This window comes from Paenibacillus sp. NPDC058898 (assembly GCF_049316025.1).
Classification (GTDB): Bacteria; Bacillota; Bacilli; order Paenibacillales; family Paenibacillaceae; genus Paenibacillus_AQ.
Genome location: NZ_JBMOSM010000017.1, coordinates 57,672 through 103,103, shown reverse-complemented (window position 1 = coordinate 103,103; position 45,432 = coordinate 57,672). Strand labels below are relative to the sequence as shown.

The 45,432-nt window shown below is 48.1% G+C and carries 44 protein-coding genes; 26 read left to right on the top strand and 18 right to left on the bottom strand.

The features are described from left to right. Window positions 1-206 precede the first annotated feature (206 nt). On the bottom strand, window positions 207-503 hold the full coding sequence (locus tag ACOZB4_RS29890; RefSeq protein ID WP_076326590.1) for a hypothetical protein: 297 nt from the start codon (window positions 501-503) through the stop codon (window positions 207-209). Between the two features lie 532 nt (window positions 504-1,035). Between ACOZB4_RS29890 and yycF the strand changes: the two genes are divergently transcribed. From yycF to ACOZB4_RS29865, 5 genes are read left to right on the top strand one after another with little or no spacing between them, the layout of a single operon-like run. Next, window positions 1,036-1,767 carry a response regulator YycF gene (gene yycF, locus ACOZB4_RS29885; protein WP_076326591.1) on the top strand — a complete coding sequence of 244 codons (732 nt, stop codon included), beginning with the start codon at window positions 1,036-1,038 and terminating at the stop codon, window positions 1,765-1,767. Beyond that, window positions 1,767-3,596 (top strand): cell wall metabolism sensor histidine kinase WalK, encoded by a 1,830-nt coding sequence (walK, locus tag ACOZB4_RS29880; RefSeq protein ID WP_379411865.1) that lies wholly within the window; start codon window positions 1,767-1,769, stop codon window positions 3,594-3,596. The genes yycF and walK overlap by 1 nt, the downstream gene beginning before the upstream one ends. Then, on the top strand, window positions 3,593-4,873 hold the full coding sequence (locus tag ACOZB4_RS29875; RefSeq protein WP_339269110.1) for a YycH family regulatory protein: 1,281 nt from the start codon (window positions 3,593-3,595) through the stop codon (window positions 4,871-4,873). The genes walK and ACOZB4_RS29875 overlap by 4 nt, the downstream gene beginning before the upstream one ends. Before the next feature lie 39 nt (window positions 4,874-4,912). Next, window positions 4,913-5,662: a two-component system regulatory protein YycI gene (yycI, locus tag ACOZB4_RS29870; protein WP_379411859.1), complete on the top strand. Its 750-nt coding sequence runs from the start codon at window positions 4,913-4,915 to the stop codon at window positions 5,660-5,662. 7 nt (window positions 5,663-5,669) lie between these two features. Further along, window positions 5,670-6,473, top strand: coding sequence for an MBL fold metallo-hydrolase (locus tag ACOZB4_RS29865; protein WP_379411856.1), 804 nt, complete (start codon window positions 5,670-5,672; stop codon window positions 6,471-6,473). A 166-nt stretch (window positions 6,474-6,639) separates the two neighbouring features. On the opposite strand, the gene ACOZB4_RS29860 is transcribed toward ACOZB4_RS29865, so the two are convergent. After that, window positions 6,640-6,903, bottom strand: a complete 264-nt coding sequence (locus tag ACOZB4_RS29860; protein ID WP_256720877.1) for an alpha/beta-type small acid-soluble spore protein — start codon at window positions 6,901-6,903, stop codon at window positions 6,640-6,642. Between the two features lie 235 nt (window positions 6,904-7,138). Next, window positions 7,139-7,894, bottom strand: a complete 756-nt coding sequence (locus ACOZB4_RS29855) for an AraC family transcriptional regulator (protein WP_339269104.1) — start codon at window positions 7,892-7,894, stop codon at window positions 7,139-7,141. Window positions 7,895-8,190: 296 nt separating this feature from the next. On the opposite strand from ACOZB4_RS29855, the gene ACOZB4_RS29850 reads away from it, so the two are divergent. From ACOZB4_RS29850 to ACOZB4_RS29820, 7 genes are all read left to right on the top strand, one after another. Further along, window positions 8,191-9,495: an ABC transporter substrate-binding protein gene (locus ACOZB4_RS29850; RefSeq protein WP_422759720.1), complete on the top strand. Its 1,305-nt coding sequence runs from the start codon at window positions 8,191-8,193 to the stop codon at window positions 9,493-9,495. A gap of 95 nt (window positions 9,496-9,590) precedes the next feature. Continuing rightward, on the top strand, window positions 9,591-10,472 hold the full coding sequence (locus tag ACOZB4_RS29845; protein ID WP_083659872.1) for a carbohydrate ABC transporter permease: 882 nt from the start codon (window positions 9,591-9,593) through the stop codon (window positions 10,470-10,472). Next, window positions 10,469-11,302 carry a carbohydrate ABC transporter permease gene (locus tag ACOZB4_RS29840; RefSeq protein ID WP_379411848.1) on the top strand — a complete coding sequence of 278 codons (834 nt, stop codon included), beginning with the start codon at window positions 10,469-10,471 and terminating at the stop codon, window positions 11,300-11,302. Before ACOZB4_RS29845 ends, ACOZB4_RS29840 begins: the two co-directional genes overlap by 4 nt. Before the next feature lie 31 nt (window positions 11,303-11,333). Then, window positions 11,334-12,281 (top strand): nucleoside hydrolase, encoded by a 948-nt coding sequence (locus ACOZB4_RS29835; protein WP_379411845.1) that lies wholly within the window; start codon window positions 11,334-11,336, stop codon window positions 12,279-12,281. Window positions 12,282-13,367: 1,086 nt separating this feature from the next. Further along, entirely contained in the window at window positions 13,368-14,735 is a 1,368-nt protein-coding gene (locus ACOZB4_RS29830; protein WP_215162906.1) for a S1C family serine protease, read from the top strand. A gap of 415 nt (window positions 14,736-15,150) precedes the next feature. Then, window positions 15,151-15,318 carry a CxxH/CxxC protein gene (locus ACOZB4_RS29825; protein WP_006207301.1) on the top strand — a complete coding sequence of 56 codons (168 nt, stop codon included), beginning with the start codon at window positions 15,151-15,153 and terminating at the stop codon, window positions 15,316-15,318. Window positions 15,319-15,506: 188 nt separating this feature from the next. Then, a complete protein-coding gene (locus tag ACOZB4_RS29820) occupies window positions 15,507-16,559 on the top strand; it encodes a GTPase (protein ID WP_379411842.1) in 1,053 nt (350 codons plus the stop codon). Window positions 16,560-16,662: 103 nt separating this feature from the next. Here ACOZB4_RS29820 and ACOZB4_RS29815 read toward each other — a convergent pair whose 3' ends face one another. From ACOZB4_RS29815 to ACOZB4_RS29805, 3 genes are all read right to left on the bottom strand, one after another. Further along, window positions 16,663-16,956 (bottom strand): hypothetical protein, encoded by a 294-nt coding sequence (locus tag ACOZB4_RS29815; RefSeq protein WP_076326602.1) that lies wholly within the window; start codon window positions 16,954-16,956, stop codon window positions 16,663-16,665. Window positions 16,957-17,064: 108 nt separating this feature from the next. Further along, a complete protein-coding gene (locus ACOZB4_RS29810; protein ID WP_076326603.1) occupies window positions 17,065-17,517 on the bottom strand; it encodes a HEAT repeat domain-containing protein in 453 nt (150 codons plus the stop codon). A 41-nt stretch (window positions 17,518-17,558) separates the two neighbouring features. Then, window positions 17,559-17,735: a DUF3934 family protein gene (locus ACOZB4_RS29805; protein WP_076326604.1), complete on the bottom strand. Its 177-nt coding sequence runs from the start codon at window positions 17,733-17,735 to the stop codon at window positions 17,559-17,561. A gap of 266 nt (window positions 17,736-18,001) precedes the next feature. On the opposite strand from ACOZB4_RS29805, the gene ACOZB4_RS29800 reads away from it, so the two are divergent. The 3 genes from ACOZB4_RS29800 (at window position 18,002) to rlmH (ending at window position 20,523) form a co-directional block, all read left to right on the top strand. Then, the gene (locus tag ACOZB4_RS29800) at window positions 18,002-18,580 is read left to right on the top strand and encodes a TetR/AcrR family transcriptional regulator (RefSeq protein ID WP_339269086.1); all 579 of its coding nucleotides are present in this window, start codon (window positions 18,002-18,004) and stop codon (window positions 18,578-18,580) included. Window positions 18,581-18,656: 76 nt separating this feature from the next. Continuing rightward, window positions 18,657-19,781 (top strand): cytochrome P450, encoded by a 1,125-nt coding sequence (locus ACOZB4_RS29795; RefSeq protein ID WP_379411832.1) that lies wholly within the window; start codon window positions 18,657-18,659, stop codon window positions 19,779-19,781. Window positions 19,782-20,043: 262 nt separating this feature from the next. Next, the gene (gene rlmH / locus ACOZB4_RS29790) at window positions 20,044-20,523 is read left to right on the top strand and encodes a 23S rRNA (pseudouridine(1915)-N(3))-methyltransferase RlmH (protein WP_213647598.1); all 480 of its coding nucleotides are present in this window, start codon (window positions 20,044-20,046) and stop codon (window positions 20,521-20,523) included. A gap of 108 nt (window positions 20,524-20,631) precedes the next feature. Here rlmH and ACOZB4_RS29785 read toward each other — a convergent pair whose 3' ends face one another. Then, on the bottom strand, window positions 20,632-21,504 hold the full coding sequence (locus ACOZB4_RS29785) for an SDR family oxidoreductase (RefSeq protein WP_379411827.1): 873 nt from the start codon (window positions 21,502-21,504) through the stop codon (window positions 20,632-20,634). 96 nt (window positions 21,505-21,600) lie between these two features. Beyond that, complete coding sequence (locus tag ACOZB4_RS29780; RefSeq protein ID WP_379411824.1) at window positions 21,601-22,464, bottom strand: helix-turn-helix transcriptional regulator; 864 nt, start codon at window positions 22,462-22,464, stop codon at window positions 21,601-21,603. A 241-nt stretch (window positions 22,465-22,705) separates the two neighbouring features. Here ACOZB4_RS29780 and ACOZB4_RS29775 point away from each other — a divergent pair, with 241 nt between their 5' ends. After that, complete coding sequence (locus ACOZB4_RS29775) at window positions 22,706-23,503, top strand: SDR family NAD(P)-dependent oxidoreductase (RefSeq protein ID WP_379411821.1); 798 nt, start codon at window positions 22,706-22,708, stop codon at window positions 23,501-23,503. Window positions 23,504-23,703: 200 nt separating this feature from the next. Here the strand turns inward: ACOZB4_RS29775 and ACOZB4_RS29770 are convergent, their stop codons facing one another. From ACOZB4_RS29770 to ACOZB4_RS29755, 4 genes are read right to left on the bottom strand one after another with little or no spacing between them, the layout of a single operon-like run. Then, on the bottom strand, window positions 23,704-24,324 hold the full coding sequence (locus ACOZB4_RS29770) for a class I SAM-dependent methyltransferase (protein WP_379411818.1): 621 nt from the start codon (window positions 24,322-24,324) through the stop codon (window positions 23,704-23,706). Window positions 24,325-24,329: 5 nt separating this feature from the next. After that, window positions 24,330-25,028, bottom strand: a complete 699-nt coding sequence (locus ACOZB4_RS29765) for a DUF4386 domain-containing protein (protein ID WP_379411815.1) — start codon at window positions 25,026-25,028, stop codon at window positions 24,330-24,332. Between the two features lie 18 nt (window positions 25,029-25,046). Further along, entirely contained in the window at window positions 25,047-25,268 is a 222-nt protein-coding gene (locus ACOZB4_RS29760; protein WP_076326716.1) for a helix-turn-helix transcriptional regulator, read from the bottom strand. A 1-nt stretch (window position 25,269) separates the two neighbouring features. Then, window positions 25,270-25,716: a hypothetical protein gene (locus tag ACOZB4_RS29755; protein WP_076326715.1), complete on the bottom strand. Its 447-nt coding sequence runs from the start codon at window positions 25,714-25,716 to the stop codon at window positions 25,270-25,272. Window positions 25,717-26,047: 331 nt separating this feature from the next. Here ACOZB4_RS29755 and ACOZB4_RS29750 point away from each other — a divergent pair, with 331 nt between their 5' ends. From ACOZB4_RS29750 to ACOZB4_RS29740, 3 genes are all read left to right on the top strand, one after another. Further along, window positions 26,048-26,725: a response regulator transcription factor gene (locus ACOZB4_RS29750; RefSeq protein ID WP_379411811.1), complete on the top strand. Its 678-nt coding sequence runs from the start codon at window positions 26,048-26,050 to the stop codon at window positions 26,723-26,725. Then, on the top strand, window positions 26,722-28,092 hold the full coding sequence (locus ACOZB4_RS29745) for a sensor histidine kinase (protein ID WP_379411808.1): 1,371 nt from the start codon (window positions 26,722-26,724) through the stop codon (window positions 28,090-28,092). Before ACOZB4_RS29750 ends, ACOZB4_RS29745 begins: the two co-directional genes overlap by 4 nt. An 89-nt stretch (window positions 28,093-28,181) precedes the next feature. Then, window positions 28,182-29,885, top strand: a complete 1,704-nt coding sequence (locus ACOZB4_RS29740; RefSeq protein WP_379411806.1) for a S41 family peptidase — start codon at window positions 28,182-28,184, stop codon at window positions 29,883-29,885. Between the two features lie 132 nt (window positions 29,886-30,017). Here ACOZB4_RS29740 and ACOZB4_RS29735 read toward each other — a convergent pair whose 3' ends face one another. After that, window positions 30,018-31,370 carry an MATE family efflux transporter gene (locus ACOZB4_RS29735; RefSeq protein ID WP_379411803.1) on the bottom strand — a complete coding sequence of 451 codons (1,353 nt, stop codon included), beginning with the start codon at window positions 31,368-31,370 and terminating at the stop codon, window positions 30,018-30,020. Window positions 31,371-31,507: 137 nt separating this feature from the next. Here ACOZB4_RS29735 and ACOZB4_RS29730 point away from each other — a divergent pair, with 137 nt between their 5' ends. Next, window positions 31,508-32,194, top strand: coding sequence for a TetR/AcrR family transcriptional regulator (locus tag ACOZB4_RS29730; RefSeq protein ID WP_379411799.1), 687 nt, complete (start codon window positions 31,508-31,510; stop codon window positions 32,192-32,194). Window positions 32,195-32,583: 389 nt separating this feature from the next. On the opposite strand, the gene ACOZB4_RS29725 is transcribed toward ACOZB4_RS29730, so the two are convergent. Beyond that, window positions 32,584-33,693, bottom strand: a complete 1,110-nt coding sequence (locus ACOZB4_RS29725) for a PRK06851 family protein (RefSeq protein ID WP_379411796.1) — start codon at window positions 33,691-33,693, stop codon at window positions 32,584-32,586. A 332-nt stretch (window positions 33,694-34,025) separates the two neighbouring features. Here ACOZB4_RS29725 and ACOZB4_RS29720 point away from each other — a divergent pair, with 332 nt between their 5' ends. Continuing rightward, entirely contained in the window at window positions 34,026-34,901 is an 876-nt protein-coding gene (locus ACOZB4_RS29720; protein ID WP_379411793.1) for a DUF4261 domain-containing protein, read from the top strand. Window positions 34,902-35,141: 240 nt separating this feature from the next. Here the strand turns inward: ACOZB4_RS29720 and ACOZB4_RS29715 are convergent, their stop codons facing one another. From ACOZB4_RS29715 to ACOZB4_RS29700, 4 genes are all read right to left on the bottom strand, one after another. Beyond that, window positions 35,142-36,458 carry a hypothetical protein gene (locus ACOZB4_RS29715; protein ID WP_379411790.1) on the bottom strand — a complete coding sequence of 439 codons (1,317 nt, stop codon included), beginning with the start codon at window positions 36,456-36,458 and terminating at the stop codon, window positions 35,142-35,144. After that, window positions 36,448-36,981 (bottom strand): sigma-70 family RNA polymerase sigma factor, encoded by a 534-nt coding sequence (locus tag ACOZB4_RS29710; protein ID WP_379411787.1) that lies wholly within the window; start codon window positions 36,979-36,981, stop codon window positions 36,448-36,450. The genes ACOZB4_RS29715 and ACOZB4_RS29710 overlap by 11 nt, the downstream gene beginning before the upstream one ends. A 238-nt stretch (window positions 36,982-37,219) precedes the next feature. Continuing rightward, window positions 37,220-38,728, bottom strand: a complete 1,509-nt coding sequence (locus ACOZB4_RS29705; RefSeq protein ID WP_379411784.1) for a lytic polysaccharide monooxygenase — start codon at window positions 38,726-38,728, stop codon at window positions 37,220-37,222. Window positions 38,729-38,911: 183 nt separating this feature from the next. Then, window positions 38,912-39,223, bottom strand: coding sequence for a helicase C-terminal domain-containing protein (locus tag ACOZB4_RS29700; protein ID WP_379411781.1), 312 nt, complete (start codon window positions 39,221-39,223; stop codon window positions 38,912-38,914). On the opposite strand from ACOZB4_RS29700, the gene ACOZB4_RS29695 reads away from it, so the two are divergent. From ACOZB4_RS29695 to ACOZB4_RS29675, 5 genes are all read left to right on the top strand, one after another. Next, window positions 39,222-39,503 (top strand): ArsR/SmtB family transcription factor, encoded by a 282-nt coding sequence (locus ACOZB4_RS29695; RefSeq protein WP_098749556.1) that lies wholly within the window; start codon window positions 39,222-39,224, stop codon window positions 39,501-39,503. The two genes, ACOZB4_RS29700 and ACOZB4_RS29695, sit on opposite strands and share 2 nt — an antisense overlap. A gap of 104 nt (window positions 39,504-39,607) precedes the next feature. Further along, the gene (locus ACOZB4_RS29690) at window positions 39,608-40,660 is read left to right on the top strand and encodes an LLM class flavin-dependent oxidoreductase (RefSeq protein WP_379411774.1); all 1,053 of its coding nucleotides are present in this window, start codon (window positions 39,608-39,610) and stop codon (window positions 40,658-40,660) included. A gap of 144 nt (window positions 40,661-40,804) precedes the next feature. Beyond that, entirely contained in the window at window positions 40,805-42,001 is a 1,197-nt protein-coding gene (locus ACOZB4_RS29685; protein WP_379411771.1) for an MFS transporter, read from the top strand. 313 nt (window positions 42,002-42,314) lie between these two features. Then, window positions 42,315-43,520 carry a pectin acetylesterase-family hydrolase gene (locus ACOZB4_RS29680; RefSeq protein WP_379411768.1) on the top strand — a complete coding sequence of 402 codons (1,206 nt, stop codon included), beginning with the start codon at window positions 42,315-42,317 and terminating at the stop codon, window positions 43,518-43,520. A 354-nt stretch (window positions 43,521-43,874) separates the two neighbouring features. Next, window positions 43,875-44,819 (top strand): alpha/beta hydrolase, encoded by a 945-nt coding sequence (locus ACOZB4_RS29675; RefSeq protein ID WP_379411765.1) that lies wholly within the window; start codon window positions 43,875-43,877, stop codon window positions 44,817-44,819. Window positions 44,820-45,432 lie beyond the last annotated feature (613 nt).

Genomic DNA, 45,432 nt, shown 5'->3' with positions numbered 1-45,432 from the left:
ATTTAAATAAGAGACCGGACAAAGGGCTCCCAAAGGCGTCTTCCAAGATATTTTCCCTTATCTGTCGAATCCATCCCCGTATTTCGGCCAGGCTGCGAAGCGGGTGGCCGCCCCCTGAATCGGGGCGGCCGTAGGGAGGCGGTGTGGGCGGGGCAGAACGGGAAAGTGTCTGCAGTGGGGGCGCAAGTGGTGTCCCTCGATAAGAATTATTCTCTTTTGTAGGCGTAGACTAGGAGATTAACCAACGATAGTATCACTACTGCAATAAACATCATAAAGGAAACAGCGTCGCCGCTGGTTCCTAATTCATCTGCAAGGTAACCTATTTGATAGGTCAGATGAGCCGATACTGCCAAACTAATAAGGGTAATTATTGCGATTGTAAAGCCATTGATTATTTTATGGCGATTCCGAAAAATCATGATGAACAATGAGATGATCAGAATGAGGATAAACAGAATATATATGGGTCTAAAATGAGTAACTATATTTGTACTTTCCATCTATATAACTCCTTCCTGTATTTATAGATTGAGCGCTCATTCTTAACTTAAATAAAACGGATGAAACTCCCTTAAAGAATGATTCCATCATAATCCAGAAAAGTTATTAATTTCAATTATTGAGACGGTTTTACAAGAGCACGATCTTCATCATTTTAATCCGCGCACTCATAAAGCGAAAGGAGTCCTCTTCTCTTACGCCTGATCTGTTATTCATTCAAGATTATCATTAAAGTAGCCGCCCCCTGAATCAGGTGAGCTGTTAGGAGCTGTGGGTGTGTAGCGGCGGCAGGTGTGGTAAAATGGGAGGAAGACCGTTTAAGTGGTGAGTTCAAAAAGTCAAACTTTCAGCACCGAGAAGGTTGGATGAAGCTAGGGATTAGGAGCGGAGCGTACGTTTTGGGTACGTGAGCACCGGAAAGCCCGGCTGAATTCAAGATTCGATGTCGAGTGGGCTACTGGTGCTGCTTCGTGATCAAAGGGGGGCTTTTTGAACATCCACTTTAAGTGAAGGTATGAGGTGAACAGGACAATGCAGGGAACCATTCTGGTGGTGGATGACGAACAACCCATCGCCGATATTTTAAAGTTTAACTTGGAAAAAGAGGGCTATGAGGTCATCTGCGCTTTTGATGGCATTAGCGCGGTAGAGATTGCACTCACGAAGCGGCCGGATTTAATGCTGCTTGATTTGATGCTGCCCGGAAAAGACGGAATGGATGTGTGCCGCGAGGTACGTGCCGCGAACCTGCAGATCCCGATTATCATGCTGACGGCAAAGGACGGGGAGATCGACAAGGTGCTTGGACTTGAGCTTGGCGCGGATGATTACGTGACGAAGCCGTTCAGCACCAGAGAAATACTGGCACGCGTGAAGGCGCATCTGCGCCGTCAGCAGAAGCCGGACAACTCAGCGGATAACACAGGCGACACAAGTGCAGGCGGACAAGGCCTGCGGCTGTTTGAGCTGTTTATTGATACCGATATGTACATGGTATACAAAAGCGGGGAAGCGCTTGATCTGACGCACCGCGAATATGAATTGGTGTATTATTTGGCCCGTAATGCCGGCAAAGTGATGACTCGCGAACATTTGCTGCAGGCGGTATGGGGTTTTGAATACTTTGGCGATGTGCGGACTGTGGATGTTACCATTCGCCGACTTCGCGAGAAGATTGAAGAGAATCCGAGCAAGCCGGAATATATCCTGACTCGGCGCGGACTAGGCTACCTGATGCGCAGCGCTAAAAACGGAGGCCTGTAATGAAGTGGTTGTCCTTCTTCCGCACCATTCAGGCGAAGGTCATCATCATCTATGTCCTTCTCATTCTGATCGCGATGCAGCTGATCGGGGTGTATTTTGTTAGTGCGATGAAGAATTCGCTGACCAGCAACTTCACGAAGGATTTGCAGGAGCGCGCAGAGCTGATGTCGGTTCTGGCAGCCAAAACTCTTGGTGGCGAGAATGATACGGAGGAGGACCCGTATGAGAGCCTGCGTGTCATGGTGAACAATTTGTTCAATCTGAACGGAGCCGAGATCCAAGTGCTGGATCCCACCGGGCGGGTACTGACGACCTCGCTGCCCTCCCACGCTGATTATGTGAACACCAAGAACACGCAGACGGTTGTCAGCCGGGCCTTGCAGGGAATACAGGATAATGAAGAGTATATCATCGATGATGATAATATCCGCAAAAAAGTTGTGGCCAAGCCCGTCATGTACAACGAGAAAATCGTCGGTGCGATTTATATCGTAGCCAGCATGAGCGAGTTGTACAGCACGATGCAGCGGATCAACAATATTTTTATATCGGGCATTCTCTTGGCCCTTGGTTTGACGGCGGTGCTTGGCGTAATCCTGTCACATACGATTACCCATCCGATCAAGGAGCTGACCAAGCATGCCCGGGCTGTCGCGGATGGCCGGTTTACCGAGAAAACGCCAGTGTTCGGCAGCGATGAGATCGGCCAGCTCAGCCAGGCGTTCAACTATATGACCAGCCGTCTGCGCGAAGCCCTCTCACAGAACGAAGAAGAGAAAGAGAAGCTTGCTTCGATTCTGACCAATATGAGCGACGGCGTTATCGCAACCGATGAAGCGGGACGCGTCATTCTAATGAACCGGCGCGCCGGCGAAATGCTGGGCGTGGAGGGGGAAGAGCTGGCAGGACACGATATCGTGTCCCTACTGGGTCTTGAGGAGTCCGAGTCGGAGGCGCTGGCGCTCAGCGAAGGTCATGATTCCAAACTGCTGGAGATTGTGCCGCACGAGGGCAGCGAACCGTTCATGATGCGTGTGACCTTTACTCCGATTCACCGGCGGGAGATCGGCATCACTGGTACGATTGCGGTGCTGCAAGACGTTACAGAGCAAGAAAAATTGGAAGCATCCCGGCGGGAGTTCGTGGCGAATGTATCCCATGAGCTGCGCACGCCGCTGACAACCATCAAGAGTTATACCGAGGCGCTCGAGGATGGGGCGCTGGAGGATAAACAGATGGGGCCGCGATTTGTCGGCGTCATTCAGAATGAGACCGGCCGGATGATCCGGCTGGTAACGGACCTGCTGCATCTGTCACGGCTTGATTCCAAGGAGGCTGCGCTGCATAAGGAGCCAACGGACATTGTGGAGATGCTGGAGGACGTAGAGGACCGTTTCTCTTTCCAAATGAAGCAAAAGCATATCCGTACCATTATTGAGGTGAAACCGGGCGTATCGACAGCTATGCTGGACCGGGATGGCATTGATCAGGTTCTCGACAACCTGATATCTAATGCTCTTAAATATACGCCAGACGGAGGCACAATCACCATGGATGCAAGCATTACGGAGGAAGGCATGCTGTCCTTATCGGTAAAGGATACCGGGATCGGCATTCCGAAGAAGGATCTTGACCGGATCTTCGAGCGCTTCTACCGGGTAGATAAGGCCCGGACTCGCAATTTAGGCGGAACGGGGCTCGGTCTATCCATTGCCCGGGAAATTGTCAGGGCACATGGAGGTTTTATTACGCTTCATTCCGAGCTGGAGAAAGGCACCACGGTGACCTTCACCTTGCCCCTGGATTATGAGGGGAGGGCGTTAACGTGAAGGAACGATTAAAGACCATTCTATTGGTTGTGTTGGTCGTTGGCAGTTTGCTGCAGAGTTACGTTTTGATTTTCCGCTTTCCAGGCAGTGATTCGGTTGTGCAATCTAAGAACGCCTATATCCGAACCGAGGAAATGGGCCCGGAGGAAAAGGCTGAGAATCTGCTCTTTCCCGACAAGATGATTATTCATCTGGGCGAAGACCAACATACGGTGTTCTATCCGAATGATACGTTCTACAATCTCGTATATAACCGGCTTAAAGGCCGAACCTTTGATAATTTCCAGCGACGGATGGTCAGTAACATCGATTGGGCCAAGGTTCGCTCCGAGAATCGGGGCATTGAGCTGAGCTTTGATTCCGGCATTCCGGTTACCCTGCTCCAGAGAGTGATGCAGATCGTTCCGGATTCCCTGTTTGAAGGGGAGAGCATCAATAAAATATGGCTGTACAGCGTGGAAGGCGAAGCGAAGATTCATGTGATGTTTTTCAGTACGAAGGGCGATGTCGTTTATGAAGCTGCGCAGGCGGATTTGACCGTACAGGACGTGGATCAACTGGTGGACTTCGGGCTGAGCTGGACACCGTATAAGATGGTGAATGGCCGGTATTATACCCCGGAGAAGGAACTGAATATGGTCAGCATTGAACTGCCGATTGGCGAATATACGGTAGAGCAGATGCAGCGAAGTCTGTTCTTTGACCCTAGTATCACCCGCAACATCCGGGAAAAAGACGGGTCCGAGATTTATACGGACAGTAAGCGGAGCCTGCAGGTAGATCAGGGGCAGAAATGGGTCAGTTATACCGATCCGGCTGCGCCGCCATCCGGTGAGAGCAGCCCCGGCAAGGACGTGCTGTCCGCCATCGATTTCGTGAATCAGCACGGGGGCTGGAATGGCACGTACAGGCTGGCTAAGGCGGGTGAATCCGAGGATCGGACGCTGGTCAAATTCCAGCAGTACTATGGCGGATACCCGATCCTGAATACACCAGGCTTTCAGTATGGCGTCATGGAATTGGATTTACAGCAGGGAACAGTCACCTCGTATGAGCGCTCGCTCTTATATCTTGAGTCTGCTGCCTTGAAGAAGCAGATGGTGAAGCTGACAGGGGGCGAGGCCTTGGAAGCGAAGCTGAAGCCTTATATCGAGGAGAAAAATATGGTTATGGGTCTGGATCCTGCTTATTTACCGGTGCTGACGGGAGAAGGGCTGCTGTTGAAGCCGGTATGGGCCTTGGAGCTCCAGAACGGGTCAGTTATCACACTCGAATAAATGTTGAAGATGGAAATTGAATCACAAGGAGGGATGATCATGGATTGGGGCCGTGCCAAAAATGTATTGATTTACGCGTTTTTGCTGCTTAATCTGGTGCTGGGCTATCAGCTCTGGATGGATTACCGCGAGCAGGTCGGCTCCAATCTGGATTTCACCTCGCTTTCCGAGAGCACCCAGCAGGTGATGGAGGAGAATGGGATTCAATTGCTGAGTCCGATTCCAACAGAAACGCCGCAGCTGCCAAAGATTAATTATATCTACAGCGCGGAAGCCCAGGGAGAGCCGGTAGGGCTGGAGCAGCCGGTGGATACCAAGCTGATTTATGCCGATGAGAAAGAATTGCGGAATGCGCTGGAAGGCAAGATCGCGGATCTTGGGAACTATCGCCATGATGAGCCATCGGATAAGGAGAACGTCTTCGTATTCCGACCGTTGGTGCAGAAGGAATGGCCGCTGTTTAATGTGGAATTGGATTTTATCCATGAATCCCAGAAGATCCATGCGTTTCGCGTACCCGTGTTTGAGATTCTGCCAAGCAGCGATATGGTGGAGCAGAAGGTTCTGCCCGCATCGAAGGCATTGGAGACACTTATTGAACGTAATTTCATCCCGCCTGATTCGGCGGTAAGGGACATTCAGCTTGGCTATTATGGACAGTTGTTTAATACGGAGGATCAGTTAGCAGCACCAACCTGGCGGTTTACATTGGATCATGGCGAGATGATCTATGTACAAGGCATCAGCGGGGACGTGCTGACGCCAAAAAGCGATACGACAAAGGAGTAACAAGACTATGGGGATTTCATTTTCCGTGCTGTCGAGCGGCTCAACGGGCAATGCGACCATTGTCCGCAATGAGGATACGACACTGCTGATTGATGCGGGATTAAGTGCAAAGCGCATTGATGAGCTGTTGAAGGAACGCGAAATGATGGGAGAAGAAATCGACGGGATCCTGGTCACGCATGAGCATTCGGATCATATCCGTGGGCTTGGCGCAGTGGCACGCAAATACAATCTGCCGATCTATGCGAATGAGAAGACGTGGGAAGCGATGAGCAAGTCGCTGGGCAAGATTGCGGAAGAGAACCGGATTGTGCTGGAGAGTCATGAGGTCAAGGATTTTGGCACGCTGCGGGTGGAGCCGTTTGAAATATCCCATGACGCTGCGGCACCGGTCGGTTATTGCTTCTATGACGGCGACGAGAAGCTGGGCGTCGCTACGGACCTCGGTTATGTCAGTGATAAGGTGAAGAAAGCGCTGGATGGATCGGATGTCCTGGTCCTGGAAGCCAATCACGATATTGAGATGCTCCGGATGGGACGCTATCCGTGGAATACCAAACGCCGGATTCTCGGCGACATGGGGCATTTATCGAATAATTCGGCAGGCGATGCCTTAAGCGAGCTGTTGACGGGAGATACCAAACGTACATATCTTGCTCATCTCAGCCTCGATCACAACATGATGGAGCTGGCGAGAATGACCGTACGCGATACGATGGAGGACCGCGGCTGCTTCTTTAAGGATAGCGAGTTTAAATTGTGCGATACGTATTATGACCGTCCGACCCCTTGGGATAAGGTGGGAGAGTAGTTTAGGCAACGACAGGTTTACCGTAGGAAATTTATTTTCGAAGCCATCATATATTATTTATCATTATACAGGCATTACAAAAACAGCCCCACCGTCATAGGGATCTATGATATGGAGCTGTTTTTGCTGTTTAAGGAATACCATATTCCAAGAAACAAGGCTCGTTCTAACGCTTGCTGAGACTCTCTTGCGCCATACGAACCATCTCCCGGACCATGGAACCGCCAATCGCACCGCCGACTTTACCGGCCTGCTCGGTGGTCAGATCTCTGTTGTCGCCCGGCTTCAGCGGAACACCAAGTGACTTGGCCACCTCATATTTGACGTCCTGCTGTCTCTGCGGGTCTACTTGATAGCCTTCCTCCCGCATGACGTTGGTCATGAACTGCTGCATTTCGGGACTCCGGCGCCGCCTTGATCTTCTAGCCATTCCATAACCCCTCCTTACAGTATGGTTTCCCCTTCATAACATTCCCTGCAGGTCACCTACAGATGAATGGATAACCTAACCAGTTCAACTATGGGAAGAGCTGAAGAGAATGGGGTCGTGGGAGAGGTGGAAAATTCTTCACATAAGACAGAATCAGAGCATCGCTTGCATTCATTATCTGACGAAATCTTACCCACCATATAAACATAGAGGTATACCTCAGATGTACTTCGTATTAGAGGCTGGGTTGTTTACGGAAGGTCATCGGGGTAACCCCGGTTTCCCGCTTAAATACAGCACAGAACTGGGAGTCCTTGACGAATCCCGAATCGTTAGCCACTTGCGAGATGGTCATTTCCGTGTGCAGCAGCAGGGACTTGGCATGATCCAGCCGTTTGCGCAGCAAATAGTGCTGGGGAGAGACGCCGGTTGTTTCCTTAAACAAATGGCGGAAGCGCTCGTAACTGTACCCGGACATGCTGGCTAATGATTCGCCGGAAATTTTTTGCTGAAAATGCTCGTCCATATAATTGATGGCGTATTTAAGCCGTCCTTCAACCGGCTGGAGATGCTTGTTCAGACCTACCAGACGCTGAATTTGCGTGGTCAACTCGCTGACGAGCAGATTGAGCATCTCATAATATCCCTCCTGCTGGGAGGTAAACTCATATTCCATCCTCAGAATCAGCTGCTGGATCGTATGTTTATCGTCATCCTCAATGACTTTGTTCAAATTGCGGATGACCTCTTCCTGTTCGCAGAGAAAGCCGATAAAGAGCAGCTCCGAATCGGAGGTATGCTTCTCATCGTGCAGGGTATGCGGAGAGACGAGGGCGAAGGTATGCGGTTTGAAGGTGAAATTGGTCGTTCCGATCCGCGTATTTCCGCTTCCGCCAAAGTAATAAACAAGTTCATAGCATTTATGCTGATGCAGCTGAATGTAGGTGTCTTTTTTATGGTGAGTATGGAAAAGAAACAGCAACCGGTTCATAATTCCCCTCCTTGTGGCTAAATATTAGCCGATTATTATAAAAAGATGACCGAATTCGGGTGATATCCCGCTTATTTTATTGTTATTATCCTATCAGTTAGTTCCTATTATGACAATTCGACAAGGCGTGTCATCTTATGCTTTAGGGGGACGTTTCTATTCTATTGTCGGTATTTTTGTTATTTTCGTTACAGGTTATAGGTTAGGAACTAACAAACTATAGAGAAAAACGGGGGAGTCGGCTTATCATGGTATTTTCTAAAAAGAGAAGTTTTACAATGTTAGCGGCATTACTCATGGTTTCACTATTGCTCTCCGCATGTTCCGGGTCTGGAGCTGGAAGCAGTACGGGTGGATCGGGGGAGAAATCAGGTTCGAAGACCCTGACGATTATGGCGGAAACCAGTTCCCATGCGGATGCGTTCAAGAGCATCATCCCTGACTTCGAGGAAAAGTACGGCGTGAAAGTGAATGTCGTGGAACTTCCTTACGACCAATATCAACAACAGCTTAAATTAAAATTTGTATCCGAACAGGTCGATTTCGATTTGGCGTACATCCCGATCGGCTGGGTGCCTGAATTCCAACTGGCGAACTATATCGTTCCGATTGCCACGGAGCAGGCCAAGCTGGACGAGCTGGAATTGGATGATTTTCCGGGAATCGACAACGCTTATTTCGGTGCCGACAAACAGCTGTATTTCCTTCCTTATATGAATGAAACGCACGGTATTCTGTATCGGACCGACCTGTTTGAAGATGCGGCCGAGAAGAAAGCGTTTCAGGGCAAGTATGGCTATGAGCTTCAGCCGCCGCAGACGATGCAGCAGTACAAGGATATCGCGGCATTCTTCAACCGTCCGGACGAGAACCTGTACGGTGTGACTCTGATGGGCGAGAATAGCATTCTGTCCGGTTTTGCGTTCTACAACCGTCTGTTTAACTACGGCGGCGACTTATACGACGACAATTATAAACAGCAATTTAACAATGAAGCGGGTATCAAAGCGCTGAATGACTTCAAGGAATTGTTCCAGTATGCTTCTCCTGCGGCCAGACAGTATGGTTGGTCGGATGCTTCCTCCGAGTTTTTGCAAGGACGCAGCGCGATGGCGGAGATGGCCACTACGGTAGCGCAAATGGCGCAGGATCCGAATCAATCCACTATTGCCGGTAAGGTTGGCTTCACTGCAATTCCGGCAAATGACGACAATACGAGCGACATTAAACGCTTCTATCTGCCATACGGCTTTGTCATGACCAAGCATTCCGACAATCAGGAAGCCGCTTTCCAATGGATGGAGTTCGCAACCAGCCAGGAAATGATGGAGAAAGCGGCGCCGGTAGGAAACATTCCTGCCCGTACTTCGGCACTTACTGGAAGTTTGGCTTCGGAATACAGCTTCTATGAGCCGCATGCGGACATCATGAATTCCTTCCGCTTGGAGACGCTGCCGCTCATTCCGGAAGGTTCGACGATTACAGGCGAAATTCTGCCGAATGCCGTCGTGAAATATTTGTTCGGCGAACGAGCTGCCGAGGATGCCCTGAAAGAGGCGGAAACCGAATTCAATGAATTGATGAAATCGCGAGGATACTAAGGATCATACAGGAATGACAGCAGTTCGCTGCTAAGAGAAAGGAAGGGGCACCCTTCCTTTCTCTATATTCTCTAACGTAAGGCGGTTAAAGAACAATGCCATCTCAACCACGTGAAAGACTATGGTTCGTTTTGCCGGGCATTCTGATCATCGTTCTGGTTCTGCTGATTCCGATTCTGGCAGCACTGGGACTCAGTTTTTTCTCCTACCCGCTACAGCGACCGGATTTGGGCATCCAATTTATTGGACTCAATAATTTCAAAAGGCTTCTGGCGGACACCACCTTCATGAATTCATTATGGAGAAGTGTCCAGTTCACGGTAGGTGCCGTTGCCGCGGAAATGATCGTGGGAACGATGCTGGCCCTGCTGCTGAAGGGTCATGTGTGGGGGAAGTCATTCTTCAAAGTTGCCTTTATGGTCCCTATGATGATGGTTCCGGTTGTTGTCGGGGTAGCCTGGAGGCTGTTCCTGCTTCCAGAATTTACGCCGCTAGGACCCATCTTTAAATTTCTGCATATTCCCTTCGATACATCGAAGCTGCTGACCGATCCGGGCTGGGCGATGTTCTCGGTCATTCTGGCGGACGTGTGGCAGTGGAGTCCGTTTGTCATGATTATGGTACTCGCTAACCTTCAAGGGATCCCGGACGATGTGTACGAGGCCGCCCAGATGGACGGGGCTTCCAGATGGAAGACCTTCTGGTCGATGACCCTGCCATTGGTTGCCCCGGCTTTGCTGTCCGTAGCCGTGCTGCGGGCGATGGACGCCGTCCGGACCTTCGACTTGGTCTACATTCTAACCAGTGGCGGACCGGGCACGGCAACCGAGCTGGTGTCTGTATACAACTATAAAATCGCATTTAGCCGCTATGACATGGGATATGCGTCGGCTGTCTCCACTGCCGTGATGATACTGCTGGCCGTGGTCATATTCGGCGCGCTTTATATGCTTAGCCGGGGAGGGAAGAAGCGATGAATAGCCGAAAACTGAAAGACCATCTGTTTACGGGATTCAAAACAGGGATACTTCTCCTGTTCTTCCTCTTCTTCATGCTGCCGATCGTATGGGTGGCGCTGACATCGATTAAACGCCCTGTTGACCAGATGGCCATTCCGCCAGTCTGGTTCCCGGAGCAGCCGGTCTTTGACAGTTACCTGACCCTGTTTCAGAATCCAGATTTTGTGACAAGCCTGGTGAACAGCCTGCTGATTTCCGGCATTGCCACGTTGACCACCGTGGTTATCGGTGCGATTGCGGCTTATTCGATTGAACGCTTCCGTACCGGGGGCCCGCTGCTGCCGAATCTGCTCTTGATGACGCGGATGATTCCGCCCGTTGTCGTGATTGTGCCGATCTTCCTGCTGGCTTACCGCGTAAATCTGCTGGATACGTATGTTCTTTTAATCATTACCTATTCTGCGCTGAATATGGCGCTAATCATATGGCTGCTCCGTTCCTTCTTCGCCCAGCTGCCCGTGGAGATGGAGGAGGCGGCGATGATTGACGGCTGTTCCCGCATCGGATTGTTCTTCCGCATCGTGCTGCCGGTGGTCATGCCGGGCATTGCGGCAGCGGGGCTGATCTGCTTCATCTTCTGCTGGAATGAGTTCCTGTTCGCGGTGACGCTGTCGGGCGCCCATACGAAGACGATGCCGGTTCTGACCAGCACCTTCGTGAGCGAACGCGGACTGGACCGGGGGCTGATGTCGGCCAGCGGCTTGATATCTAGCCTGCCTGTTATTGTACTAACGATTGTGTTCCAGCGCTATTTGGTGAGCGGTCTCACCCAGGGAAGTGTAAAGTAATATTTTTTCGTATGGAGAGAGGAAGAGTTCAATGAAAAAGGTAATTATTGACTGTGATCCGGGAATGGACGATTCCCTGGCCCTGATCTTGGCGATCAAATCCCCTGCCCTTCAGGTAGAGGCCGTTACGACGGTAGCCGGTAACTATCCGATCGATGTGACTAGCACGAATGCCCTGAAAGTCATGGAGCTGCTTGGGAAGATCGATATCCCTGTGGCTAAAGGCATGGGGAAACCGCTGGTGCGGGCACTGGCTTCCGATCCGTTCAGTCATGGTTCGGACGGACAAGCTGAATATCATCTGCCGGCGCCGAAGCTGGAGCTGTCAAGCCTGCATGGCGCTGACATGATTATAGAGATGGTCAAGAAGAATGAGGGAGATATTCATATTCTGGCGCTGGGTCCCCTGACCAATGTGGCGCTGGCCATGATGATTGCACCGGAGATCAAACCGATGATCAGCTCGATCACGGCGATTGCCGGTTCCTATGGTCTTAATAGATATGCAACAGCTAACGCTACCGGCGATAATCCGCAGAGTGAGTGGAATGTGTACGTGGATCCGGAAGCTGCAGAGATCGTATTTAACTCAGGCGTGCCGCTGTATGCCATCGGATTGGACGTTGCTACTCATTTTGACGTGAACTTTACGGAGAGTGAGCTTGCCGAGCTGAAGCAGTCTCAAAACCGCGAGGCGGATTTCCTGCATAACATGATTCAATTCGTGCTGGGACGCGGTTTTGAATCGTATTGCGTGCTCATCGATTCGATGGCTGTCGCCGCAGTAATCGAGCCTTCCTTGATTCAATACGTGAAGGGCAAGGTCGGGATCGAGACGAAGGGGGAATTAACCCTGGGCATGACGATTTTGGATACGCGCCATCACCATACTTGGGAACATTTGCCCGAGATCAATGTGGCCTATGAAGCGGACTACCGCCGTTTCTTACGAAGGGTGATGGATGCCGTGCTCGCTTAATTGCGGGGAGAGCCTATTATCTTGTCAGTAGTGGGCGCATAAGCTGGATTCATCTTCAACCAGAAACCCTACCATATGTGATAGGGTTTCTGGTTTTTTTAATAGGGAAACAGGATAAGCCGATCTTGTCTACAGGGGTCAAGCGGAGGGGAGCAGGAAGAATTTTTCCAAGGGGTGGCTTAGGAAGAATAAGTTGCGGGGAATCCAAATAGGAATGATGTGTGGGTCGCCGGAGCCCCTTCAACGTTGTGTTCTGGACTGGATCGATTTGTCATGAGAGACTGACAATATTGCCATTTTCTTTACATAATTGTCCGGTATCCTGTTTAAGGGGGGAATGCGCGAATGAGGGCAGTAGGCTGCTAGGAATAGCGGATATGCCGGAAGAGAAAAGTTGGATTGAAGAAAATGCCTGCATAATGGAACCATTTGGTTGTCTGCACGTATACAAGGTTAATAGGTTCATCCGGGCTATTCGTTGTTATGAAATGAAGAATCTCTCATTGTACTGACTCTCAAAATTGCCATCAATTTGGCATTTGTTTTTATTAAAGAAAGCTGACGTGAACCTCTGTTCGTGTGGTACAATAGAAACCTAGAAGGTCTGAATGCTTCTGTTAAGCACTTGCATCGAATAAGTACCAGGGAGTTTGCATTTCTAAAATGCGGACAGCCCAGGTTTTCCCATCTTTTTTTAGAAAAAACAGATGTTTTGCGCTTAAGTCGCCCTGTTTGTGGTAATAGAAGAATACAGGGTTTTTTTTGAACTGTTGGGTGGCAATACATACCTTTTTTGGAACTACATTTCAGGCTATGGATTGAAATATTCAATGTAAAGCCATATTTCGATAAAAGTTCAAGCAGAATGCTCAAAAATGCAACTTTTTTAGCCGCTGAAGAGTCTTTACAATAGAGAGATATTTAACAGGTGATACGCTGCCGATTTCATAGGAATCTAGATACACTCGGTACAGGGCAGGTTGTTATGACGACAAGATGATTTCATAGGTCAGTCGGTAATGGCGGAGGGTCTGAAGCTGGTAAAGTATCTTGACGCGTAGCAACCAAGGGGAGAGAGGGATCGCAATGGGATTATTTGACGATGATTTCTATTCAACTAAAATTTCCAGACGGAGCAAAAATACCAGCGAGGACCGACCTGAGCGAACGAAGTGGCGGACGACCCGCCGTAAAAAGGGTTTATCGACATTCCAGATTTCCGCGATCAGTTCGGTGTGCAGTGCTCTGATTGCGGTGATGCTGTTCAGCTTCATAACGGGCCATCCTGCAACCTCTTCACCGATTACCCTGATTAATGGCAGCCATCAGCTGTCCACGTCCGATGGGGATCCCTATGAACGGATTATTAGCGTTGCTCAGAAGGTGCGACCGGTTGTTGTCAGTGTGCTGACACATAAAGAGAGCGCGGTGCCTGAAGAGGAAGGCCCTGAGGGAGAAGGGTTGGAAGAGGATTTCGGTACCCTGCCAGAGGAAGAGGGAGACTTTGAGCTTCCGGAGGGATTCGACTTCGGTGAGGATTTTGATTTCGGAAATGATTTCGGCAGTTCACAGGAAGACACCCTGGGCTCTGGCGTTATCTTCAAGAAACTTGAAGGCAAAGCCTTCGTGATTACGAATAACCATGTGGTTCAAGGTGCCGTTTCCCTTGAGGTTGTGCTGGTAGGCGGCGAGAAGAAGAAGGCGACGTTGGTCGGAACAGACAAAGTTAGCGATATTGCTGTTCTGTCGATTGACAGTAAAGGCATCGGAGAGGTCGCAGAGTTTGGGGATTCCTCCAAGCTTCGACTAGGCGAAACGGTCATCGCTATCGGCAACCCGCTGGGCCTGGGCGACACGCTCACATCCGGGATTGTCAGCTACACGAACCGTGTGATACCGGTATCCCTGAACCAGGACGGCATCTACGATTGGGAGCAGGCGGTCATTCAGACCGACGCTGCCATTAATGAGGGGAATAGCGGGGGCGCTTTGGTGGATTTGAATGGTAAAGTTATCGGCATCAACACGATGAAAATTGCGGACACCGGCGTAGAAGGGCTTGGGTTTGCAATTCCGGTCAATGAAATTACGGAGGTTGTAACCGAGCTAATGCTGAAGGGGCATATTGCACGCCCTTATCTTGGCGTATACACCGTGGACTTGGGTAACCCGTATGCTCCACTGAGCAAGAAGGAGAAGGAGAACCTCAAGCTGCCGAAGACGGTAACCGAAGGCGTGGTCGTGCTCGATGCGCTTGGACCTGCGCTGGATGCCGGCCTGCAGCTGAACGACGTGATCATCAAACTGGACGGCAAACCGATCACGACAACGCTGGAGCTGCGTAAGCATCTCTACCTCAACACGAAAGTGGGCAAAGACCTGGACGTGACCTTCTATCGTGACGGCAAGCTGCAGTCGCTGAAGGTGATGCTGGAAGAGAAGCCTGGAGAATAATGCAGGCTGGATTGGTTGACTTGGTTGGCCCAAGTCACTGCTGATTTTTTGGAGTAAATGTGCTTGTCCATTGTTTAATGCAGTAGGTTCATGGGTATATATTATGGTTAGCGTTGAATAATATCCAATATAGAGAGATTGAAAAAGGTTAGATACGAGCCGTGAAACGGCTGCGAAGAAGAGCGTGGATTACGCTCTTTTTTTGCTGTCTGCATCGAAATGATGGTGGGTATAAGGACTTTGGATGTGAAATCCATGGATAGATAGGAAGCTTTTGTGGATTGAAAAACGGCCGGGATGAGCAAATGGGTTAAAAACATTTCTTTTTCTCGTAGAGTGTGGTAGAACAGAAGAGTGGCTATACTGGTTTGAAGAAAAACACAACATGAGGCGAAAGATAGAAAGGATGCATAGAATGTACGTCGTATGCAAGGAACATGTGGAACTAGCGATCGAAAATTTCGTGGATGAATATGAGGATGCCCCGGATATTGTTGATCTGAAGGAGACCGAGTTTTCGGACTGGGACCCACCGGTGAAGTGCGCGGAGTGCGAGAAGCATGCTGAGTTTTTAGTTGTGTAACGTGAATATTTAAATTAAATAAATAATCCAAATGAGAAAGCGTGATGAATTCACGCTTTTTTTGTTTAAAGAGATGTTGAAGTGAATAGAAGAAACAAAGCTTCGATGGACAGTCCTCCGTAGTGTATGATGGATGTATAGATTACACGGAGGCGCGGGTAACCTAGCGTGAATGGAGACGATCAGAAATGGGTGACTACAGAAGATCATGGGAAGACGAGATCCGTCGGGCAGCCGATGAGGCCTATGAGAAGGAAATGGATGACATCAACCGACAGCTGAAGGAGGAAATTCTCATCGCTCTGATTGGTGATGTGAATACAGGCAAGTCCTCCACCATGAACCGGATCGTCGGTGAAGAGGTCGCTGGTGTCGGGGCAGAGCCTGGAGAAACGACGGAAATTAAACCGCATAAGTACAAGGAGCATATTTACTTCATGGATACACCCGGGTTGAATGATGTGAACATCGCGAACTCGGAGATCACCTTGAAATACTATAAACAAGCGGATATCGTTCTATTCTTCCTGAACGCTGCGGGTACGGTCTTCTCCGAGGCGGAGAAGACGTCCTTCGAGAAGATTCAGGACGTGAACTCGAACATCTTGATCGTGCTGAACAAAATAGACGCTGCAGATGAAATCGACCGCCTGGTAGCACGGATTAAGAAGGAAACCGGTGGGCATTATGAGGTTGCGCCGGTATCTTCACGGACGGGAGAGAACATTGACCGACTGCGGAGCAGCATTCTGGAGATGCTTAAAAAAAAGTCTAAAGACATTCTCTTTGCCAAAAGTATCAAGGAGAAGTCAGCGACTGCCAACGGATGGATCATCGGAGCCTCGATCTCGGCAGGAGCGGTAGGCGCATCACCCATTCCGGGGTCGGATATCATTCCGATCACCGGCATTCAGGTGAGTCTGCTCACCAGGCTTGCGGTGCTGTACAATAGGCCGATCAGCAAGGAGACGGCGAAGGAGCTGGTCATTGCCACGATATTCGGGAATATCGGCAAGAGTATTTTTCGACAGATTGTGAAGGTCTTCCCTGGAGCGGGGTCGGTCGCCGGAGCAACGGTAGCGGGTGCCACTACCCTGGCACTGGGATATGCAGTGAAATACGCTTACGAGCACAACATCGAGATCAATACGGCGAATATTACGAAGCTCTACAAGAGGTTCAGGGAGAAGGCGGAGACGGAAACCGAATCGGAATCGGAATCCAAGTCCGAGTCGAAGTAAGGAAGACGATGTCGAATGCATTCCACATCTAACGGATGGAAATAGAAAAAGGGGCCAACGGCCCCTGATCATAGCTGCGTCATTGCAGCGACATTATCATGATTTACTTAATGGCCGCAGCGTGATCGGCTTTTGCCTGCTCTAGCATCGATTTCCAATCTGGGAAATCGGTTTCTCTTGAAACATGACGGTCAAACAGTTCATCCGGAATGTTATCGATATCTTCGTGCGTTTCCACTTGGAAGTTACCTTTTACCACAAAATCTCCAAAACTGCTGTGCGATGAATGTTTACGCATAAACGATTCATTGAACAGCTTTTCCAGAGAGATGTTATCCGGATCCTCCTGTACCGATTTTTGGCCTTGTAATTCCTTCAACAGATCATCAAACGACATGGGCTTTTGCTTTCTCAGAGTACCACTCCTATAACTAATATTTGTGTTCAGTATAACATAACCGGATTTCTCATATACAGAGTCAGCTCCGGAAGGCTTGATGCCTTGTTATCTTCTTAATAATGAAGACCAAGTCTGTTCCAGCCAGTGATCAAAGTCATCGCCCTTGTCACCTTCGTACGTATCGTAGATGTCGATTCTCATCTTTTTTAATTTCTCTTTGAAGTCTTCATACGTGTGGTCACGGGGAAGGCTTTTTTTAATGCGGAGCAACACCTTCGAAACGTCCTTCATCAGTTCGCCTTTGGGTCTTTCCGGCATCTGCACGTCCTCACCAAAGGCCAGGAGTTTACGATAGGCTGCCTCTCGCACTTGATAAACCGCATCCGTATTCAGTCTATGCAGCAAAATATCAATGGATTTCTGATTTTTCCAATTTCCCAACGCTTCCACCGCGTCTAACCGTTCTCTCCAATTGGCATTCCGGTTGGCGGAGCTTTTGAGCTCCTCGTAATTCTCGGGCATGTCCGTTATTAATTCTTGACTGTCCAATCTGTTCATCTCCTTCAATATGATGTATCAGGTCGATCTGTACCATATGTTCATTTCGGGGTACCTTTATGATTCTCGGCTTCCGATGTACCGTCTGCCTGCTTGGCCCCTTTACTGGTATAAGGTTTGGGTTTACTCTTCGCTCTTCTCGCACTTGCATCCCAGCGGCTCCAGCCCTTCTTGCCTGTGCCTCTGCCTGTTCCGCCCTTGCCCTTGGATTTACTCAACCCATCACTCCGTTACGGTATATTCTTGTCCCTATATGCTGATTGTTTACCAGCACTGTTGAAATATACACTGTATTAGGCCATATGTATAGGATACCACGGAAATCAGCATAAGAATCGAATTATATGGAGATTGAGATTTCGGTATAAGTAGGGCCATGCCTTCGGTTGACTAATTTTTGCCAGCATGGTATCTTATTTTTGAACTGACCAGTCAGAATAAGAACGGTGATCTGAAATTTAGTTGTGAAAGGGCCGATTCGATTGTGAGCAAAGATAAAATTATCCAAGCAGCCATTGAAGTATTCTCCGAGAACGGATATCACCGCGCAAGCATGGACGAGATTGCCGCCCGCGCACAGGTTGCCAAGGGGACTCTGTACTATAACTTCCCGGGCAAATCCCAGCTCTTCAAGACGGTGGTGAAGCAGGGCTTCGAAGATATTATGCAGCGGACGGAGGCAGACCTGAATTCCTCCCTGCCAATGAAGGAGAAGATTGAGCGCACGATTCGCCATCATCTGGATCTGTTTCTCGAATCCCGCCATTTCTCGCACATCGTATTTAATGAGATTTCGAACGGCATCGAGCAGGATGTTCTGGACGAGTTGAAGGAGCTGAAACGGAAGTATTTAAGCTTCCTGGCAAGCATCATCGAGGAAGGTCAGTGCGAAGAGAACCTGTGCCGTGCCGTTGATCCTAATCTGGCCGCTGCCAGTATTGTCGGAACGCTGGAGAGCACATGTAATTATTACCTGAATCATCAGGGTACGTATTCACGCGAGGATCTGGAGCGGTTTGCCTTCACGATGATTACCCAAGGCCTGTTTATATCGCTTGAATAAGCAAGGCCTTCTTTTTTTAAGTATGTATAACTGACCAGTCAGTTCAAATTAGCGATGGAAAGCGAAGGTGTTAAGCATGGAATGGAATAAGAACGGTTTACTTCCGCTGGAATGGTTCCGCCAGATGCGGACGGAATCTCCGGTGGAGGCAATTGAGGGTAATGGAGGCTGGAACGTTTATAAATACGTGGATGTTAAAGCCGTCTTCACGAATTACGAAGTGTTCTCTTCTCAAGGGTCCTCTTCTTCCGATGACCCGATTGAATCCAGCATCCTGCGGCAGGATCCGCCGAAGCACCGTCAGCTGCGTAAGCTGGTATCCCATGCTTTTACGCCTCGTATCATAGAATCGCTTGCCCCCAAGATCCAGGAGATCACGACATCCCTGCTGGACGAAGCGGAGAAGAAGGGGAAGATGGATATCGTTGCCGATCTCGCAAGTCCGCTGCCGATCACGGTGATTGCCGAGATGCTCGGCGTATCGATGGAGGACCGGGAGCGATTTAAGGCGTGGTCGGACGCCCTGGTAGGTAACAATGGGGATGCTTATTATCAGTGTCAGCGTGAGATGAGCGAATACTTCTCCGAAATCGCGGAGAATCGCCGTCGTCATCCCCAGGACGATCTGATTACGAAACTGGTGGAGGCGCGTATCGACAATGAACATCTCACCGACCTGGAGATTATCGGGTTCTGTATTCTCCTTCTCGTAGCGGGTAATGAAACGACAACCAATCTGATCTCATCGGCGGTGCTTGCCTTTGACAGCCTGCCTGAGGTCCGTGCAGAGGTACTTGGAGATTCAACGCTGCTTCCAGGGGCAATCGAAGAAGTCTTCCGTTACTTCTCACCTGTTCAATTGATGTTCCGCAGCGTGAAGCAGGACACGGTGCTGCGCGGGCAGGAGCTGAAGCAGGGACAGTTCGTTTATATCTGGATGGCTTCGGCCAATCATGACGAGGATGTGTTCGAGCAGCCGGACGTATTCAACATCCACCGGAATCCGAACCCGCATCTGGGCCTCGGAAGCGGCATCCACTACTGTATGGGCTCACAGCTGGCGCGGATGGAGTCCCGGATTGCCCTCCAGACCCTGCTGGATCGTTACCCCGAATATCGCCGTAATTACTCCGTAGAGCTGGAACGGATGGATAGCACGATGATGTTTGCGCTGAAGGAGCTGCCGGTCTTTTTAAAATAGACACGAAGAGAAGAGTCACTCTCAGAGAGCGGCTCTTTTTTTCGATAATCGCTGTAAGTTGGTCAAACACAGTCGAACAAGCTTAGAAGTAAATGAGTTGGCAATCTCAAACTCTAATGCTCTGCTGGCTTTTGCGTTGACAAGGAAATACAGGGAGCTTGCTGTAGGAAGGCGGGGCGGGTCTGGGTATGTCCTTTAATTGGTGGCGGTACAATGTTAGAATGAACGACATAACAGCAGAGTTTAAGGAGCGAAAAACGCTATGAATATACAGATGGTATGCGTAGGCAAGTTGAAGGAGAAGTACCTGGTGCAGGGCATTGCGGAGTACAGTAAGCGTCTTGCGCCTTACGTGCGCTTGTCCGTGCACGAGGTGCCGGATGAGAAGGCCCCGGAGAACATGAGCGAAGCGGAGATGCGCCAAGTGCAGGAGAAGGAGGGCGTCGGTATTCTCAGCCACATCAAGCCGGACACGCACGTCATTGCTCTCGCGATCGGCGGCCAGCTGTGGTCCAGCGAGGACCTGGCGGCCCACATCGACAAGCTGGGGACGTACGGCACCAGCAACGTCGCCTTTGTCATTGGCGGCTCCAACGGCCTCTCTGAGGACGTGCTGAAGCGTGCTCAGACAAAGCTCAGCTTCGGGCGGATGACCCTGCCGCACCAGCTGATGCGGCTGGTCCTGGTAGAGCAGATTTACCGAGCGGTGAAGATTAATCGGGGGGAACCGTATCACAAATAACGAAAAGCCCTAAACAAGCTCCCCTTTAAGTAGACAGGATTAATAAATAAACCGGCTACTTCAGAGGAGCATATCAGTTGCCGTGGATGTCGAATTCTTTAGTATCCTTTAAAATTGTTTTACCACATCATCTGAATCAGTGGAGTAAGCCAGCTCTTTCTGTGCTTCCAGAGCCGCCAGTCTGTCCAGCAGGACTGCCCGGATTTGCTCATAGGCGTCACTGCCCAACGCCATACGTATCGGACCCTCTCCCTGGTCGACACGACGGATAATCTGCTGCGCCATTTTATCCGGATCGCCGACAACCATTTGATTGAACATGCTCATATCTATACCAGGCAGTTCTCCCTTCATCAGGCTAACGAATTGGCCCGCCTCCGTATCCCGGTATTCGTCCATCCGCTCGCCGAATACGGCGTTGCTTGTAATGAAATTCGTTCGGATTCCACCGGGCTCCACCATAGTGGTCTTAATATTGAACGGAGCCACTTCCTTAGCTAGCGCTTCAAAGGCTCCTTCGACCGCCCATTTCGAAGAGCAATACAGTCCCATACCCGGAATAGAATAATGACTCGCCATACTCGAAATCTGTACCATGTGACCGCCGCCCTGCTTACGGAAAAAGGGCAGGACTGCACGCGCTACACGTAGGGAGCCAAGCACATTGGTCATAAACTGATGCTCAATTTGCCTGTCGCTTGCTTCTTCCACTGCGCCATACAAGCCATAGGCTGCATTATTGACAAACACATCGATCGTGCCCAGTTCTAAAAATGCACGTTCCACCACTTCAGCAATTTGCTGAGAGTTTGTCAGATCTAAATTAGCCTGCCAAAGTTGTGAGCCATACTGTGCCTGCAGATCATCCAGCACCCCCGGCTTGCGTACCGTTGCGGCTACACGGTCCCCTCTATCAAGCAACTGGCGAGTTATACGTGAACCCAAGCCTCCTGATGCTCCTGTAATGAACCAAGTTTGCATGCTAAACACCCTCCATTCGTTGTCATCCACTGAATTGTACAAACAACTAGAGGGAGCTAGCCACAGCACGTCTATTCTATTAACGGGAGTAACAGTCTACGGTAGCTGCCTGTCCTGCTCAAGTAAACGTAATAATCTCTCCTCCGTACCTGAACCGGGCACCGGAACAAAGAAACACCAGTGCAGTCCCGGGTCATTATCGATTACAGCCGCGGAATGGAGCTCGAACTCCATCTCCTGTGCGTCAGGAACACGGAATAAAGCGGTGGCTACGCGTTTTTGTTTGATTTCATATAGCTCCCAGAAATGTACGAACTCCACGCTTTCCCGCGTCAAGCGTTCAAACCGTTCCATATATAACGGGTTGTTCTTGTAAAGATCGAAGCCTGCCCGCAGAACGGCTACAGAGTAACGGGCAGCGCCTTCCCAATTCACCAGTCTGTTGCGGTAATCAGGCTTTAAAAACATAATGTCCATCATATTCCGTTCGTTGTCCGGCAGACTGCCGAAATCGGCTACGATCAGTTCTGCCGCTCGATTCCAGACGATAACGTCCGTACCTTCGTCCGTGATAAAAGAAGGATAATGCAGCTGATCTACGATTTGCTGCAAAACTCTCGTATCCGGCCCTTCGCTATTTGGCACTGTGACGACGCTCGCCACATCTACATTGGCCAGATCGAATAGATGCTTCTGCTCGTCTTCGTCAAGCTGAAGCGCTTTGCTGATACTTAGCAGCACTTCCGGCGAAGGATTAACCTCCTTGCCTTGCTCCAGCCAGGCATAGTAAGTCACGCTTATATTGGCAAGATAAGAGACTTCTTCTCTTCGAAGTCCCGGAGTGCGTCTTCGTCCGGGCAGCGGCTGGATCCCTGCCTCTGAAGGCTGCAAGCGTTCTCTGCGCGATTTTATGAACTCACCCAATGCGGATGAGAAACGATTTGTTTTCAAGCAGCTCACCTCTAATTACTTATATGGAAGAACATATCTACCGCTATTAACCAAATGGACCAAAAACACTTCCTACACATTCATTATAATCTCTGTTAATTGTCGGTTGCCACAAAAGAGAACCATAACGAGTACCGCTACTGTTACTCCCGTTAATAGAATAGATATGCTGTGGCTAACCCCCTCCTACCGACGGTACGATTAAGATCATTTACATCAGAGCAGTGCTATCGATAGGAGGTTTTGTATCTTGAATAAGTATGCATATAGAAACAAGCTGGCTGTAGTCACCGGTGCTTCATCGGGAATCGGGAAAGTGTATGCCAAAGAACTGGCGGCACGAGGCTGTCATGTCGTTCTGGCGGCGCGCTCAAAGGACAAACTGGATGCAATGGCGGGGGAAATCAACCGCCAGTACGGGGTGCAGGCTTATGCATTGGCTTGCGATTTGTCCAAAGCGAATGCCCCGCGTCAACTGGCCGAACAACTATCCGAACTGGGCTTATCGGTCGATATTCTCATCAACAACGCAGGCGTTGGCACTTATGGCCGTTTCGAGGAAATAGACCCGGAGCGCGAGCAGGAAGAGATTATGCTGAACACGGCTGCGTTAGTCGATCTTACGCATCGGTTGCTGCCCGATATGCTGAGGAGAAAGGATGGAGTCATCGTTAACGTGGCTTCGATGGCTGCGTTCATGCCTTGTGCATATTCTGCAGTCTATGGGGGTACCAAAGCATTTGTATTGTCTTTCTCTGAGGCGCTATGGGCGGAGACGCGCGGGCGTGGTGTTCGCGTGCTCGCACTGTGCCCGGGTGCAACAGAGACGGGATTTTTCGATGCGGTCGGCAGCGAGGAGATGGGAGCAGGTCAGAAGCTCTCGACCCCGGAAAAGGTTGTACAGGCCGGATTCCGCGGAATTGACCAGGGGCGCAGCTATATCATCGATGGCCGTAGCAATTACTTTATGGCTCTAATGATCCGACTTTTCAGCAGGCGCAGGGTGGCTTTGATCATGGAACGTATGTCAAAACCAAAGAGGCACTGATAGCGGGGTCCGGTTCTTGACTTAGAGTCTCGATGCACTTGAAGATCACCAACAGTAAATCATATAGACATCATTTAACAATAAAACTCTTCATGGAGACTGGTCTTTCCAAGAAGAGTTTTTCGCCGATAGACCCGTTACGCTGAACCGTATCATAAGTAACGGCGAAATATTTGGTGAAACGTCTCCTTAGTAACATATCAAATCTTCCTAGCAACAATGAAATATTCCTGAGAGCTTTTCTTCAAGCAATCCGATTCGACAATTGAAAAACTCCCTTTCTCAATTGTATCGATTAAATTTTGTATTTTAAATGATCTTATATTCGGCGTTAGACCAACTCTACCTGCAATGAATAACAAGCTGCTTAGAAATTTCTTTTCTCCCATGCATGGTATTGCAGAAATCAATAATCCTCCCGGTTTCAACAGTTCATTCATTCGTTGCAGAACGATATGTTCATCTTCCAACAAATGCAGAACATGGAAGGCCAAGATGGCATCAAATGAGCCTTTCTTATACCTTTCATCGAAAATGGTCGCATGAGCGTAGTTTATATTTGCGATGTTTCGCTCTTTTGCCTTTTTTTCTGCAATTGCGATCATATTCGAAGATATATCAATCGCATGAATCCCTTTCACATATTCGGCAATTTCATTTGCTATCAACCCAGTGCCACAGCCGAAATCCAAAACAATGCTGCTTATTTTAAGATGCGTTTTCGTTCTTTTTATTATATTGATGTAAGTCTGTTCATCCTTCATCTCGATTTGATCATATTGACTTGCTGTTTTGTCCCAGAAACGTTCTGATGCATTCATTTCCGTTACACCTTCTTTTCTAGAGCATCCGCCCGGTTGAATCCTTTAAGGATTAGCCATATAGCCAAAACCAATTGTTGAGAGGCTATTGGAACGTTCAACGTCATGTAGGTTGCATCGAGACCGATGAAGCGAATCATAAATAATAAGCTCGCCAATATGGACAATATAGATCCAATAAGACCCGAAACGGACAACCAGCGTGGGACGAATTTTGTTTGGTAAAATATGCAGTTAAACAAGAACATCGCCAAAACAGATGTCAGTGTCGTGGCCACATGATTCACCAAATCACGTCCTTCCCGTAACAATCCACCCAAGGTCTGAAAATACGAGTCATCCAGAGTTCCAACTTTTGCAAATTCGTGGCTTAATGTCAATAGCAACAGAAGAATGATTACACCAATAATAATGAACACACCCGCAATGATGCCGAAAGCAGCAGATCCAAGAGCTAAACCTTTATTATGCTTACTTAGAACCGGATACAACGCAATAGGAATACCCACATATGCAACAACCATTAACAACTGGGAAAACGCTCCTATCAGTACCAAATTTCCATTTGTAGAAGCCTGAACAAGGTAGTCTGCTCCATCTATAACTGGAACAACACTAAATATACCTGTAACCAACCCGGCTAATAATAACACCCCAGTAATTACTGCAGACCATCTGCCTGAATTTGTATTCTTCCTCCTCATCCATGAGCCTCCTCATCCTTACCTGCCCTTATCATCATATTGAAAGACCTCTTCGATGGACTTTTCGAAGACACGCGCGATGCGAAAAGCCAGCTCCAATGAAGGTGAATAATTCCCCTTCTCGATAGCAACAATCGTTTGTCTGGTGACCCCGGCCTTATCAGCTAATTGCTGCTGGGTCATCTCGTTATGATGAAAGCGAAGATTCCGTATATGATTGCTGATCGCATCCTTTCCCATGTTAGACTCCCTTTCTATAAAAGTAGAATTGAGCGATACGTCCCAGTAGATCGGATAAAAAACCGAAGAAGATCAACACAAGAAACGTTAAGTAAGTTGGAAGATCCGTAACGAGCGGAATCATGGATAATATAAACCCGAAGAAAAACACATAAAGCGAAATCCGGTCTGCCTTCAACTCGATGATCTTATCCAACTCATCTTCAAAAGAAGGCCCATCTTCATTCGTGGCGATTTTATTGATGATGACAAACACGACATGAATAATAATCTTAGCTACAATCGACACCGGGAGCAGCACCAGAATGAAGGAACCCCAAAAACTGAAGTCGCTGGCCGAAGTGATGCTGCCTTCCTCGGCCTTGTTTACAGCGTATAAAGTGTAGAGGGTGAAGATAAGTAAACTGCTGATGATGGAAACAAAAATTTTTTTTTCTTGATAGGACATATTGACCTCCTTATTAAAGGAATTATTTCCAAAATGTAAATTAAACTATACATAATGTAATTAAAACCAGATCCTTTGTCAAGTTTACTTTACACACATTTCTGCGCCATCAATGTGTCTATGATTGGTTTAGAACGTTGTTTTATTATCGGAGTAAATATGTATCAAATAATCAACGTCATTGATAAGCTGTATTACACCTTTTAATCCTTCCTCCGTAGGCAATGACAGCTTGGGCGATTTACCCTTTAATGCGGAAGAGCTATAATTCCATCAAAAGCCCGTCATCTCACGTAAATTTAGGTGAATTTCAAAGGAGGCCCATAGGAAAATGACCAGAATTCTTGTCGCAGACGACGATGCCCATATTCGCAAGCTCATAGCCTTGTATTTGCGGAACGAAGGGTTCGATACTGTCGAGGCAGCAGACGGTGTCGAGGCGCTATCCATCATGGAGAATTCGACTGTCGATATCGTTATTCTCGATATTATGATGCCGCATATGGACGGATGGGAGTTGTGCAGGGAGATCCGTCGTCTATATCCGGAAATTCCGCTACTTATGGTAACAGCCAAAGGAGAATCGGGGCAAAAGGTGAAAGGCTTCCAGCTCGGCACGGATGATTATGTGACCAAGCCTTTCGATCCCTTGGAGCTTGTGATGAGAGTAAAAGCGCTGCTAAAGCGTTATCGAATCGTTTCCTCCCAGATCGTTCAATTAGGTGGAATCGTGTTGGACCGGCGGGCCTTCAAAGTGATTCGACAAGGAGAAGAGCTCATATTGCCGTTAAAAGAGTTTGAGCTTCTGTTCAAACTGGCCTGTCATCCTGGACAGATATTAACCAGAGAACAGCTAATCATGCAAATATGGGGGATGGATTACGAAGGCGACGACCGAACCGTCGATGTCCATATTAAGAGAATTAGGGAGCGCTTCACCGAGGATTCCGAGCATTTCAGAATCGAGACGGTCCGCAGTCTCGGATACCGGCTAGAGGTGAAGAAATGACAAGGTCTTTATACGTCCGCGTCGTGCTAACGTTTTTGGCAGCCATGGGAATAGGCCTGATTGTCTCCGTTCTGGCGGGGCTCGCCTTATTCGAGAAAAAAATAGACCGAATCGGGCAGAACGATTTGATAGCCGCGGGCGAGGAAATCATTCGCGTCTACGAACAGACGGGGCCGGCAAATTTGGATCGGTTTATGGATAGCATGGTGAAGCTGACCTCCTACTCCGTTCAACTATACGCCGACTCTGGAGCCATGGGATCCTTCAAGTACAGCTCCGACACGAAAGATCTTGCGATTTCGCAGGAATCCATTCGGAAAGTAAGGGAAGGCGAGATATACCGGTCTTCCTCCAAGGATAAGGAGACGTTCATCGGGCTGCCTTTCCAAATCGGCGGTGAGCGTCAAGCTTTATTTTTGCGGCCCTCATCCAGGAACGAATCGACCCTCATTCACTTAATGTTTACCATCCTTTTATTTGTTCTGATTACGGGAAGCGCCTGCATTCTCATAGCCGCCATCTATGTTGTAAAACCGATAAAGACGCTTACTGCCGCGACTAGACGACTTGCGAAGGGCGATTTCGACGTGGAATTGGGAGTGAAGCGCAAGGACGAGCTGGGAACTTTGGCTCGGAGCTTTAACGAGATGGCGATTGGGCTTAAACAATTGGAGCAGATGCGTCAGGACTTTGTCTCGAATGTGTCGCACGAGATTCAGTCCCCTTTAACGTCCATTTCCGGTTTTGCGAAAGCGCTGAAGGACATAAAAGCAATTGCCGAAGACGAGCGCATTCAGTATCTTGATATCATCTTGGCCGAAAGTGGCCGATTATCCAGGCTCAGCGATAATTTACTCAAGCTCGCGTCCCTCGATTCCAATCACCATCCTTTGGAGTACGCCACGTTTCATCTTGACGAACAAATTAGGCAGGTTGTCGTGAACTGCGAACCTCTATGGTCAGAGAAAAACATGGATATTGATCTGGATTTGCCTCAGGCTGCTGCAATAACGGCCGATAAGGATCAGCTCAATCAAATATGGACGAATCTGCTCAGCAACAGCATCAAGTTTACGCCGGAAGGCGGACTTATCCATTTTCAATTAAGGACTCGCATGGATGGATATACCGTGACTTTATCCGATTCCGGGATCGGTATTGCACCTGAACAACTGGACCGCGTTTTTGAGCGTTTTTATATGACGGACAGGTCCCGGAATCGCAGTGGCGGTGGCAACGGCCTTGGACTGGCTATCGTCAAAAAAATTGTCGCTCTTCACCGGGGTGATATTAATATGGAAAGCAAAGTCGGACAAGGCACGAAAGTCGTCGTTCATCTGCCCGCCATTCCGCCTGTCAAAGCGTAAACCAGTTCACGCTCCGTTCATATTTCTCCCATACTCTTCCGAATGTATCGCAACGACTATAGGAGAAAAGGTATTGGAGGAGACGGAAAATGAGCGTTATTGGCACGATCGATTCGGTAAAATGGCTGACGGTTTATGAGTTGGTTATGTGCATCATCAGTTTATTCGTATTGACGGTTTACGCGGTACCTATCAAGAAATATTCCAGATGGTTTGATTTTTTCCCCAGTGTGGGTGTGCTCGCAGCCATTGCAAGTATCCTGTCCGGGGATATGACCCTTTTGGCTCTGATCATCGAGTCGCTGACGCTAATCGTGTTTTTATGCACAATAAGGAGACTGTTAAAGCGCAAAGTCTGGACGGCTCCAAAGAAGAAAGCATTCAGGATCGTTAGGAGCGTAATCTGCGTATGCGGAGTTGTCCCCATTGTGTTTGCGTTAGCAAACGCGGGAGTATTACGGTACAACCCGGTTAGCGATTTTAGCGGCATGAGCTACTCCAAGGCGTTCGTGGCCATGAATGAAAGATTATCGCGGGAATATCCGTTCGGGGAATGGAAGAAGATCGAATGGAATGAGCGCCGAAGCAAGTATGAGCCTATATTCAAACAGGCCGAGAAAGACGAAGACTTCGATTTGTACTATAAAACGTTAAGAGAATATCTGTTTTCGCTGCGGGACGGACATATCAAAATTATTAACGATAATGTGTACGATGGGAATACGGTATTTAAAAAGGAAGTTGGCGGCGGCTTTGGACTAAGCACCGTTCAATTGGATAACGGTAAAGTTGTCGTAAGTCTGGTTTTAGAGAACAGCCCCGCGGCCAAGAGCGGAATAAAGCTAGGTGCGGAAATCGTCGCGTGGGACGGAAAAACGGGGAAGGAAACGTTCGACCAGACGACTTGGAACGAGAACAACATGGCTACGGATGAGGTGAAGAGGTTCAATCAGGGGCGATTTATGGTGCGCGCGCCGATTGGCAAGGAAGTACAGGTCGAATTTCGCAATTGGGGGGAGTCCGAGCATATCCGTACGAAGCTGACGGCTTATGACGATCAATTCGAGACGTTGAAGAAGACAAGAATCCAACTCACCCAAGCCGATCTGGATGCTTCCCCCATCGAAGGGAGAATTCTTGGCAACGGCTATGGATATGTGAAAATCAAGCATTTTCTCCCCGACTCAAACGCCACCTCACCGGAAAAAAGCCTGGCGGACCTATTGAAAATGTTCCAGGACAGGCACGCAAAAGGCTTGATCATCGATCTGCGGAACAATCCCGGCGGGGACGATCAGCTTGCCGCCAATCTGGCCGGTTTCTTCGTCAAGGAGATGAAACACTATGAGTATGTCAGTTATTACAACAGATACACGGGGAAATTTGAACTGAACCGGAATGAAGTCGTCAAGGTCAAGCCCGTAAAGCCCTATTTCGACGGGAAGGTGGCCATCTTGATCAACAGCAGGACCGGAAGCTCGGGAGAAGGGATGCCTCTTGTTCTAAAAGGCGTACCCAATGTCAAAATCGTAGGGTTCACCTCAACGGCCGGTTCGTTCGGACTTATGAGCAGCCCGATCGAGATCAAGATGCCGGAAGGCTACGTCATCCAGTTCCCCGATGGAAGGTCGCTCAATCAGAACAAGAAGGTCCAGGGAGACGCCGACCAAACCGGAGTGGGGGGCGCGGTTCCCGATATCAAAATCCCCCTAAATGAAGAAACGTTCAAAGCAAGCATGATGGACGGGCAAGACGTCGAGTTGGAGTATGCAATCGAAGCGATGAAGAAATAAATAGACGTCCGGTTTGGTTGGCCATGCCCGTTAGGATCAGATATTTCTTGTATTCGGTGAAATTTTTGGCTTCACCGTATATAAAAAAGGCAGGGGGGGCCCTTATCCTGCCTTCTTGCGTCTTTTAGGTTTCTACTGTACTAAACTATCAAAATCCGGCTGCAATTTGTTCCGCAAAACATACAGCATGATGGCACCGACAAGGAATGCGACGGCATCCGCAATGACGAGCGACCAGACCACCCCGTGGAAGCCGTTCATCCGATTGGCGATATAGAGCACAGGAATCAGAGTAACTCCTTGAATAACGGACATAATAAACGCGGCCGTTCCTTGCGCTGTTGCTTGGAAGATCCCCGTAAACAACGTGGTCATTCCTGTAATGAACAAGGATAAGAACGTCACATGCAAAATGTAGCTGCCCATTTCTATTAATTGCGGGTCATTCGTAAATAAACCGATTAAGTGATCGGAAATCAGATAGACGATGACACCGAACACGACGGCTAACGCCACAATCGCTTTGATCGTAAATCCAATAGTTTGCTTCATCCGTAATTTATTCGCTGTAAAGGAAAAGGCAATGAGCGGCACGACTCCCTCGCACAAGCCCATCAGAATAAACTCAGGAAATTGCAATAAACGTGATGAAATTCCGTAAGCCGCTACGGCCGGCTCTCCATATTCAACAAGAAAACGATTTAAGATAAGCGACATTGCACCCAAAAAGATACTCATAATAAAGACGGGAACTCCGATTTTGAATACATTGCTCAGAATCTCCTTGGAAGCTTTGAACCATTTTACGGAGACGGTTAAGAATTGGCTCTTGTATCTAATATGGAGGGCGTAGAATGCACTCGCAACCAAGTTGGAAATGACCGTAGCAGACGCAACGCCGATCACATCCCAATGGAACACGAAGATGACGAACGCATCGAGAATAATATTGACAACCACACTGAGAATCATACCGATCATCGATGTGATGGCTGCACCCTCCGAGCGCACGATATTCTCCAACGTGAAGAATAATACGACGATTGGTGAACCGATAAGCATAATCGTGACATAGTCCTTCGTGAATCCGAAGGAGTCAGGCGTTGCCCCGAGGCCATAAACGATGGGATCGATCAACGGGAGACCGACGGCCATCACAATCAGACCGAGAACCAAACTGCTGTAAAAAGCGAATGACGATACTTGCTTTACGTCATCATATTTTTTCTCTCCCAGCAATCGAGAGATGAATGTACCGCTACCGATGCCAATCAAGTTGCCTAGCGCCATGATAATTGCGAATAGCGGCAAGGTTAGCGCGAGTGCGGTTAACATGGCGGTATTGTGAAGTGTACCAAGGAAATAGGCATTCAAGATGGAATAGATGACACTCAATGACGTGCCTAGCATCATAGGTACAGCGAAGTGAGCTACGGCTTTTCCGACCGGGGCTTTTTCAAAGTAATAGAGGTTTTCTGCATCCATGCGGGTCACTACTTTCTTTATTTATTTTGAGTCCAATCTTACAGTGTTAGTTTGAACCTTACAGTGTTAGATGATATCATGAACCTATGAACCTGTAAAGTATAAACTTACACTGTTAGATAAAAGGGCGGATAACGATGAAAAAACAGCAGCCTCAGATTTCGGAGGATAGGATTTTGGAAGCCTCGTGGGAGTTACTTGGTGAGGAGGGGATCGAGAAATTCAGCATGAGACGATTGGCCGTTAGGCTAGGGATTCAGGCTCCCTCTATATACTGGTACTTTAAGAGCAAGCAGAATCTCTACCAGCGTCTGGCCAACCAGGTATCGAAAATCATTCTGGAGGAGTACCACTCCGAGGGGGACTGGAAGGAGCAGCTGAAGGGACTTGCGGTAACGGTCCGAAGCGTGCTCAGCCGGTATCCTTGCTCCACGCAGCTCATGATGTCGACGCTGCCCCACGAACCGGACATCATCCGGTTCACCAACCGTATGCTGCTTTGCGTGGAATCGACGCCGCTTGAGCAAGAGCAAAAAATACAAGCGGTTCTTACGATTATGAATTATGTCTTCAACTTCGTTCTGGACGATTATGAGCACCAGCGCAATGTCTCCGCGATTCTTAAGGACCATGGAGCGGGAGCGCTTCCGGGTGAGGAAATGACTCGCCTTCTGGATTCCATGAGCGAGACGGATGCAGGACTGTTCCGGAGAATGTTCGCGAACGGGCTGTTCGAACTGATGGGGACCGACAAGGCGTTCGAGTTCGGCTTGAAGCTGATTCTGCTCGGGATTGAGCAGGTGATAAAGGAGCAGGAGAAGTAGGAAGTAAGAACCGCCCATCCGGTGATCGGATGGGCGGTTTCGAAAGGCTTACCGTTTAGTCGCACCAAAATTCGCCCTATAGATGATACGGGGAACCGTATCACAAGTAAGGCGAAATTTGAATCCAATCGGTCACCGTAATTAAATATATCTCTACATACGACACACGTTATAGTGTGTCTCGCATCTCCGAGAAAGCGGCGAATGTACACGCATATAATAGAGGTGTATTCATGAATAAAGGGAGAGCACTCCGTTGCAGTCCCATGCGCACAGTGGTTTTGGAGAAGGCCATAGGAGAAGTGGAAGCAGATTCAATTTCAAATGGGGCTCAGCTTGCATTAGACTGCTGAGCCCTGTCAGAAATAGAACGCTTTTGGGTTGTATCTTTATTTTGAAAGCTGAATGGAGCTGATCAGTTCATTCAATTCGGACTGTAATTGCAGATGGAGTTTCTCTACGATCGAAAAATTGGTGGCCGCAACATAGTAGGCCTTAATTTGAGAATCGATGGCTTCGGCTTCCGCCAGATGGGAGGTGGCCTCTTTCATTTTTGCCGAATAGCGCGCTTTGATACCGGCTATTTCGGCAGCATGAGCTTCATCTGTTCCAGGAGCTACAGTCCGTGTATACATATCTAGGATCTCATCCCCGTCCCGATCCGGAAAGTATTCGTGCGGAGCGGTGCTGTCAAAGATAGCTGTTCGAAGCTTCGGGAATATCAACATATCCAAACTGTTCGGATCAAAGCCGCAATGAAATACTTGAGCTTCGATTCCTTTCTGTTCGGCAGCGGAGGCAAGCTTTTTCAGCAGAGTCGATTTGCCAGATCCCGCCCTTCCTTTGATGAAAATCCGTCTTTCCAGCTGAGAGGTCAAGCTTTGAATAAAATCGAATGCCCCCCTCGGAGTCGCAGCTCCGAAAAATAAGTGGCGCGAAGCGGTTGGCGTATCGCTTTCATGACCGGCGTATAATTCTTGAATCAAATCCTGCGCAATCTGGTCGGCCTTCGAGAAATCCATATTTTCGATATAATATTTTTCCCACTCGTCATGAATCCGCAATGCCATTGCGAACGTTTCATACACTTTTGAATAGGCGCTCTCAAGCTTGCCTCTAAGATCTTCTATCGTTATGAAGTGTTCCGGTAAAATAAGGCTGTTATCCAACGCTTCCTCGAAGTGGATAAAGACGATTTCACCGGCCCCGCTATCCGAAATCCCCTTAAAGACTCGCCCGTCGACAATACCAACCTTCAATTCCGTTAAAATGATGCCATCCAGTTCGTCGGGACGGAGAGGGGAGTGGAAGCATTGCACATGCAAGTCATTATCCAGCAGGCTATCCGCCAAGCTTTGAATGACCGTCGATTTCCCCGTACCTTGGGGCCCCGTAAGGACAAATATCTTGTTTAGCCCATCAAATGCGGATGTATACAAGAAATGAGCTCCGCGCGCAGTGTTGCCGTGGGCAAAATAGTGAGATGAATTTACTACCAACTTGAAACACTCCTTTGTGCTTATTCCGATTAGCAAAGTTTACAGAATAAGCATGATTGGGATAAGTGCCTATTCATTTGTATATTCCGCATTGTAAAAAATGGTGTTCGTCCGATCCCATGTTTTTCGCTACTTGTTGACGGGGCTACAGAAGGTCCAGGTTCACCCGACTGCTTTGATAGGCGTAAGGCAGAGATGGGATTTCGGATTTGGGAAAGGCTGTAACCCCCTAGATCCGACTTTGGAATCAATTTCCTGGCCGGACTTGCGTGAACCGTGCGGCAATCTCTATAGTAGAAGGGAACGACATACGAACGGAGTGGTAGGGTAGAATGGAGAGCGGACGCGTGCTTCAGCAAGATTTGGATGAAAAAAGTGAGTATCAGCGGTTATTTCAAATGTATCTGCTGTTTGAGGAGAAAGTGGAACGGCCGAATGTGGAAGCCGTCCGGAATGCGTTAGAAACCCGATGCGGGAAAACGGAAACCGTGTCGGCAGATGGCGCATTATCGTCGTTTGCCGTAGAGGCTTATAAAGTAGCCTACCAGGAGGGGAACTTGCCAGCTCAGGTGATGATGGCAGACGTTACTCCTTTTCAACCGGAGACGATTACCGACTTGGAGCGCACCCAGTTTTGGACAATGCCGGATGCCGAGGACGTTCTGGAAAAATGCCGCTATAAGCTGCTGATCAGCGACTTCATGGCGGCGGGGCTGGACTATAAATCGCGCAGCGCCTTATTGGCGGATTGGCTGGAGGCTGCTGTAAGTCTATTCCCCACCTGCAAAGCGATCTGGATTCCATCAAGCGGGAAATTGCTGCATACGGCCGAAATTGCGGATAATCCGTACGAAGGAGCTGCCCGGTTCTTGCAGTTCGGCATGAATATCCGCTATTTTACCATTCATGGGACCGAAGACAGCTTGATCGATTCACTCGGTCTCTTTGCGCTCGGCCTTCCGGATGTCCAGTACCACTTTCATACATTGGATCCGAATGACGTGTCACGGCATGCATTCAATGTCGCAGCCTACTTGTTTGAAGCGGATGTGCCGGTGAGCGACGGCGAAACGATCGCCGGCTTGCTGAATGGGGAGATGGCGCCGGACGTGTATTGGCCCTGCAGGTTCGAAATGTCGCTGATCCAGCCTTCCAGAGAAGTGATGGACGTCAGTCCGGGCGAATATGCGGCAGGAGAACGGGAATAAGTCCGGCCGACGTATGACCGAGCACCTCGCGCCGAGAGTCGCGTGAGGTGTCCCGATCCAGCCGACTGAATCGTCATGTAAGGAAGCTTTTCGTACAAACAAAACAGAGAGAGCAACACGTAGTGGCAGTCACTCGTGTTGCTCTCTTTTCTAAATACTAGGCTTCTTAACGACGGGAATTCAAACTTCCATTTTAGTACATGCAGTCGCCATGATCATTTAGACCAGAGATCTCTGCTCTTATTCGTGTTCGACGACCTGTTTGCTCTTAAATTTATCTGCTGCTATTTCAAATTTCCATGGCCCCTTCATATCAATAATCGGTTTGGATACAGTAATATCCAGTTTTCCCGGGTCGTTAGGATCATAACTAACCGAGAAAGATTTCAACACGCCAGTTGTTGCATCACGTGCCTTGTACGATCCAAGTGTAGTATCTATGGAAACATCGAAATCCTTTAAAGAACGATTCAGTTGTTGCGTGTTTGGCATCTCTACATATATCTCTATCAGGTCTCTGTTATCTGGCGACTTGAATTTTTTGAATTTAGTCAGTTCTACTGAGTAACCAGCTATGTCGAAGGATTGGTTTAATTGTCCTTCTTGTCCGTCCGGAACGTTGATCGAGAAATTGGCTTCCTCATGACCGACACTCATCAATTGCGGGATGGTTAACGTGTATTTCCTAACATCTGAGCTTCCCAAGTTGAAATAAATGTCTTTAAAAGGCGTCTGTATACCCTTGTTATCAATTGGATAGTCATTACTAAATTCATCTGTAATGCTGATATTATCATTCAGTATAAGATCGCCTTTCTCGGGAAAATGATTAAAATATCTGAATGCATTTGAGTGTTCCGTACTTAAAAATATTCTGCCCTTATGACCTGCAGGAGTTGGAATAGCCGTAATCTCGAGATCATGGATTTCCATGGAATCACCGATAGCGTTTAGGCTGTCAATGGTATCCACCTTGCTAAGTGGAATGGTAAATAACTCCTTCTTGTAATCATCAAAAGACAACTGTGCATAATCTTTAATATCAACATGACCATAGAACTTATGTGTGATTTTTGAAAAGCCACCGCTACCGTATGTTGAAACAGATGAGCTTTCGTACACCTCACCAGACTCGCTTATGATATTAATCTTAAAAGAACTCTCTGTATATGCGTTCAATTCAATTGTCGTCATATCCTTTTGAACCAACATAGAAGTTATGGTAACGTCATGATTGCTAAGTTTAATATCAACTGGTTCTGTCAGCATATAAGAATCTGTGCTACTCTCTTGAACCACACCGATTCCTGGAATGAATTGCAGAGCCCTTTGAATTGCCGCTGAAAGATGCGGATTGAATGTAACTGCTGCGCTAATGGAGAGTACGCTGATCAAGAAAGCAGCAACAACTCGATTCATAACCCGCTTCCTCTTTTTTGGAGCAGCTAATGCCGCATCCCATTCTTCTTTCGCTTGATGAATGCCCATTAAACTTCGTTCATGAAGCATTGCAGGAATAGGGATTTCCTCAATGGCTTGTTTTATATTATTGCTCATATACAGACTCCTCCTTAACTACCTTCCTTAGCTTATGCAAGGCGCGGTATAGTATCGTTTTGCTGGTACCGAGAGGGATTTGCAGGACTTTGGCAATCTCCTTGATCGTGAAATCATGATAGAATCTCAGCAGGACTACGCTTCGTTCATCCTCATCTAACTGTTCAATTAATTGTTTTAATGAAATCGAAAGCGGCACATCGTAATTCTCATTACTGACAGCGAAATCGATGTGTTCGGGCTTTAGATGAACGACTTCTTTCCGCTTACGAAGCAGATCGATTGCACAAGTTATACAAATTCGGATTAACCACGTTTTAAAATATTTTGGTTCCCTCAGGGTCGCAATTAGCTTGAATGAGCGATAGGCAGTTTCCTGGATGACATCCAAAGCGTCCTGTTGATTGTTCACGTACACGAAGGCTGTTCGATACAATTGCTGCTCATATTGCTGAAATAGCGTGATGTACGCATGGTGATCACCTGATCGTGCTTTATGTACGAGATTTTCGATTCTCCTCACCTACTTATTAGTTCATATATCTAATTAGACGTATCAAAGAAAGAGGATGGCTTTATTATCCAAGATTTTTGTATGGGATCATCATTGTCATGGCGGCTGTTATCGTTGCCGTGAAGCGCATCTCATGAAGTATCAGGACGTTCTGTGGAGGGATGGCCCAAATAAACAAAAACGGCTTCACCGTCCCAATAGGACGGCAAAGCCGTTTTCTTTATGCTGCAAAAGTGGACTTCATTCTTTATTGTACAACCTGCCAAACATCTAATTTACTAGGCACATTGCCTTGTGTCCACCACTTGGCTTGGTACGTAACTCCTTCATATATGACGCGATCTCCGCCATTGTAAGCTTTGCTCGCATTCCATACTGGCGTTTTGCTGCTGTTCAATAGCTTCCATGCATCAGAAGTATCCGGCTGATCGCCTTGCGTCCACCACTTCGCTTCATATTCTATGCCTTGAAACAGAACGTGGTTTCCGCTTGTATACACCTTGGCTGATTCCCACTCTGGTAATTGTCCGGTTGGCTGTTCTTTTGTTTTCACTGTAATAGAGTTGCTCGCATCCGATATATTGCCTGCTGCATCAACCGCCTTCACAAAGTACGTGTACTCTGTGTTTGGCTGCAAGCCGCTGTCCGTTGCCATTGTACCTGTTACCGTCTGTACTTTAACGCCATTACGATAGACTTCATAATGCTTCACCCCTACGTTATCCGTAGATGCGCTCCACATTAGATTGATCGTCGAGGTCGTCTGTCCCATAGTGTGCAAGGATGTCGGTGCCGTTGGGGCAGTTGTATCGTCAACCGGGATTGGCTTCGTTGTCACTGTAATCGCAGCACTTTCCTTGGAAACATTGCCTGCCGCATCCACAGCCTTTACTGTGTATGTGTAGGATGTATTTGCTTCCAAACCTGTATCGACAACCGATGTGCCTGTTACCGTCTGTACCTTCATACCATTACGATATATATCATAATGACTAACCCCTACGTTATCGGAAGCCGCATTCCAGCGCAATTCAACAGTGTTCGTCGTTTGTACAGGAGATGTCACAGCAGTAGGCGCCGTTGGTGCCGTTGTGTCCTCTGGGTTTGGATTCCCGTTATCATCGTTAATCAAATTCACATCCATTACCTGATAAAAAGCATTCGCCGTATCCGCAATTTCCCATACACCCAGAATCACATGATAGCCGCTGCGATCTGTCGGCACGTTAATTTGGTGTACAACCGTTGTTGACGGCTTGGCTCCACCATCGTTAAACGTCTCGATAAGCTCCAAATCAGCACGAGCTAACGGCTTGTCGGGGTTCCAATCTTTCTTGGTGATGTAATATTTCCATTCTCTCGTAGCGTGTGGTGCAGTTAATGTCCACTTAATGGTATTCTTGCCGCCATTCATCGTTACTTTACTCCAGCGACTAGCTGTCTGCTCGTCAAGCTGTGGGAACACACCAGCACCAGCAATTTGGCCATCAGCAGGCCCTTTAGCCGGGAAAGTCCCTAATCCTTCCACGCTTTGCGGCTCGTATTGCACGGGACCGCAGTTTTTGTTCGTCAGATCCTTGCACAGAGCAGCACGACTAGAGTGAATATAACCATGAGCAGATACTTGATCCGCAAATATAATTGATCCAATGACTCCACATACGAGCAGCGGTGCTACTTGCAGTACCTTTTTCCTCCAAGAATTATTCCTTACCTCTCCATTTTGGTTTAACCGCTTAAACTTTTTGCTAATCATCGTCTCGCTCCTTTAAATTAATTGCTGTCTCTATTGAGATACCAATAATTATCGGATAATGTGGCAGATTATGTATAGAAAGCTGGTAAAATAATTCCTATGGCGCATCTGCTAGTCCTACTCCTTCGTACGAATACATTTTCTCTAAGTTATTTGAACTAGATAGAATCGTGCAACCCCTCTTTATTCGATAATAGGCAGTCTACTCATCTCCAATACCTCATACTCCCTCCACTCTTCCGGCAGCAGACTCCTGTACATAGCTTGCAAGTACCGATCATCGACTAGCATCAGAATGCCGCTCTCCTGTTCTGAGCGAATTAATCTGCCGCCTGCTTGCAGTACTTTGTTCACGGGGTACACGTAGGCGTAGTCATTGCCATTCTTACCTGTGCTACTAAAGTAATGCTCCCCTTTACTTTTGAATGGCTTGGTGCTAATATTGGTTTCGATAGTTATAGAACTGCAGAAGGGATACGGGGAGGTGATTATCATGGGAGAAAATCAAGAAGATATCGGGCAAGCGGTTAAAGTGTATAAAGCTTTGGGGGAACCAACCCGGCTGAAAATCGCTCTACTGCTCGCGAAAGAGAGCAATTTATGCTTTACCGCCGTCGGTGAAAGGCTTGAGTCGGTTGCAGGCTCGACGCTATCGCATCATTTGAAGCAATTGACGGACTCTGGCTTGATTGATTCTCGCAAGAATGGATCGTATATTCACTATAACGTCAATCGAGAAATAGCAGAAAAATTTGCGCCCTTTTTGTTGGCGTAATTTTTTCCAAAATCACTTCGATATGTTTAGAACAATAGAAATGATAAGAATTATACTTGAATGAAGTTTTAGCGAACGAGTCGATTAAGAAGGAGAGAATGACTATGAGCGATCAAACGAATACGATGGAGATTGGAATGAGCACATTCCTCCATGCAATCCCCCGAAATGGCGGTGTCTCACATGCCGAGAGGCTGCGCCAAGCGATCGAAGAGATGCAATTAGCAGATCAAGTTGGCCTCGACGTCTATGCCGTCGGCGAGCACCATCGAATCGACTATACAAGCTCGTCGCCAGCTGTCATTCTGGCTGCCGCTGCCGCTACAACGAAGCGGATCCGGCTCTCGAGCGCAGTGACGGTGCTATCTTCGGATGATCCGGTGCGGGTGTACCAGGACTTTGCAACGCTGGACGGTCTATCGAACGGGCGAGCGGAGATCATGGCCGGACGGGGATCGTTCATCGAATCGTTTCCGCTATTCGGCTATGACCTAAGAGATTACGAGGAATTGTTTGAAGATAAACTGGAACTGCTGTTAAAGATTCGGGCCTCCGAAAAGGTGACCTGGCGCGGCGGTCATCGCCCGGCGGTTGACAACATGGGAATCTATCCTCGTGCACAGCAGGAGCCCTTGCCTGTCTGGATCGGTACGGGCGGCAACCCGGAATCAGCTGTTCGGGCCGGTTTGCTGGGACTTCCGATTGCCTTCTCTATCCTGGGAGGGGAGCCGCAAAGATTCGCACCCTTGGTGGAGCTTTATAAAGAGGCCGCCGTGAAAGCCGGTCACGATCCGAATAAGCTGCAAATTGCTACGCATTCGCATGGCTTTATTTCGGATACGACAATAGAGGCAGCTAAGCGGTATTATCCTGTCATGGCCGAGCAAATGAACCAAATTGGTCGGGAACGAGGCTGGTCTCCTTATACACGTGACTCGTACGATTCAGCCCGCAGCCTTCACGGCGCTCTTTATGTCGGAGATCCCGAATATGTCGCAGAGAAGATTGTGCTGCTGCATAAGAACCTAGGCTTGACTCGATTCATGATGTACAACGATTTCAGTTCATTGCCGCATCGCGACTTGCTGCGGACGATTGAGCTTCTCGGCACCAAAGTAGCGCCGATTGTCCGTAAGGAGCTCGCCCGTCAGACGTAAGGCCATAACGCTTAAAGCAGAGTACGAATGCTTGGAACGAGGAGGCTTGATTGAGCCGAGAAATGAAGTCGGCGAATTGAGCATTATTTTTTAAATATGACTTCTATAGATTTAGATCTGTTGAAATGAAAAGAGGAGAAATAGATGGGGAATTCATGGAAAATTTATATTCTGGCCATTGTCAGCTTTTTAGTCGGAACTTCGGAGTTTGTGATTGCTGGCATTTTGGATATGCTTGCAAGTGATATTGGAGTGTCGGTAGCGGCGGCCGGGCAGTTGATTACGGTCTACTCGCTTGCTTATGCCATCGGCACCCCGATTCTTATTGCACTCACGGCAAAAATGGATCGAAGAAAGCTTATGCTATCGGCTTTGGGATTATTTTTCGTTGGGAATTTGATCACTGTCACAACTACAGGCTACGGCATGCTGCTCGGAGCAAGAATTATTTTGGCGATCAGCACGGGGGTATTTATGGTCGTCGCCCTGACGGTTGCCGCCAAAATATCTCATCCTGGAAAACAGGGTAGCTCTATCGCCACGGTTCTGGTGGGCTTTAACCTCGCACTTATTCTAGGGGTTCCGCTTGGGAGGATCATTGCGGGCTCACATGATTGGAAAATCATCTTCACGGGAGTCGGAGCCCTGAGCTTGGTCGCGATGTTGGTCCTTTTGCTGACAATTCCGAAATCGGAAGGAGAGGCTCCCGTTCCTATTCGGGAACAGCTCGCCTTATTAAAAAGCCCCCGAATCACTGTCGCGCTTTCCATCAGTTTTTTCTGGATATTGGGTTATACGATGCTGTACACCTATATAACGCCGTTTCTTCTGGACATTACAGGAATGAGCGAAGGGATGGTAAACGTCGGGCTGTTTGCGTTTGGGCTGGCCAGTCTCATAGGCTCCCAAGTTGGCGGCTACGGTGCAGATAAATGGGGTATCCCCCGTACGATGATTGGAGGCTTGCTCTTTCACTCCGGAATATTATTGTTACTGACTGCGTTCTCCCACTCGTCCATGTTCGTGTTGCCTTTGCTTATGTTATGGTCCTTTTTCGCTTGGTCGACGGGGCCGGTTCAACAAGTTTATTTAATCGGCATGGCTCCTCAGGCTTCGGGGATCATCCTGAGTTTGAACAATTCTATCGTGCAGTTGGGAATGGCCGTAGGGGCTGTAATTGGGGGTATCGTTGTAGACAGCATCTCTCTTGCAGCAGTTGGTTGGTTTGGCGGAGTCGGCGTCGCAATTGGACTCATCCCGGCTATTATTTCTTTATCCATGCGTCGCCGATCTGCAGGTGGCGGAACGAAACGGAGCGTAACCGACAAAACGGAGGTTTGAAAACCAAGTCTCTATATAATCACCGACAGACCAGGCTGCCGATTTCTTCGGTGGCCTTCTGTGCATGTTAACTTGATTATAGCTTCTGGATAGGGTAATAAAAAGGGAGATAGAGGACATCTAAGTTATAATTCGCCACACTTTGACCCTTGGTTTCGAGCAGCTAAATCAACAATAATTTACTTTTTGAGCAGTAGCATAAACAGCCCTTAAATTTTATGGTGCTTAAATTCACACTGGACGTTAAAATCAGCATGATAATGAAGATTAAAAAACTTGTGGACTACTTTATGGTTGAGAGGACGGTCTTTGTGTGGCAAAAAAGAAAACAGTGAAAAGAATCAACAAGATTCTCCTGACTTCGATAGGCGGAATTGCACTTACTTTGGGTGTCTTGGCGGGTTATGTTTATTTCTTCATACTTGAAAAACCTGCTGAACCGGATAAATGGGCTGCTGCGGAGCGCTATGTCTGGAATAAAATCAAGTTTGACCAGGATGCACAAGTAATTTCTGCCGACGGTTCGGAATATTATTTACTTGCCAATAAGGGAGCAGCTGCAGAAGATAAATTGATCATTTATTTTTCTGGGGGCGGTGTGGCCTGGGATGTGGTGACTGCCGCGCAGCCAATTAATCTGAGTAATGTCATGAAGAACGGTGAGATCAAATATTATTTTCCGAACATTCCATTCTTTAAAGTAAGTACGCTTGGCGGCCTGTTGAAAAATAATAACCCCGACAATCCGTTCAAGGATTGGAATATTGTATATATCCCTTATTCTACTGGTGATCTGCATATCGGGAATGCATCCAAGGAATATACGGACGCCAAAGGCAAGTCGTTTACAATGCGTTACAACGGTCAAGCCAATACGCGCGCAGCATTGGCATGGATTGTAAACCATTTCGCTGCGCCGGAAAAGATCCTCATCGCGGGAGAAAGCGCCGGAGGATTCGGAGCTGCGTTCTGGGCACCTGAGATCGCGAAACGCTACCCGGATGCCCGCATTTATCAATATTCGGACGGCTCCTACTTAAATGCCAACCGCTGGCCGGATATTATCGATAACGAATGGAAGGTCAACTTTGCAGAAACCTTTGGTTATGAAGTCAACGGCGATTTGATTTCGTCCGTATTCGCGGCGAACCGCAAGCTGCTCCCGGACAATGCGGTACTTTTGCAGTCCAATACGCTTTATGATGAGCTGCTGTTCGACTTTGAGAAGGATCTGAATGGTGACGTTTTGGATGATGGCGAATATGTACATCGCTGGTCGGCCCGCATGCTGCAATCTGCCGGAGAGCTAACTGAAGGATTGCCAGGCTACTATTATTACATCACGGATTACGGTCTTAACGAGAAGACGGGCAGGACACCACATACACTCTCCCCATTAAATCATTTTTATACAGCCGAACAGGACGGAGTAAAGCTGATGAAGTGGCTGGACGATGCCGTGAATAAGGATGAATATTACTCCGTGGGTCGGCATTTTGTAGAGACTTTTCGCCGATAGTTCCATTAAGCTGAACCGTATCACAAGTAGGGCGAGATGCAAAGGGGCGTTTTCCGATATTCTCCAGAAAATACGAATCGGTCGTCCTAAGCTGTCTGAGGAAAGCAGAACTGTCCTTTTAGGCTCTCGGCGACCCTAAGGGAATCGTTGCCGCCAAAACTAACCTGTTGTATGAAGTGCCGTCTATCTGAAGAGCATATACCTAAGCCATAATATTGATCCTAACGAGTACATTGGGACGGATCATTGGCTGCTTCCAGTGACGGGAACGTTCATGATTAAACGAATACTCCGTTATCCGTTCCGCACAATTTAATTTCCTGCAATTAATAATGATAGAGGAGAATGATAAACATGACCAAAAAAATTATTCTTGAGCCTGCCGCACGACAATTCGTTGAGGCTACTGCGAATCCACCCTACTTATTCCATCTTGGACCTGAGAAGGGAAGAGTTACGGTAGACGAAGTTCAATCGGGAGATGTCAAGAAACAGGATGTAGATATTGAGGATCTCAGCATCCCAGGCGGACCAAGCGGTCAAGTGTCCATTCGGATCCTACGTCAGGCCGGACAATTGCTTAAAACTGTTTTGTACATTCATGGCGCAGGATGGGTGTTCGGCAATGCCCATACCCACGACCGGCTGATTCGCGAGCTGGCGGTCAGAAGCGGATCCGCCATCGTATTTCCTAATTACAGCTTGTCTCCCGAAGTCAAATATCCGACAGCCCTTGAAGAGATCTATGCTACACTGCAATGGATCGCTTCCTCCGGCAAAGCTCATGGCCTGAATTCAGATCATATCTCCATCGGGGGCGACAGCGTCGGCGGCAATATGACAGCGGCCATTACGTTGATAGCTAAGGAAAGAAAAGGCCCCGAGATCAAACGACAACTGCTGTTCTATCCGGTTACGGATGCCGGAATGGATACGGACTCGTACCATGAATTCGCCGAAGGGTACTTCCTGCGCCGTGATGGGATGGCTTGGTTCTGGGAACAGTATACCAACAAACCGGAAGAGTTGAATGAAATCTATACCTCTCCTCTGAGAGCCTCCATCGACCAGCTTCGTGATCTCCCTCCGGCTCTCATCATCACGGCTGAAGCCGACGTTCTTCGAGATGAGGGCGAAGCCTACGGGAATAAGCTTCGAGAGGCTGGCGTGGACGTCACGACGGTGCGTTATCAAGGAATCATTCATGATTTCGTTATGCTGAATGATTTGGCAGATACGTTAGCCGCCCGTGGTGCGATTGCATTAGCCGGCGCTTGGCTAAAAGGCGGATTTCAATAATAGGTAAGTGGGTGCTGATAAACGGCCTCCGATGTGACAGAGGCGTTTCATTTGCCCGAAGTCAAAGCGTATGTGATAAAAAGTAATTTATTGCCTCTGAGACGTTAAGGTTTTTTTGTTCTTTTTGATCAGAGAAGTGATCACGTCTTCGTTAATAGTGATTTGAACTGCTTTTACGATACAAACAAGGCGTTTGCCGTTACGAGGTCAGGTGTCCCTACATAGAAATAAGCTAGAGTATTCCAGTGGGTAAACGGGTCGGAAAGTGATAATACTCTATGTATAATACTGAAACTTGGGAGAATTTTAAATAATAGGGATGTTTAATGAAAAATTGATTTTTCCTGCAAAAATGGCTTTCCCTCAGGTGAACTATAACGACCTTGTGGGACAGCCATTTTGTATAGCGGCTGTTAATCGATTATCGGAGCCAGCGTTCAGGGTCGTTTGGACCCTCTCATTATGACGGATCGTTATTCATTCGTTTCGCGGCTCCTCGTGCCCTTTCGACAATCGGAAGTCTAAAACAGTCCGTAAAAATTGTTTAAAACAGGAATTGATAACTATTTTTAGGATGTACTAGTTTATGATAAACTATTATTGTAAGCGCTTT

Bases quoted from the DNA above. Each gene is read 5' to 3' on its own strand.
- yycI (WP_379411859.1), top strand. From the start codon at position 4,913: ATGGATTGGGGCCGTGCCAAAAATGTATTGATTTACGCGTTTTTGCTG.
- rlmH (WP_213647598.1), top strand. From the start codon at position 20,044: ATGAATATACAGATGGTATGCGTAGGCAAGTTGAAGGAGAAGTACCTG.
- ACOZB4_RS29815 (WP_076326602.1), bottom strand. From the start codon at position 16,956: ATGTCGTTTGATGATCTGTTGAAGGAATTACAAGGCCAAAAATCGGTA.
- ACOZB4_RS29850 (WP_422759720.1), top strand. From the start codon at position 8,191: ATGGTTTCACTATTGCTCTCCGCATGTTCCGGGTCTGGAGCTGGAAGC.
- ACOZB4_RS29860 (WP_256720877.1), bottom strand. From the start codon at position 6,903: ATGGCTAGAAGATCAAGGCGGCGCCGGAGTCCCGAAATGCAGCAGTTC.
- ACOZB4_RS29840 (WP_379411848.1), top strand. From the start codon at position 10,469: ATGAATAGCCGAAAACTGAAAGACCATCTGTTTACGGGATTCAAAACA.
- ACOZB4_RS29695 (WP_098749556.1), top strand. From the start codon at position 39,222: ATGGGAGAAAATCAAGAAGATATCGGGCAAGCGGTTAAAGTGTATAAA.
- ACOZB4_RS29865 (WP_379411856.1), top strand. From the start codon at position 5,670: ATGGGGATTTCATTTTCCGTGCTGTCGAGCGGCTCAACGGGCAATGCG.
- ACOZB4_RS29755 (WP_076326715.1), bottom strand. From the start codon at position 25,716: ATGTCCTATCAAGAAAAAAAAATTTTTGTTTCCATCATCAGCAGTTTA.
- ACOZB4_RS29715 (WP_379411790.1), bottom strand. From the start codon at position 36,458: ATGAGCAATAATATAAAACAAGCCATTGAGGAAATCCCTATTCCTGCA.
- ACOZB4_RS29770 (WP_379411818.1), bottom strand. From the start codon at position 24,324: ATGAATGCATCAGAACGTTTCTGGGACAAAACAGCAAGTCAATATGAT.
- ACOZB4_RS29830 (WP_215162906.1), top strand. From the start codon at position 13,368: ATGGGATTATTTGACGATGATTTCTATTCAACTAAAATTTCCAGACGG.
- ACOZB4_RS29810 (WP_076326603.1), bottom strand. From the start codon at position 17,517: ATGAACAGATTGGACAGTCAAGAATTAATAACGGACATGCCCGAGAAT.
- ACOZB4_RS29750 (WP_379411811.1), top strand. From the start codon at position 26,048: ATGACCAGAATTCTTGTCGCAGACGACGATGCCCATATTCGCAAGCTC.
- walK (WP_379411865.1), top strand. From the start codon at position 1,767: ATGAAGTGGTTGTCCTTCTTCCGCACCATTCAGGCGAAGGTCATCATC.
- ACOZB4_RS29760 (WP_076326716.1), bottom strand. From the start codon at position 25,268: ATGGGAAAGGATGCGATCAGCAATCATATACGGAATCTTCGCTTTCAT.
- ACOZB4_RS29740 (WP_379411806.1), top strand. From the start codon at position 28,182: ATGAGCGTTATTGGCACGATCGATTCGGTAAAATGGCTGACGGTTTAT.
- ACOZB4_RS29700 (WP_379411781.1), bottom strand. From the start codon at position 39,223: ATGATAATCACCTCCCCGTATCCCTTCTGCAGTTCTATAACTATCGAA.
- ACOZB4_RS29675 (WP_379411765.1), top strand. From the start codon at position 43,875: ATGACCAAAAAAATTATTCTTGAGCCTGCCGCACGACAATTCGTTGAG.
- ACOZB4_RS29685 (WP_379411771.1), top strand. From the start codon at position 40,805: ATGGGGAATTCATGGAAAATTTATATTCTGGCCATTGTCAGCTTTTTA.
- ACOZB4_RS29735 (WP_379411803.1), bottom strand. From the start codon at position 31,370: ATGGATGCAGAAAACCTCTATTACTTTGAAAAAGCCCCGGTCGGAAAA.
- yycF (WP_076326591.1), top strand. From the start codon at position 1,036: ATGCAGGGAACCATTCTGGTGGTGGATGACGAACAACCCATCGCCGAT.
- ACOZB4_RS29765 (WP_379411815.1), bottom strand. From the start codon at position 25,028: ATGAGGAGGAAGAATACAAATTCAGGCAGATGGTCTGCAGTAATTACT.
- ACOZB4_RS29745 (WP_379411808.1), top strand. From the start codon at position 26,722: ATGACAAGGTCTTTATACGTCCGCGTCGTGCTAACGTTTTTGGCAGCC.
- ACOZB4_RS29705 (WP_379411784.1), bottom strand. From the start codon at position 38,728: ATGATTAGCAAAAAGTTTAAGCGGTTAAACCAAAATGGAGAGGTAAGG.
- ACOZB4_RS29820 (WP_379411842.1), top strand. From the start codon at position 15,507: ATGGGTGACTACAGAAGATCATGGGAAGACGAGATCCGTCGGGCAGCC.
- ACOZB4_RS29720 (WP_379411793.1), top strand. From the start codon at position 34,026: ATGGAGAGCGGACGCGTGCTTCAGCAAGATTTGGATGAAAAAAGTGAG.
- ACOZB4_RS29835 (WP_379411845.1), top strand. From the start codon at position 11,334: ATGAAAAAGGTAATTATTGACTGTGATCCGGGAATGGACGATTCCCTG.
- ACOZB4_RS29855 (WP_339269104.1), bottom strand. From the start codon at position 7,894: ATGAACCGGTTGCTGTTTCTTTTCCATACTCACCATAAAAAAGACACC.
- ACOZB4_RS29690 (WP_379411774.1), top strand. From the start codon at position 39,608: ATGAGCGATCAAACGAATACGATGGAGATTGGAATGAGCACATTCCTC.
- ACOZB4_RS29845 (WP_083659872.1), top strand. From the start codon at position 9,591: ATGCCATCTCAACCACGTGAAAGACTATGGTTCGTTTTGCCGGGCATT.
- ACOZB4_RS29785 (WP_379411827.1), bottom strand. From the start codon at position 21,504: ATGCAAACTTGGTTCATTACAGGAGCATCAGGAGGCTTGGGTTCACGT.
- ACOZB4_RS29825 (WP_006207301.1), top strand. From the start codon at position 15,151: ATGTACGTCGTATGCAAGGAACATGTGGAACTAGCGATCGAAAATTTC.
- ACOZB4_RS29890 (WP_076326590.1), bottom strand. From the start codon at position 503: ATGGAAAGTACAAATATAGTTACTCATTTTAGACCCATATATATTCTG.
- ACOZB4_RS29730 (WP_379411799.1), top strand. From the start codon at position 31,508: ATGAAAAAACAGCAGCCTCAGATTTCGGAGGATAGGATTTTGGAAGCC.
- ACOZB4_RS29795 (WP_379411832.1), top strand. From the start codon at position 18,657: ATGGAATGGAATAAGAACGGTTTACTTCCGCTGGAATGGTTCCGCCAG.